This window comes from Rhodococcus sp. P14 (genome assembly GCF_000256505.1).
Classification (GTDB): domain Bacteria; phylum Actinomycetota; class Actinomycetes; order Mycobacteriales; family Mycobacteriaceae; genus Rhodococcus; species Rhodococcus ruber.
This window is the reverse complement of the sequence record NZ_AJFC01000128.1, coordinates 1-48,156: the sequence shown is the minus strand read 5'-3', so window position 1 is coordinate 48,156 and position 48,156 is coordinate 1. Positions and strand designations below refer to the sequence as shown.

At 70.0% G+C, this 48,156-nt stretch carries 45 protein-coding genes and 1 pseudogene; 22 read left to right on the top strand and 24 right to left on the bottom strand.

What is annotated here, in order from left to right:
* Nucleotides 1–118: 118 nt before the first annotated feature.
* Entirely contained in the window at nt 119–1,060 is a 942-nt protein-coding gene (locus OEY_RS0109790) for an AurF N-oxygenase family protein (protein ID WP_010593708.1), read from the bottom strand.
* Nucleotides 1,061–1,219: 159 nt separating this feature from the next.
* Entirely contained in the window at nt 1,220–2,254 is a 1,035-nt protein-coding gene (locus tag OEY_RS0109785) for an adenylate/guanylate cyclase domain-containing protein (protein ID WP_010593707.1), read from the bottom strand.
* Nucleotides 2,255–2,397: 143 nt separating this feature from the next.
* On the opposite strand from OEY_RS0109785, the gene OEY_RS0109780 reads away from it, so the two are divergent.
* Both OEY_RS0109780 and OEY_RS0109775 read left to right on the top strand, forming a co-directional pair.
* The gene (locus OEY_RS0109780; protein WP_010593706.1) at nt 2,398–3,186 is read left to right on the top strand and encodes a DUF6319 family protein; all 789 of its coding nucleotides are present in this window, start codon (nt 2,398–2,400) and stop codon (nt 3,184–3,186) included.
* A gap of 44 nt (nt 3,187–3,230) precedes the next feature.
* Entirely contained in the window at nt 3,231–3,893 is a 663-nt protein-coding gene (locus tag OEY_RS0109775; RefSeq protein WP_010593705.1) for a hypothetical protein, read from the top strand.
* 22 nt (nt 3,894–3,915) lie between these two features.
* Here the strand turns inward: OEY_RS0109775 and OEY_RS0109770 are convergent, their stop codons facing one another.
* From OEY_RS0109770 to OEY_RS0109750, 5 genes are read right to left on the bottom strand one after another with little or no spacing between them, the layout of a single operon-like run.
* A complete protein-coding gene (locus OEY_RS0109770; RefSeq protein ID WP_010593704.1) occupies nt 3,916–5,052 on the bottom strand; it encodes an Mrp/NBP35 family ATP-binding protein in 1,137 nt (378 codons plus the stop codon).
* Entirely contained in the window at nt 5,049–7,937 is a 2,889-nt protein-coding gene (locus OEY_RS0109765; protein WP_010593703.1) for a molybdopterin-dependent oxidoreductase, read from the bottom strand. The genes OEY_RS0109770 and OEY_RS0109765 overlap by 4 nt, the downstream gene beginning before the upstream one ends.
* 43 nt (nt 7,938–7,980) lie before the next feature.
* Nucleotides 7,981–9,501, bottom strand: a complete 1,521-nt coding sequence (locus OEY_RS0109760; protein WP_010593702.1) for a 4Fe-4S dicluster domain-containing protein — start codon at nt 9,499–9,501, stop codon at nt 7,981–7,983.
* A gap of 4 nt (nt 9,502–9,505) precedes the next feature.
* Nucleotides 9,506–9,739 (bottom strand): sulfurtransferase TusA family protein, encoded by a 234-nt coding sequence (locus tag OEY_RS0109755; RefSeq protein ID WP_010593701.1) that lies wholly within the window; start codon nt 9,737–9,739, stop codon nt 9,506–9,508.
* A 25-nt stretch (nt 9,740–9,764) separates the two neighbouring features.
* Nucleotides 9,765–10,268 (bottom strand): DsrE/DsrF/DrsH-like family protein, encoded by a 504-nt coding sequence (locus OEY_RS0109750; RefSeq protein ID WP_010593700.1) that lies wholly within the window; start codon nt 10,266–10,268, stop codon nt 9,765–9,767.
* Nucleotides 10,269–10,438: 170 nt separating this feature from the next.
* Here OEY_RS0109750 and OEY_RS0109745 point away from each other — a divergent pair, with 170 nt between their 5' ends.
* Both OEY_RS0109745 and OEY_RS0109740 read left to right on the top strand, forming a co-directional pair.
* A complete protein-coding gene (locus tag OEY_RS0109745) occupies nt 10,439–11,584 on the top strand; it encodes an MBL fold metallo-hydrolase (RefSeq protein ID WP_010593699.1) in 1,146 nt (381 codons plus the stop codon).
* A 119-nt stretch (nt 11,585–11,703) separates the two neighbouring features.
* The gene (locus OEY_RS0109740; RefSeq protein WP_026137777.1) at nt 11,704–12,066 is read left to right on the top strand and encodes an ArsR/SmtB family transcription factor; all 363 of its coding nucleotides are present in this window, start codon (nt 11,704–11,706) and stop codon (nt 12,064–12,066) included.
* Nucleotides 12,067–12,119: 53 nt separating this feature from the next.
* Here the strand turns inward: OEY_RS0109740 and ilvD are convergent, their stop codons facing one another.
* Entirely contained in the window at nt 12,120–13,814 is a 1,695-nt protein-coding gene (ilvD, locus tag OEY_RS0109735; RefSeq protein WP_029539978.1) for a dihydroxy-acid dehydratase, read from the bottom strand.
* 125 nt (nt 13,815–13,939) lie between these two features.
* The gene (locus OEY_RS0109730; protein ID WP_010593696.1) at nt 13,940–14,512 is read right to left on the bottom strand and encodes a TIGR03086 family metal-binding protein; all 573 of its coding nucleotides are present in this window, start codon (nt 14,510–14,512) and stop codon (nt 13,940–13,942) included.
* 130 nt (nt 14,513–14,642) lie between these two features.
* Between OEY_RS0109730 and OEY_RS0109725 the strand changes: the two genes are divergently transcribed.
* The 3 genes and pseudogenes from OEY_RS0109725 (at nt 14,643) to OEY_RS0109715 (ending at nt 17,593) form a co-directional block, all read left to right on the top strand.
* Nucleotides 14,643–15,638, top strand: a complete 996-nt coding sequence (locus OEY_RS0109725) for an aldo/keto reductase (RefSeq protein ID WP_010593695.1) — start codon at nt 14,643–14,645, stop codon at nt 15,636–15,638.
* A gap of 42 nt (nt 15,639–15,680) precedes the next feature.
* Nucleotides 15,681–17,016, top strand: a pseudogene (locus tag OEY_RS28245) (MFS transporter).
* A complete protein-coding gene (locus OEY_RS0109715) occupies nt 16,988–17,593 on the top strand; it encodes a GTP pyrophosphokinase (RefSeq protein WP_010593693.1) in 606 nt (201 codons plus the stop codon). The pseudogene OEY_RS28245 and the gene OEY_RS0109715 overlap by 29 nt, the downstream one beginning before the upstream one ends.
* 133 nt (nt 17,594–17,726) lie before the next feature.
* Here the strand turns inward: OEY_RS0109715 and OEY_RS0109710 are convergent, their stop codons facing one another.
* The 4 genes from OEY_RS0109710 to OEY_RS0109695 all read right to left on the bottom strand — a co-directional run bounded on the left by OEY_RS0109710 (nt 17,727) and on the right by OEY_RS0109695 (nt 22,405).
* A complete protein-coding gene (locus tag OEY_RS0109710) occupies nt 17,727–18,575 on the bottom strand; it encodes a 3-hydroxybutyryl-CoA dehydrogenase (protein WP_010593692.1) in 849 nt (282 codons plus the stop codon).
* A gap of 60 nt (nt 18,576–18,635) precedes the next feature.
* A complete protein-coding gene (locus OEY_RS0109705; RefSeq protein ID WP_010593691.1) occupies nt 18,636–19,793 on the bottom strand; it encodes an acyl-CoA dehydrogenase in 1,158 nt (385 codons plus the stop codon).
* Between the two features lie 158 nt (nt 19,794–19,951).
* Complete coding sequence (locus OEY_RS0109700) at nt 19,952–20,689, bottom strand: TetR family transcriptional regulator (RefSeq protein ID WP_010593690.1); 738 nt, start codon at nt 20,687–20,689, stop codon at nt 19,952–19,954.
* A 72-nt stretch (nt 20,690–20,761) separates the two neighbouring features.
* Nucleotides 20,762–22,405, bottom strand: coding sequence for an acyl--CoA ligase family protein (locus tag OEY_RS0109695; protein WP_010593689.1), 1,644 nt, complete (start codon nt 22,403–22,405; stop codon nt 20,762–20,764).
* A 149-nt stretch (nt 22,406–22,554) separates the two neighbouring features.
* On the opposite strand from OEY_RS0109695, the gene OEY_RS0109690 reads away from it, so the two are divergent.
* The 3 genes from OEY_RS0109690 (at nt 22,555) to OEY_RS0109680 (ending at nt 25,906) form a co-directional block, all read left to right on the top strand.
* A complete protein-coding gene (locus OEY_RS0109690) occupies nt 22,555–23,451 on the top strand; it encodes a helix-turn-helix transcriptional regulator (RefSeq protein WP_010593688.1) in 897 nt (298 codons plus the stop codon).
* Nucleotides 23,452–23,672: 221 nt separating this feature from the next.
* Entirely contained in the window at nt 23,673–24,365 is a 693-nt protein-coding gene (locus OEY_RS0109685) for an ATP-binding cassette domain-containing protein (RefSeq protein WP_228287123.1), read from the top strand.
* Entirely contained in the window at nt 24,362–25,906 is a 1,545-nt protein-coding gene (locus tag OEY_RS0109680) for an ABC transporter permease (RefSeq protein ID WP_010593686.1), read from the top strand. The genes OEY_RS0109685 and OEY_RS0109680 overlap by 4 nt, the downstream gene beginning before the upstream one ends.
* A gap of 13 nt (nt 25,907–25,919) precedes the next feature.
* Here OEY_RS0109680 and OEY_RS0109675 read toward each other — a convergent pair whose 3' ends face one another.
* From OEY_RS0109675 to OEY_RS0109665, 3 genes are read right to left on the bottom strand one after another with little or no spacing between them, the layout of a single operon-like run.
* Nucleotides 25,920–26,249 carry a cupin domain-containing protein gene (locus OEY_RS0109675; RefSeq protein WP_010593685.1) on the bottom strand — a complete coding sequence of 110 codons (330 nt, stop codon included), beginning with the start codon at nt 26,247–26,249 and terminating at the stop codon, nt 25,920–25,922.
* Nucleotides 26,246–27,460: a sensor histidine kinase gene (locus OEY_RS0109670; protein WP_010593684.1), complete on the bottom strand. Its 1,215-nt coding sequence runs from the start codon at nt 27,458–27,460 to the stop codon at nt 26,246–26,248. Before OEY_RS0109670 ends, OEY_RS0109675 begins: the two co-directional genes overlap by 4 nt.
* On the bottom strand, nt 27,457–28,158 hold the full coding sequence (locus OEY_RS0109665; protein ID WP_026137774.1) for a response regulator transcription factor: 702 nt from the start codon (nt 28,156–28,158) through the stop codon (nt 27,457–27,459). The genes OEY_RS0109670 and OEY_RS0109665 overlap by 4 nt, the downstream gene beginning before the upstream one ends.
* 205 nt (nt 28,159–28,363) lie before the next feature.
* On the opposite strand from OEY_RS0109665, the gene OEY_RS0109660 reads away from it, so the two are divergent.
* The 7 genes from OEY_RS0109660 to OEY_RS0109630 all read left to right on the top strand — a co-directional run bounded on the left by OEY_RS0109660 (nt 28,364) and on the right by OEY_RS0109630 (nt 35,135).
* Nucleotides 28,364–28,594, top strand: coding sequence for an SHOCT domain-containing protein (locus OEY_RS0109660; RefSeq protein ID WP_010593682.1), 231 nt, complete (start codon nt 28,364–28,366; stop codon nt 28,592–28,594).
* Nucleotides 28,595–28,651: 57 nt separating this feature from the next.
* Nucleotides 28,652–30,181 carry a multicopper oxidase family protein gene (locus OEY_RS0109655; RefSeq protein WP_010593681.1) on the top strand — a complete coding sequence of 510 codons (1,530 nt, stop codon included), beginning with the start codon at nt 28,652–28,654 and terminating at the stop codon, nt 30,179–30,181.
* Nucleotides 30,182–30,211: 30 nt separating this feature from the next.
* A complete protein-coding gene (locus tag OEY_RS0109650) occupies nt 30,212–30,661 on the top strand; it encodes a hypothetical protein (RefSeq protein ID WP_010593680.1) in 450 nt (149 codons plus the stop codon).
* A gap of 171 nt (nt 30,662–30,832) precedes the next feature.
* A complete protein-coding gene (locus OEY_RS0109645; protein ID WP_010593679.1) occupies nt 30,833–31,039 on the top strand; it encodes a YgaP family membrane protein in 207 nt (68 codons plus the stop codon).
* Entirely contained in the window at nt 31,036–31,287 is a 252-nt protein-coding gene (locus OEY_RS30465) for a hypothetical protein (protein ID WP_010593678.1), read from the top strand. The genes OEY_RS0109645 and OEY_RS30465 overlap by 4 nt, the downstream gene beginning before the upstream one ends.
* 99 nt (nt 31,288–31,386) lie before the next feature.
* Nucleotides 31,387–32,505 carry a YVTN family beta-propeller repeat protein gene (locus OEY_RS0109635; protein ID WP_010593677.1) on the top strand — a complete coding sequence of 373 codons (1,119 nt, stop codon included), beginning with the start codon at nt 31,387–31,389 and terminating at the stop codon, nt 32,503–32,505.
* Nucleotides 32,506–32,696: 191 nt separating this feature from the next.
* Complete coding sequence (locus OEY_RS0109630) at nt 32,697–35,135, top strand: heavy metal translocating P-type ATPase (protein WP_010593676.1); 2,439 nt, start codon at nt 32,697–32,699, stop codon at nt 35,133–35,135.
* Nucleotides 35,136–35,413: 278 nt separating this feature from the next.
* On the opposite strand, the gene OEY_RS0109620 is transcribed toward OEY_RS0109630, so the two are convergent.
* Entirely contained in the window at nt 35,414–35,680 is a 267-nt protein-coding gene (locus OEY_RS0109620) for an SHOCT domain-containing protein (protein ID WP_010593674.1), read from the bottom strand.
* A gap of 444 nt (nt 35,681–36,124) precedes the next feature.
* On the opposite strand from OEY_RS0109620, the gene OEY_RS0109615 reads away from it, so the two are divergent.
* Entirely contained in the window at nt 36,125–36,838 is a 714-nt protein-coding gene (locus OEY_RS0109615) for a DUF305 domain-containing protein (RefSeq protein ID WP_010593673.1), read from the top strand.
* Between the two features lie 102 nt (nt 36,839–36,940).
* Here the strand turns inward: OEY_RS0109615 and OEY_RS0109610 are convergent, their stop codons facing one another.
* The 4 genes from OEY_RS0109610 to OEY_RS0109595 form a co-directional block, all read right to left on the bottom strand.
* A complete protein-coding gene (locus OEY_RS0109610) occupies nt 36,941–37,771 on the bottom strand; it encodes a F510_1955 family glycosylhydrolase (RefSeq protein WP_010593672.1) in 831 nt (276 codons plus the stop codon).
* Between the two features lie 48 nt (nt 37,772–37,819).
* On the bottom strand, nt 37,820–39,097 hold the full coding sequence (locus OEY_RS0109605; RefSeq protein WP_228287229.1) for an MFS transporter: 1,278 nt from the start codon (nt 39,095–39,097) through the stop codon (nt 37,820–37,822).
* Nucleotides 39,098–39,105: 8 nt separating this feature from the next.
* Nucleotides 39,106–40,221: a PLP-dependent cysteine synthase family protein gene (locus OEY_RS0109600; RefSeq protein WP_026137770.1), complete on the bottom strand. Its 1,116-nt coding sequence runs from the start codon at nt 40,219–40,221 to the stop codon at nt 39,106–39,108.
* Between the two features lie 97 nt (nt 40,222–40,318).
* A complete protein-coding gene (locus OEY_RS0109595) occupies nt 40,319–40,684 on the bottom strand; it encodes a hypothetical protein (RefSeq protein WP_010593669.1) in 366 nt (121 codons plus the stop codon).
* 266 nt (nt 40,685–40,950) lie between these two features.
* Between OEY_RS0109595 and OEY_RS0109590 the strand changes: the two genes are divergently transcribed.
* Entirely contained in the window at nt 40,951–41,961 is a 1,011-nt protein-coding gene (locus OEY_RS0109590; RefSeq protein WP_010593668.1) for a M23 family metallopeptidase, read from the top strand.
* A 431-nt stretch (nt 41,962–42,392) separates the two neighbouring features.
* Here the strand turns inward: OEY_RS0109590 and OEY_RS0109580 are convergent, their stop codons facing one another.
* Entirely contained in the window at nt 42,393–42,809 is a 417-nt protein-coding gene (locus tag OEY_RS0109580) for an archease (RefSeq protein ID WP_010593667.1), read from the bottom strand.
* Nucleotides 42,810–42,895: 86 nt separating this feature from the next.
* Between OEY_RS0109580 and OEY_RS0109575 the strand changes: the two genes are divergently transcribed.
* Nucleotides 42,896–44,317 (top strand): RtcB family protein, encoded by a 1,422-nt coding sequence (locus tag OEY_RS0109575; RefSeq protein ID WP_010593666.1) that lies wholly within the window; start codon nt 42,896–42,898, stop codon nt 44,315–44,317.
* Between the two features lie 122 nt (nt 44,318–44,439).
* Here the strand turns inward: OEY_RS0109575 and OEY_RS0109570 are convergent, their stop codons facing one another.
* Complete coding sequence (locus OEY_RS0109570; protein WP_029539975.1) at nt 44,440–45,120, bottom strand: 3'-5' exonuclease; 681 nt, start codon at nt 45,118–45,120, stop codon at nt 44,440–44,442.
* Nucleotides 45,121–45,444: 324 nt separating this feature from the next.
* Here OEY_RS0109570 and corA point away from each other — a divergent pair, with 324 nt between their 5' ends.
* On the top strand, nt 45,445–46,602 hold the full coding sequence (gene corA, locus OEY_RS0109565) for a magnesium/cobalt transporter CorA (RefSeq protein WP_010593664.1): 1,158 nt from the start codon (nt 45,445–45,447) through the stop codon (nt 46,600–46,602).
* A 22-nt stretch (nt 46,603–46,624) separates the two neighbouring features.
* Here the strand turns inward: corA and lppU are convergent, their stop codons facing one another.
* Nucleotides 46,625–47,233 (bottom strand): LppU family putative lipoprotein, encoded by a 609-nt coding sequence (lppU, locus tag OEY_RS0109560; protein WP_010593663.1) that lies wholly within the window; start codon nt 47,231–47,233, stop codon nt 46,625–46,627.
* Between the two features lie 99 nt (nt 47,234–47,332).
* Here lppU and OEY_RS0109555 point away from each other — a divergent pair.
* On the top strand, nt 47,333–48,156 hold an 824-nt coding region (locus tag OEY_RS0109555; RefSeq protein ID WP_010593662.1), incomplete at its 3' end, for an ATP-dependent DNA ligase.

The following is a 48,156-nucleotide window of genomic DNA, read 5'->3' as shown; positions in this document are numbered from 1 at the left end:
CGCCGGGGGGGGGGGAGCCGATCTCGAGCGGCCGACCGGATGAGGGTGCGTGCCGGCGACCCCGACCGGACGGGTCGCGCGAGACCCCACGACCTCGCGCGACCCCGCCGGTGACGGCTCAGAGCAGGTGGACCTTCTTGTAGAGAATCTTCGACGGCCCACCGATCAGGCCGACGCTGTCGAGGAACGTCATGAGCTTGGCGCCGGACTTGCGCACGCGGTCGTGGTAGTGGGTGTTGTTCGCGGCCTCGGCGAGTGCGCGGTCTCGGTCGAGTCCCGCGTTGCTGTACACGTCGGGATGGATCATGCTCTTGACCACGAAGTACACGGTCACCGCGGTGTTGATCCGCTCGAACTGCAGGCGGGCGCGGCTCGCCCCGGCCAGCCGGCGCGCGACCTCCTCGCGGGCGAACCGGATGTGCCGGGCCTCCTCGAGGACGTGGATCTTGCTGACCGTGCGGGTGACCGGCTGGACGCGTTCGTCGCGCATGAAGTCGCGCTGCATCATGTCCAGGATCTCCTCCGCGGCCATGACGCTCGCGTAGGCGTTGGCACCCCGGAAGAACCCGCCCCACACCCGGCCGAGGCGGTGGATGTAGCGGGCCGGGCCGTAGTCCGGCATGCCGAGGCGTTCCCCGGCCCGGCCGAACATGACGGAGTGGCGGCACTCGTCGGCGACCTCGGTGAGGGCGAACTGCACGTGGCGGGAGTGCTTGTCACGGTTGTAGACGTCGCGCAGCAGCATCTGCATGAGCAGGATCTCGAACCACAGGCCCACGCTCGAGACGCTCGCGGCCTCGTGCTTGGTCAGTTCGATGCGCTGTTCCTCGGTCATCTCGTCCCACAGTGCCGTGCCGTACAGCGTGCTCCACTCGGGGGTCATGCCGTACTTGTCGGTGGGGACGGGGGCGTCCCAGTCGACCTCCACCGTCGGGTCGTAGGACTTGCGGGCCGACGAGGCGAGCAGGCGCTGCGCGGTCGCCTCGCGCTCGGACAGCGGGACGCCGGGGACGAAGCCCTTGCTCTCGGCTTCCGACGGGCGGGTGAGCGATGCGGTCATGTCTCCACCTTTTAGTGTGACGACTGGTAACTGTTAACCCGAGGTTACCTCGACAGCCGTCGGTGCACAACGGGTGCGTGCGGATCGGGGCCGTGAGGGCCCGTGCGCGTCCGCCCCAGCAGTGCGTCGACGACACACCGCCGTGAATCGGGGCGCTGCTCAGCCCTGGGCCGGCCGCAGCACCGAGGGGCGCAGCCGATGGAAGTCCTTCACCCGCAGCGCCCGCAGGGGACGCAGCCGGAAACGGTTGTCGCCTTCGAGCACGTCGGCGAGGGTCGAATCGACCAGCACCGTCCCCGGTCGTGCGGCGCCGGTCAGTCGCGCGGCGATGTTGACCGCCGAGCCGAACATGTCCCCGAACCGGGCCAGGACCGGCCCCTGCGCCATGCCCACCCGCAGATCCGGGGCGTCGGGTCGCGAAGTCGACGACTCCTGCAGCGCGAGCGCGATCCGCGCCGCGTCCGCCGGATCCTCGGCGGCGAACATCACCTCGTCGCCCACGGTCTTGATCACCCAGCCGCCGCCCTGGGTCACGATGCCCGTCGCGGTCGACTCGAAGTCCTCGAGCAGATCGTTGAGCTCGTCGGCGTCGATCCGACGGGTCAGGCGGGTGTACCCCACCATGTCGGCGAAGCCGACCACCAGGACCCGGCCGGCGGACTCGCCCCCGGCCCGCACCACGTTGCGCCCGGTCGTGGCCACCAGGTGCCGGCGCCACACGTACAGCTGCAGGTTCTCGGTGAGCGGCAGCACCCGTTGCAGCAGGCCGTCGACGAACGACCGGATCTCCTCCTCGGACGGGGTGGCTCCGGTGTACTCGGTCTCGAGCCGGTCCAGGATGTGGGTGTTCATCAACGTCACCTCCCACTCGGCCAGTCGCGACATGGACTGCCCCAGCGACCGCGCGGCCGCGAGCTCCAGGTCGGGGTGCAGGGCGCCGCTGCTCACGATCGCGTCGATGTTGCGCAGAGCCGCGACGTCACCGTCCGTGAACGTCCGCGCGTCCGGGTCCGGGTCCACGGTGAATCCCAGCGCCTGCCAGAGCCGTTGGGCGCGTTCGAAGTCCACGCCGGCCAGGGCGGCGCTCTCCTCCTGGGTGTAGCGGCGTTCGCCGCCGAGCAGGGTCCGTTCGAGTTCGGCCTGCACGGCCTGCAGGAGCTCGGTCCCGAGCTCCGGTTGCTCCGACGCGCTCACGTCGCTCCTTCCCGGCCGCCGAAGGTGACCGGCCGACCCAGCATCGCCCACCACAGTTCGGGTGCGCAACGAATTCGCGAGAGTGTCGCACCTGTGTGCGACAGTGATCGCGCCTCCTGCACCCCCAGCACGAAAGGACGCGCATGCCGCCCCGCAGACGAGCCGGCGCCACCGGCCCGGATCACCTCACCGACGAGCAGCTCGCCGAGCTGACCTCCGCCGTCGCGGACGGTCGCCGTGCCACCGTCTATCTCATCGAGGGCATCCCGAGCCTGGGCATCGCGCCGGGCGCGTCGGCCCGGGCTGTGTCGGTGGCGGGCCGCACCGTCACCGTCCGGCCCAAGGGCGTCGACGACGAACTGCCCTTCGAGGCCGAGGAGTTGCGCCTGACGAAGGAGCCGGCCCGCAAGGCCGCGGATCGATCCACCCCGCGCCCCACCGCCCCGCGCCCCACCGCCGCGCGCCCCACCGCCCCGCGCACCCCCGCGCCGCAGCCGGCGGCATCGGGGGCCGCCCGCGGTCCCGCCCCGACGAGCTCGTCCCCGGCGTCCCCGCCCGCCACGAAGGAGACCACCGCCGTGCCGCCCACCGCACCCGAACCGCAGACCGGCGCGACCCCGAAGCCCAAGGCCGCGCCGCGCCGGGCCAAGAAGCAGCCCGGAGTGACCGTCACCATCACGATCGATCCCGAGCAGGAGTGGACGGTCGGTGTCGCGCAGGGCACCAGACGTCTGAGCAAGGCCAATCCCGTCAGCCCCGACGCCGTCGAGCGCGCCGTGCTCGAACTCGGCGACGAGGCGGCCCTCGAAGCGGTCCGGTCGGTGATCGACGCGGCGCGTCAGGCGGCGGAGGAACGCGTCGCGCAGCTCAGCCGTGAACTCGAGGAGGCCAGAAAGGCGTTGGAGAGCCTGGGGTCGGGTTCGACCGGGTAGGCTGACCCGCTGATGCGGCCGGAACCGGCCGGGCGGGAGGGCTCATGTTCAAGCGCGTTGCGATGGCGATCGTCGCAGGTGTTGCACTGCTGGCAGGTGGGACGGGCGTCGCGGTCGCGGCGCCGCCGGTTCCGCTCGGGGGCGGGTCGGGCATCACGCTCGGCAACGGTTCCGAGGATCTGTTCGACTGCACGCTCGCCACGATCGGCAACGACCGGGCCGGCCGGCTCGTCGGCTTCACCGCCGGACACTGCGGCGGACCCGGGACGACCGTGAAGTCCGAGATGGACCTCGGCGCCGGCGTCCTCGGCCGGATCGTCGGGACCAACGAGGTGCTCGACTACTCGGTCATCGAGTTCGACCGCGGCCGAGTCGCACCGGTGAATCGGGTCGGCAACGTCACCATCACCGGCGTCGGCACCCCCGTGGGGTTCCCCAACGTGGCGTGCAAGGAGGGCCGCACCACCGGCAACACCTGCGGTGTCGTCTGGGGCGACGTGTTCAACTCCCAAGAGACCTGGACGCAGGTGTGCGTCGTCGAGGGCGACTCCGGTGCCCCGCTGGTCGTCGGCACGACCCTCGTCGCCATGGTCAACGCGTACCTGCTCACCCCGTGCATCGGCCCGGAGGTGGGCACCAACTTCGTCACGATCCTCGGCGACGTCGACGCCCGCGGCGGCGTCGGTGCGGGGTACCGCCCCATCTGACGTACCGGCGCGGGCTCGTCGGCTACGGGACCGACAGCGGTAGCGGCCGGCCGACGAGGCTCCGTCTCGGGGCCGGCAGGGCCGCGGCGATCTGCCGGATCTGCGAGACGGAATGGGCGTGCGGCGTCGCCACCACGGCCGGGACGCCACTGTCTCCCGCCGCGCGTAGCTCGATGTCGAGAGGCACCTGCCCGAGGAGCGGTGCCGCGATGGCCCGGGCCAGGCGCTCGCCGCCTCCGGTACCGAACAGCGGTGTGCTCGCCTGGCAGGACGAGCACACCAGGGCCGACATGTTCTCCACGACGCCGGCAACCGGCATCCGCAGGTCACGCGCCATGCGGCCCACCCGCTGGGCGACGGTCTGGGCCGCCGGTTGCGGCGTGGTGACGGCGAGGAGCGCCGCATCCGGCCCGAGTTCGAGCAGCGAGAGGGTGACGTCTCCGGTGCCCGGGGGCAGGTCGACGAGCAGGACGTCGAGCTCACCCCAGTACACGTCGCGCAGGAACTGTTCGATCGCCTTGTGCAGCATGGGGCCGCGCCAGACCACCGGCTCGTCGTCGCGGACGAAGAACCCGACCGACATGAGAGCGACGCCGAAGGCTTCGACCGGCAGCATCGTTCCGTGCAAGGCGACCGGTGCGCGGCGCACTCCGAACAGATGCGGAACGGAGTAACCCCAGACGTCGGCGTCGAGAACGCCGACCCGCTTGCCCTGCTGGGCCAGCGCCACCGCGAGGTTGGCCGTGAGCGTCGACTTGCCGACACCACCCTTGCCGGAGGCCACGGCGTACACCCGGGTCGGCGAATCCGGACCGAAGGGGGGAGCGTCCGTGGGTTTCGCGCCGCGCAAGCGGGCGGCGAGTTGCCTCCGCTCGGTTTCGTTCATCGTCGCGAAGTCGACCTCGACGCCGGTCACGCCGGCGACTGCCCCGGCGGCCGCGGCGACGTCGGCGGAGAGGGTGGCCCGCATCGGACACGAGGCGGTGGTGAGCCGGACGGTCACCCGGACGAGTCCGGAGCGATCGATCTGCACCTCGCCGAGCATGCCGGCCTGCTCGAGCGGCAGATGCAACTCGGGATCCTCGACCCGGGCCACCGCGGCCCGCACCGCCGCCGCGGAGACTGCCGGGCCGGACGTCCTCCGCGACAGCAGACTCATGCTCGCTCCTCCGCCCCGGGCGCGCGGAAGGCACGCCGACGGGGTTTGACCGGCCGCATCAGGAACTCCGGGCGGCGCAGCCCGGACCGGCTGGGCCCGGGCCGGGTGCACTCCATCCAGGTGCGGTAGACCTCCCGGGACCGCCGGGTGTCCACCACCACGTCGCCGTACCGGTCGTCGGTGCGGGCCTTCTCCACGCGCACCTTCTGGTGCCAGCAGTGCATGCCCGACAGGGGGTCGGGGTGCACGGCGAAGGCGAGGTTCTGATGCACGCCGGGATCGTCCCAGTAGATCCGCTCGCTGTCGGGATCGTCGCTGCGGAACGGCTGTACCCCCTGCTTGTAGCGCAGCCGCCACACCCCGTTTCCGTCGTTGTCGAGATCGACGAGGCCCATGGCCCACCGGGAGCCGGCGTTCTCGGACGTGCGCCAGCGGCCCATGTGGTGCGAGAGCGCGAGGACGCCGGGGCGGATCGCCTCGGTGGCCCACACCCGGGCCACGAAGTACCCGATCTCGGTGTTGATCCGGACCAGATCGCCCGTGCCGACGCCGAAGCGCGCGGCGTCCGCGGGATTCGTCCACAGTGGATGCGTGTTGCTGATCTCGTTGAGGTACTTCGCGTTCCCGGAGCGAGTGTGGACCAGGGTCGGCAACCGGAAGGTCGGTACGAGCACGATCTCGTTGTTCGCCGGGTCGATCGAGCGGTGCCCGACGTGGGACTCGATGTAGCCCGGGGTGGCGTACTCCTCCCACCCGAAATCGACCATGGTCTCGCTGAACAGCTCGAGTTTGCGCGACGGGGTGAGCCACCCCGCGGTCCTGCTGCCGTCCTCGTGGACGACGCCGACCGCACCCGCCTCGCCGACGAGAGGTGGGGTCGAGTCCAGGGTCACGGCTTTGCGCAGGACCCCGTGCTCGTCCGGGTCCGCCCCCTCGGTCTCGGCGGCCGTCAGCGGCCGCTCGTCGAGTCGGTAGGTGTCCTTGGCGACCTCGAAGACGCCGTATCTGCGCATGTACTCCAGCGGGGTGAGCCCTCGGTCGGCTGCGGCCTTCGGCAGACCCGGCACGCTGTTCTCGAACACCCACCGGTAGTACTCGTCGACGGTGACCTTCTCCCCGGGCCGGTAGGGGGATTCGAAGAACTTGCGGATCCCGAGGCTGCCGTCGGGGTCGATGCGCCAGGACAGCTCGAACCAGAACTCGTTCTCCTCCCACACCTCTCCCGGATTGGACTCGCGGGAGTCGGACACGCTCCGGCCCATGCGCTCGAGCGCCACCCGGGTGACGGGCTGACGGAACCCGAGCCACTTGCCGGCGTACTGCTCGTAGGACTGGGTGTCGTGCCGCTCGGTGCTGTGGCCCATGGGCAGGACGTAGTCGGCGAAGGTGGCCGTCTCGGACCACGTGGGGGTCAGCGCGACGTGGCAGCCCACGAGCGATTCGTCGGTCAGAGCCTCCAGCCAGCTGAAGCCGTCGGGGTTGGTCCACACCGGGTTGTAGACGCGCGAGAAGTACATCGACAGCGTGCCGCGGCCGTCCCGGAGCAGATGCGGCAGCAGGATCGACATCTCGTTGGTCGACAGGGGGAACTCGGCGGGCCAGAGCAGCTCGTTCCAGGACTCGTGTCCCTGCGGCACGTTCGGGCCGTGCGCGATGATCTTGTCCCAGCCGTTGGGGCTGGTGCCCCCCTTGGTGCCGACGCTGCCGGTGAGCACGTTGAGGAAGAACAGGGCCCGCGAGACCTGCCCCCCGCCGAGGTTGCCGGCGGTCGCCGCCCGCCAGACGTGCGCCGACAGGGCCGAACCGGCGGTGGCGACGATCCGGGCGAGCTCGGCGATCTGCGCCTCGGGAACCTGCGCTTCCTGTGCGGCGTAGGCGAAGGTGTACCCGGAGTAGTCCTCGGTCAGTGCGCCGACGAACGCGTCGAAGTCGTCGGCGGGCAGTTCGGGGTGGCGGTGCTTCATGTAGGTGGACCAGTTCACCCAGCGACGCAGGAAGGCCCGGTCGATGCGGTCGGTGCGCAGCAGATGCGATGCGACGGACAGCAGGATCGCGGCCTCGCTGCCGGGCCACGGGGCGATCCACAGGTCGGCGTGCGACGCGGTGTTCGACAACCGCGGATCCAGGACGACGACCTTGGCGCCGCCCTGGATCTTGCCCTCCATGATCCGCTGCGCGTGCGGGTTGAAGTAGTGCCCGGTCTCGAGGTGGCTCGAGATCAGCAGGATGACCCTGGCGTTCGCGTAGTCCGGGGAGGGCCGGTCGTAGCCGCCCCACAGGGAGTAGCCCAGCCGGGCGCCGGCGGAGCAGATGTTGGTGTGGCTGTTGTGCCCGTCCACGCCCCACGCCAGCAGGAACCGCTCGGCGAAGCCGTCCTCGCCGGGCCGGCCCACGTGGTAGACGACCTCGTCCCGGCGGTCCTCCACGATGGCGGCCCGGATCCGGGCGGCGATGTCGTCGAGGGCCTCGTCCCAGCCGATGCGCTCCCACTGCCCACTGCCGCGGGCACCGACGCGCTTGAGCGGGTGCAGGATGCGCTCGGGGTCGTTGATCTGGTTGATCGTCGCGGGACCTTTGGCGCAGTTGCGCCCGCGTGAGCCCGGATGGGCCGGGTTCCCTTCGAGCCGCTTGATGGACAGATCGGACTTGTCGACGTACGCGAGCAGACCGCATGCCGATTCGCAGTTGAAGCAGGTGGTGGGCACCAGCATGTACTCGTGCGGAACCTTACGCGGGTGGGCCTTGGCGTCGTATTCGACGTGATGGTCCCAGTTCTCGACCGGAGGAAAGTTCCGCAGCCGCTCGTGCGTGCGCTGACCGGGCAGCACCGGCTCGGCCGCGATGTGTTCCGGCTCGGCCGCGATGCGCTCCGTCTCGGCAGTCATGGCAGTTCCCTTCGGATGGATGGGCGGGTGCCCGGTGGGCCCCTCACGACAGCGGCGGATCCTGACCCGCCCGGACGAACACCGTCTCGTAGGCCAGCAGCGCGACCTGCGTCAGCAGACCGGCGGCAATCAGGAGGACGGCACCGGCGGAGCCGTTCCACGACGGGGCGGCCAGCGCGGCCGCCACCACTGCCGGGGCGATCGCCCCCAGCCGGAACAGCCGGGCGTAGCGGCCTCGGGTGACGATGTGCGCGGCGACGGTCGCCTGCCGGCTCGCATGCCTGCCGGAGTACTCGATGCCCAGCATCAGCAGATGCAGCACGGTCGAGATCACGAAGACGCGGACGAGGAAGGCGACCGCACCGTCGGTGAGACCCGCGAACGGCGCGAGGACGAGCAGTGCCCCGGTCCCGACCATGGCGGCCTGGACCAGCAGGTGCCAGAACAACAGCGGTGACTGCCACAGGTCGCGCCCCTCGGCCTGCCCGAAGAGGAACCCGGTGTAGCCGGCGACGAGCGCGCCGGAGGCGAGGGCGGCCCAGGCGAGTACCGTTGTCGTCCAGCTTGATTCGAGCAGGCTGGCGAGGACCCACAGGGCGGCGACACCGCCGAAGACGGCCAGCGCGTACGCGCCCCACACGAGCCACGAGGACCAGTTGGATTTGAGGAAGATGTAGAGAAAACGCTCGGGCCGCTTCAGGTCCCAGATCAACAGCACTCCGGTGAGCGCCGCGCCCGCCATGGCCACCACGGGGGCCGCGTAGTCGCCCAGCCACCCCAGGTCGATGCCGAGGAGGTGGGCCAGCCCTGCGACGGCGAGGGCGCCGGCTCCGACGGCCTTGGTCCACAGGTAGGTCGTCACGCGCCATCCCCACGGCCGCGGATGGGCCGTGTTCAGCGTGGTGCGCGCCTTGGTCGTGCGATCCCTGGGCAGGTCGGCGGCGGTCTCGCGGCGGTGCGCGTCCGGCTCCGCCCAGATGTAGGTGTCGGCGACCGGCGCGGCCAACGGATCGAGGACCGCCCGGTCGGCACCGAGATAGAAGACGTTCGGCCCGGTGTTCTGCTCCGGGGAACGCACGGTGGTCTGCTGCGTGCTGACCAGGGTGGCGATGCCGCTCGTCGGATCGTCGAGGTCACCGACCCAGATCGAGTGGGTGGGGCACACCACGACGCAGGCAGGCTCCATCTCGTTGTCGATACGATGCGCGCACATGTTGCACTTCGCCGCGGTGTGGGTGTCCTGATCGATGTAGATCGCGTCGTAGGGGCACGCCTGCATGCAGCTCTTGCACCCGATGCAGCGCTCGTTGTCGAAGTCGACGATCCCGTCGTCGCGCTTGAACAGGGCTCCGGTGGGGCAGATCTTCACGCACGGCGCATCGGTACAGTGGTTGCACCGCATGACACCGAAAGATCTTGTGGTGTTCGGAAACTCGCCGGAGTCGACGTACTTCACCCACGTACGGAACTGGCCGAGCGGCACCTCGTGCTCAGTCTTGCAGGCGACCGTGCAGGCGTGGCAGCCGATGCACGTGCGCTGGTCGATCGCGAAGCCGTAGCGCACCGAATCACTTCTTCCGGATGAGGTAGCGGTGGATGCCGTCTTCGCTGTTGTTGTCCAGCAGTTCGTTTCCCGTGTCGTTCGCCCACGAGGGGATGTCGCGTCTCGATCCGCCGTCGGTGGCCTCGACGAGCAGGATCTGCCCCGACTCGAGCTTCTTGATCGCGCGCGAGGCGAGCAGCACCGGCATCGGGCACTTCTGCCCCTTGGCGTCGACGACGACGTCGATCTGGTAGTCCACGGTCGGCTCCTGTGTCGGGAACGGATCAGATGAACAGGCTGATCTGGGACCTGCTCATGGCGGAGAGGGCGGTGGCTGCACCGACGGGCTCGCCGACGCCCTCGATGAGCTGGTCGTGGCGCACACCGAGCAGGTCCATGCTCATCTCGCACGGCCACAGGTTCACCCCCATCTCGGTGCACATCTCGACCAGCTCGGCGGGATGGGCCACATTCTTCTGGCGGGCAAGCTTTTTCATCATCCACGGGCCGGCGCCACCCAGGTGGAGCTTGGACAGTTTCATGTGCTGCATCCCGGGCCGGTTCATGCCGGCCAGCGCCTTGGTCATCGCGTCGGTCCCGGTGATCCGGACGTCGTCGCGCACCAGGGGGAACAGTCCCCAGAAGGTGAAGAAGATCGTGGTGGACATTCCGTAGGCGGCACCGGTGGAGCCCAGGATCAGCGCCGGCCACATCCTGTCCAGATCGCCGCTCCAGGCCACGATCGTCATGCTCTCGTCGTCGACGTCACGCTGCGGGTTGTCCGACATGCGCCGGCCCCTTTCGTGGTTGCCGGGGAGGCCTTGTCCGGCCTTCGCGCGGAGTGTTGCGATATGTGATCCAGGACACTACATTCGTGTATGCGCATACCGCAAGATGGTTCGGAAAGTCGCCCTCCCGGTGTGCGGACCACCCGCCCGTTTCGTCCCTGGGAGGACACGTGGCCGATACCGTCACCGCCTCGGAGCTGTTTCTCGAGCTCCGGGCGGGCACCGTTCCCGAGATCCTCGACATCCGCAGCACCGAGGATTTCCGGGCCGGCAGGATCGAAGGACCCCGGCCCGTTCCCACTCGCCACGTCCCGGTCTATCGGGTGATGGAAGAGCTCGAGGAACAGGCCGCCGCCACGCGGTCGGGTGCCGTCGTCGTCTGCGGGCAGGGCAACGGCTCCGAACTGGTCGCCGAGGAATTCGAGACGCTGGGCCTGCGCACCCGTTCCCTCGAGGGCGGTACCGACGCGTGGAACCGGCTCCTCGTTCCCGTCGAGATCACCGGACTGCCCGGCGACGTGCGCATCTGGCAGTTCCAGCGCCCGGCGAAGGCCTGCCTGTCGTACCTCGTCGGCGTGCCCGGCGGCCGCGGCATCGTCGTCGACCCCGCCAGGTCGACCGAGGCATACCTGGAACTCGCTCGAAAGCAAGATGTTTCGATCGTGCACGTCGTGGACACCCACGTGCACGCGGACCACGTCAGTGGTGGCCCGGCGCTGGCGGCCCGGCTCGATGCGGAGTATCACCTGCCGCCGGAGGACGCCGGCGGCATCGTCCCGTTCCCCAACCGGCCGCTGAAGGAGGGCGACGAACTCGACCTGGGATCCGCCGCCGTCCGGGCCATGACCATGCACCTGCCGGGCCACACTCCCGGCACGACGGCATTGCTGGTCAGCGAATCGGTCCTGCTCGTCGGCGACACCGTCTTCGTCCGGGGCCTCGGCCGGCCCGACCTGACCGGCCGGGCCGAGGAGCTGGCGCGGGATCTGTTCCGCAGCGTGCACGACAGGCTGCGGCCCCTCGACCCGCGAACGACGATCGCCCCGGCCCACTGGTCGAGCAACGAGGAGATCAACGCCGACGGACTGGTCGTCACCACGCTCGAAGAGATCTTCACCGCCACACTGCTGAACGAGCACGCCCTCGAACGCTTCGTCGAGCAGATCGTGAACTCGCTGCCCGCCGCCCCGGACACCTACGAGACGATCCGCCGCGTGAACGCCGGACAACTCGCTCCCGCCGACGACGAGATCGACGTCCTCGACGTCGGCCGCAACCAATGCGCGGCCTCGACCTCCCTGAAGGCCGCCCACTGAGCGGCACGGCCGCCGACGACACCATCACGCTCGCCGCGCTCGCGCCCCGGCCGCGATCCGGGACGCCGCTGCCGCCCGACCGGCACATCTATACTCGGCACCCGACGCTCGGAGGAGTGATGGAACAAGACATCGCGGCACAGTTGCAGGAACTCCACGCCCGAGTCTGCAAGGCCATCGCCGACCCCAAGCGACTGCTCATCATCAACGAACTCCGGGACGGTGAACTCAGCGTCGGTGACCTGTGCGAGGCGCTGGGCTTCAGCCAGTCCAACGCCAGCCAGCACCTGTCCGTTCTCCGCGAGCGCGGGATCGTGAACGCGCGACGTTCCGGCAACAACGTCTTCTACTCGCTGCGCAGCCGGAAGATCGTGCAGGCGGTGGACCTGCTCCGGGAATTCCTGGCCGAAGACCTGGCCGACCAGGCGAACCTGCGGGGCGCGCTCGACGGCCGGAAAGTCGACCTCGGCCTCGATCGGTAGGGCGCCGTCGCGCAGGCCGATTCTCCACCGTCCCGACGGATCCGCGAATCGGGTCAGCCGCAGACCGCCCCGCCCGACGCCGAACCGACCAGCTTCGTGTACTTGGCCAGCACCCCGCGCGTGTAGCGGGGAGGCAGCGGCTCCCCCCCCTGCCGGCGGGACGCGAGTTCGTCCTCGTCGACCAGCACGTCCAGGGTGCCGTTCGCGACGTCGAGCCGGATCGGGTCGCCGTCGCGGACGAACGCGATCGGGCCGCCGTCCACGGCTTCCGGCGCCACGTGCCCGACGCACAGGCCCGTCGTGCCCCCGGAGAACCGGCCGTCGGTGAGCAGCAGCACGTCCTTGCCGAGCCCGGCGCCCTTGATCGCGCCGGTGATGGCGAGCATCTCCCGCATTCCCGGCCCACCCTTCGGGCCCTCGTACCGGATCACCACCACGTCGCCCGCCGTGATCGTGCCGTCCTCGAGGGCATCCATCGCCGCCCGCTCGCGCTCGAAGACCCGGGCGGTGCCCTCGAACACCGACTCGTCGAAACCGGCGGACTTCACCACCGCCCCGCCCGGGGCGAGACTGCCCTTCAGGATCGTGATGCCACCCGTGGGATGGATGGGCTCACCCAGGGCGCGCAGCACCTTGCCGTCCGGATCGGGCGGGGCGATCTCGGCCAAGTTCTCGGCGACGGTCCGCCCCGTGACGGTGAGGCAGTCACCGTGCAGCAGACCCGCATCGAGCAGCGCCTTCATGATCACCGGCACGCCGCCGATGCGGTCGACGTCCTGCATCACGTGCCGGCCGAACGGCTTGACGTCGGCCAGGTGCGGGACGCGCGCACCGATGCGGGAGAAATCGTCCAGCGTCAGCTCGACCCGCGTCTCGTGCGCGATCGCCAGCAGATGCAGCACCGCGTTGGTCGACCCACCGAACGCCATCACCACGGCGATCGCATTTTCGAACGCCTCCTTCGTGAGGATGTCGGAAGCGGTGATGCCGCGGCGCAGCAGGTTCACCACGGCCTGGCCGCTGCGGCGGGCATATCCGTCGCGGCGGCGGTCCGTCGCCGGCGGCGCCGCGCTGCCCGGCAGCGACATACCGAGCGCCTCGGCCGCGCTGGCCATCGTGTTCGCCGTGTACATGCCGCCGCACGCGCCCTCGCCGGGGCAGATGGCCCGCTCGATCGCGTCGACGTCCTCCCGGCTCATCAGCCCCCGGGCACACGCGCCGACCGCCTCGAAGGCGTCGATGATCGTCACGTCGCGTTCGGATCCGTCGGACAGCTTCGCGACGCCCGGCAGGATCGACCCCGCATACAGGAACACGGCCGCCAGGTCGAGACGCGCGGCGGCCATCAGCATCCCGGGCAGGGACTTGTCGCACCCGGCGAGCAGCACCGACCCGTCGAGCCGCTCCGCCTGCATGACGGTCTCCACGCTGTCGGCGATCACCTCGCGTGAGACCAGCGAGAAGTGCATCCCCTCGTGGCCCATCGAGATGCCGTCGGAGACGGAGATCGTGCCGAACTCGAGCGGGTAGCCGCCGGCGGCGTGCACGCCGTCCTTGACCGCCTGCGCCAGCCGGTCCAGCGACAGGTTGCACGGGGTGATCTCGTTCCACGACGAGGCCACCCCGATCTGCGGCTTGTCCCAGTCGTCGTCGCCCATGCCGACCGCACGGAGCATGCCGCGTGCGGCGGTCTTCTCGAGGCCGTCGGTGACGTCGCGGCTGCGGGGCTTGATGTCCGGCTCGGTCACACTGCTCGCCTCCGGCTCGGTCACACTGCTCGCCTCCGGCTCGGTCACACTGCTCGCCTCCGGCTCGGTCACACTGCTCGCCTCCGGCTCGGTCACACTGCTCGCCTCCGGCTCGGTCGCCCTGCTCATCGCGTTCCTCCCGGCCGGGGGTCGCGCCCGGTCAGCGCCAGCAACCGGTCCTGCAGGGGCGCGTCGTCGGGCATCGGCACCGGCGGCGCGAACAGCCCGCTCGCACCCAGCATCTCGCGCTGTGGCTGCAGGTCCTCCCAGACGGCCGTCACCAGGTCGGGGTCGAGGGTCTCGTCGGCGCCGACGGCCCGCGCCAGATCCCAGGTGTGGATCGCGATGTCGCCCACCTGCTGTCGCAGATAGTCCCGCGCGGGGACCATCCCGTACGACAGGTGTACCTGTCTGTCCGGATCGGTGGACGCCCACGCGACGGACGCGTCGACCGCGTGCCGGTCCCACTCGGCCGACAGGTCGTCGCCGAGGGGGACGAGGTCGGCCTCCGCCTCGGCGATCGTCTTTCCGGCGAGGAGGGGCGGCACCCACCGTTGCTCGTCCACCACATGCCGGACCAGCGTGGCGACGTCCCATTCGGTGTCGGGGGTGGGGGCGGACCAGTCGGTGACCGCCGAGAGCCGGTTCTCGAAACCCTGCCGGGCGATGCGCTGCAATTCGAGCCAGTCGTACGACATGGATTCAGCGTAGGCGGGTGGTGGCGACGGCACCGGGTTTCCCGGACGTGCGCCGGATGCCGATGTTCGGAAGGATCGAGCAGGCGCGCCCGGCGCGCCTCCCGCTCGTCCGACATGCACTGGAGAATTCATGCCCGTCCCCACCGTCGCCCTCGCGCCCGGCCTGACCGTCAGTGCCCAGGGATACGGCGCGATGTCCGTCTCGCCCGCCTACGGCCCGGTCGACCTCGACGAGGCCCTCGCCACGCTGCATCACGCGGTCGATCTCGGCATCACGTTCGTCGACACCGCCGACGTCTACGGCGACGGCACCAGCGAGCGGGTCGTCGGGAAGCTGCTGAGGGATCGCGGCGACGAGGTGCAGGTGGCCACCAAATTCGGCCTGGTCGGCGCGCTGGGTACCGGCAACCGCGGTATCGACGGCCGCCCCGAATACGCGAAGCGGGCGATCGACCAGTCCCTGAGCCGGCTCGGGGTGGACAGCGTCGACCTGTACTACCTGCACCGCGTGGACCCGACCGTCCCGATCGAGGACACCGTCGGCGCCCTCGCCGAGCTGGTGCAGGCGGGCAAGATCCGGCACATCGGCCTGTCCGAGGCCACCGGCGACGAGTTGCGGCGCGCGCACGCCGTGCACCCGATCGCCGCGATCCAGTCCGAATGGAGCATCGTCTCCCGGGACGTCGAGAAGAACGTCGTGCCGACGGCCGCCGAGCTGGGCATCGGATTCGTGCCGTACTCCCCGGTCAGCCGGGGTCTGCTCACCGACGACTTCGACGCCGGACAGATCGGCGACCGGGATCTGCGCCGGCGTTTCCCCCGGTTCGACGCCGACGCGCTGCCTGCCAATCTGCAGGTGCGCGCCGCGGTGCGCGCGGTCGCGGACGAGGCGGAGGCGACCGTCGCCCAGGTGGCGCTGGCGTGGCTCGACGCCAGGGCGCGGCAGTTCGGGTTGTCGTCGGTCGCGATCCCGGGCAGCCGCTACGCCGTGCGTGTCACCGAGAACGCCGGGGCGCTCGACGTGCGGCTCACCGACGAGCAGCTCGTCCGGCTCGACGCCCTCGCCGACACCGTCGTGGGCGGGCGGGCCGCGGACCCGACCTGGGTGTCGTGGGGCCGGGAGTGACTACCGGCGGGTAGACGCCTCGCCGCGTAGGGTCGTTTCATCATGAAACGGGTGTGGTGGGTGTGGGGCGTGGGTGTCTTCGCCTATGTCGTGGCCGTCATGCATCGCACGTCGTTCGGCGTGTCCGGTCTCGCCGCCACCGAACGTTTCGACATCACTCCGGCCGTGCTGTCCGGATTCGTGGTCCTGCAGATCGTGGTGTACGCGAGCATGCAGATCCCGGCCGGGGTGTTGCTCGACCGGTTCGGTTCCCGGGTGATGATCGCCTCGGGTGCGGCGATCATGGCGTCGGCGCAGCTGGTGCTGGCGTTCACCGAATCCCTGCCCGCCGCCTATGCGGCCCGAGTCTTCGTCGGCGCGGGCGACGCGCTCACGTTCATCTCGGTGCTCCGACTGGTGCCGGTGTGGTTCGACGTGCGACGGGTGCCGCTGGTCTCCCAGCTCACGGGCATCCTCGGGCAGCTGGGACAGGTGCTCTCGGCGCTGCCCTTCGTGCTGATCCTGAACGGTTCGGGGTGGAGCGCGGCCTTCGCGAGCGCTGCCGCTCTGGGGGTGCTCGTGCGTGCTCGCCGTGGCCGTGGTGCGCGATGCACCGCCCGGCGTGGTCGTGCGGACCCAGGCTGCGGGGATGCGGCAGGGGCTCGGGCAGCTCGGGGTGGTGTGGCGCCGGCCGGGGACGCGGCTCGGGTTCTTCACCCACATGGGGACCCAGTTCTCCATCACCACGTTCGCGTTGTTGTGGGGCATGCCGTATCTCCAGTCGGCGCAGGGACTGTCCGCGGCCGCCGCCGGTTCGCTGCTCACCCTCTCCGTGGTGTCGGCGATCGCGGCCGGCCCGGTGCTCGGGATCCTCAGCGGCCGCTTCCCGCTGCACCGCTCGTGGCTGGTGCTGTCGATCATGGTGAGCAACGCGGTGATGTGGACGATCGTGCTGCTGTTGCCGGCGCCGGCCCCGATGTGGCTGCTCGTCCTGCTGATCGTGATCATCTCGGTCGGCGGGCCCGGGTCTATGATCGGATTCGACTATGCGCGGACATTCAACCCGAGCACCGCGCTCGGCACCGCCCAGGGCATGGTCAACATCGGCGGATTCCTGGCGTCCCTGCTGGTGATCCAGGCGATGGGGGTGATCCTGCAGCGTCTCGGTGGTTACACCTTCGAGGCGTTCCGGGTCGCCTGGCTGGCGCAGTATCCCGTGTGGATCGTGGCGATCGTCGGGGTGCTCGTCACCCGCGGCAAGGCTCGCCGCGAGGCGGGCGTATCGCCGCGGACGTTGCGGCAGGTGCTGCGCGACGGTCGTCGCGCGGGGCCGCCGGTGGAGTCGCCGACGCGCGTCGAGGAGGCTGGCGATGGCGGGGATCGGACCCGAGCGGACTGACAGCCCCCGACGGGATCCGGCCGGTGTCGGCAGGTCCGGCGGGTTCGCCCTGGAGGACTTGCGGACCAAGGTCGGAATCGTGCGGGACGAGTTCGTCGATCGTCACGGCTACGACCCCGTCGAACACGTCGAGTCGTGGACAGCCGCTGCCGCGCCGTCGGCCGGGCTCGCCGGAATCCGCATCACGTGCGGAGTGAACGCCGACGTGTACCGGCTGCGGGATCTGCTCGCCGTCCGGCGGGACGTGCGGGTGGTGGAGGCGCGGGACTACATCAGACGCGCGGGTCCCGACGGATACCGGGGTCTGTGCCTCGTCGTGGAGGTTCCGGTGGCACGGTCGGACGGCGTGCGCGCGGTGCGCGTCGAAGTGCAGATCCGCACCGGGATCATGGAATCGTGGGAGTTCGTGGCGACCCGGCTGCGCACCGGATTCGCCGATCACCTGCCGCCGGAGATGCTCGACGAGCTGGGCGCGGCAGCCGAGCGTGCCCGCGACCTCGACTCGCGGATCGGCGCCCTGCACCGGCGCATGGAGGACCGCATCGCCGGGTCGCAGCAGGAGGCGCCGCCGGCCTAGGCCCGGCCGTGCACTTGCGCGCGCAAAACCTTGTCGCGCGGGCATTTACGGGCGCATACAGCACCACCCCGCGCGGGGACGACGACGGCACGGACCCCCGCCGAGAACTCGACGGGGGTCCGCGGTGTGGGGCTCAGTTGTAGCTGTAGAAGCCCTGGCCGGTCTTGCGGCCGAGACGGCCGGCGTCGACCATGCGGCGCAGCAGCGCCGGCGGCGCGTAGTGCGGCTCGGCGAACTCGTCGTACAGCGACTGGGCGGCGTTGAGCGTGACGTCGAGGCCGACGGTGTCGATGAGGGTGAGCGGACCCATCGGGTAGCCGCAGCCGCCCTTCATCGCGGCGTCGATGTCTTCCTTCGTCGCATAGCCCGACTCGAGCATCCGCACGGCGGAGGTCAGGTACGGGATCAGCAGCGCGTTGACGATGAAGCCCGCGCGGTCGCCGGCGCGGACCGTCGTCTTGCCGAGGGTGTTCTTGACGTAGTCGAAGACGGCGTTCGCCGTCTCCTCCTCGGTGGTCAGCGCCGAGATGATCTCCACCAGCGGCATCACCGGCACCGGGTTGAAGAAGTGCACACCCACGACCTGACCCGGACGCGACGTCGCCTGGGCCATCTTGATCACCGGCAGCGACGAGGTGTTGGTCGCCAGGATGCCGGACGGCTTCACGACCGCGTCGAGCTTGGTGAAGATGTCGACCTTGAGCGACTCGATCTCGGGCGCCGCCTCGATGACGAGATCACGGTCGGCGAGATCGGTGACGTCGGTGGTGACGCGGACCCGCGCGACGGCGGCGTCGGCCTCCTCCTGCGTGATCTTGCCGCGGGCGACGCCCTTGCCGATCGAGCCGGCGACACGCTTGCGTGCCGCCTCGGCGAATTCCTCGCTGGTCTCGAGCACGATGACGTCGCTGCCGGCCTTGGCGCACACCTCGGCGATGCCGGCACCCATCGTGCCGCCACCGACCACGCCGATCAATTCCACTGCCACGGGGGATTCTCCTCGTTACGAAGGTTGGACCAGGGTGAACTTACTGCCGCGGGGTCAGCGCAGCAGCGCGCGGGACATGACGACCCGCTGGATCTGGTTGGTGCCCTCGTAGATCTGGGTGATCTTGGCGTCGCGCATCATGCGCTCGACCGGGAAGTCGGTGGTGTATCCGGCGCCGCCGAACAACTGCACGGCGTCGGTGGTGACCTCCATCGCGACGTCGGACGCGAAGCACTTGGCGGCGGAGGAGATGAAGCCGAGGTTCGGCTCGCCGCGCTCGGCGCGTGCCGCCGAGGTGTACACCATCAGGCGTGCGGCCTCGACCTTCATGGCCATGTCGGCGAGCATGAACTGCACGCCCTGGAAGTCGGAGATCGGCTTGCCGAACTGCTTGCGGTCCTTGGTGTAGGCGATCGCGGCGTCGAGCGCGCCCTGGGCCAGGCCCACGGCCTGCGCACCGATGGTGGGCCGGGTGTGGTCCAGCGTGGCGAGGGCGGTCTTGAAGCCGGTGCCGGGCTCGCCGATGATGCGGTCGCCGGGGATGCGGCAGTTCTCGAAGTACAGCTCGGCGGTCGGGGAGCCCTTGATGCCGAGCTTCTTCTCCTTGGGACCGACCACGAAGCCCTCGTCGTCCTTGTGGACCATGAAGGCGGAGATGCCGTTGGCGCCCTTGTCGGGGTCGGTCACGGCCATGACGGTGTACCAGCTGGACTTGCCGCCGTTGGTGATCCAGCACTTCGAGCCGTTGAGGATCCAGTCGTCGCCGTCGGCCTTGGCACGGGTACGCATGCCCGCGGCGTCGGAGCCGGCCTCCCGCTCGGACAGCGCGTACGACGCCATCTCGCCCTTGACCAGGTCGGGCAGGACCTTCTGCTTGAGCTCCTCGGAGCCGGACAGGATCAGGCCCATGGTGCCGAGCTTGTTCACGGCCGGGATCAGCGAGGACGAACCGCAGACGCGCGCGACCTCCTCGATGACGATGCAGGTGGCGACGGAGTCGGCGCCGTCGCCGCCGTACTCCGTGGGGACGTGGATCGCGTTCAGGCCGGACTTGTTGAGGGCGTCGAGCGCCTCCTGCGGGAAGCGGGAGTTCTCGTCGACGTCCTTGGCGAAGGGCGCGATCTCCTTCTCGGCCAGCGCGCGGATCGCGGCGCGAAGCTCGTCGTGCTCCTCGTTCAGCTTGAACAGACCGAACTCCGGGTTGAAGGCCATGACGGCGGACTCCTATCGGCACGCAGTGCCAGTATCTGAGTTGGTGTCGCCTTCACCCTAGCGGACGTAGGGCGCGCGACGTCATGAAATTGCATCAAGTGAAGCACGGCACTCAGTGCCAAGTCAATGGCTGTGCTGGTCGGTTGTCCCCCGCGACGTCAGTCCGGTGTCCCCTCGAGCTGCGCCTGCACCCGACGGGCGACCTCCGCAGGCGGGGTACCCGGCGGATAGGTCACGACCGTGATCGCCCGCTCGCCGGTGGCGTGCGCGGCATCGGGGGCCCCGCCCTGTCCCGGTGCGACACCGAACGACCGTCGCACCTCGAGCAGCGCGCGGCGCAGTTCCTCCGCCGTCGCGGACTCGTCGCCGCGGATCATCGCGCGCAGCAGGAAGTTGTGCGTCGCGGTCATCGCGGCCGCGAAGCTGACGATCCGCACCCCCGACTCCGACGGCACGGCGGAACGCAGGTAGTCGGTGAACAGCCGCTCGTAGCGGTACGTCGTGACCAGCTCCCGCTCACGCAGCGCGGGCACCCGCTGCACCACCCGGTACCGCCACACCGCAAGCTCCCGCTTGTCCCGGAAGTGCCCGAACACCAGCTCCGCGGCCTCGGCGGTGGCCGCCCACGGATCCGCGAAATGCCCCGACAGGTACCGCGCGACCTGCTCGAGCAGCGACTCGTGATCGGCGAAGATCACGTCCTCCTTCGAGCGGAACTGCCGGAAGAAGGTCCGGCGCGAGACCCCCGCGGCCGACGCGATCTGCTCGACGGTGGTCGACTCGTAGCCGTACTCGGAGAACAGGCGGATCGCCTGCGTCACCACGTGCACCCGGAACTGGGCGGGATCGGGGCCGGTCGCGTCGATGCGGCGGGTGGAGTCGGGACCGAGTGCCATGGTTGTCAGTATCCAATCCGCCGCATCGAAGTCGAAACGGCCGCGCCGCCGATCCTTGCGCCGCGGCCGGCCTCAGGCCTGCGGCGAGTGCGCGGCCCGCAGCTCGAACTTGAGGATCTTGCCGGTCGGCGTGCGCGGCAGATCCAGCGGGAACACGATCTCCCGCGGCACCTTGTACCCGGCGAGCAACGTGCGGGTGTAGGAGATGAGTTCCTCGGCCGTGACGGTCTCGTCCTTCTTCAGGATCACGAACGCCTTGGGCCGCTCGCCCCACTTCTCGTCGGGCACGCCCACCACCGCGACGTCCAGCACGGCCGGGTGGCTCACGATGGCCTGCTCGACCTCCACGGTGGAGATGTTCTCGCCCCCGGAGATGATGATGTCCTTCGCGCGGTCCTTGAGCTGGATGTAGCCGTCCGGGTACATCACGCCCAGGTCGCCGGTGTGGAACCAGCCGCCCTCGAACGCCTTCGCCGTGGCTTCCGGATCCTTGAAGTAGCCCGCCATGACGTTGTTGCCGCGCAGCACGATCTCGCCCATCGTCTGCCCGTCGGCGGGCACGTCGTTCATGTTCGCGTCGACGACCCGCGCGTTCTCCGCCTGCAGCATGCCCACGCCCTGACGCGACAGCAGCGCCGCGCGTTCCTCGGCGGGCTTGTCGTCCCACGAGTCCTGGTACTCGCAGATCGTGTACGGCCCGTAGACCTCGGTCAGGCCGTACACGTGCACCACGGTCACACCGATCTTCTCGAGCTGTGCGATCACCGTCGGCGACGGCGGCGCGCCCGCCGTGGTGATCCGCAGCGGCCGGTCCAACCGGTGGGCCTGCGGGGCTTCGGCGATGGTCGAGCACACCGCCGGAGCGCCGCACAGGTTGGTGACCCCGAGGTTGTCGATTGCGTCCCAGATGGCGTCGGCCCGCACGGCGCGCAGGCAGATGTGTGTACCGCCCGCCGCCGTCACCGCCCACGGCGTGCACCACCCGTTGCAGTGGAACATCGGCAGGGTCCACAGGTACTGCGTCTTCCCGTCGAACGCGTTGTGGAACGTCTCGCCGAAGGAATTGAGATACGCGCCGCGATGCGTGTACATCACGCCCTTCGGCTTGCCGGTGGTGCCCGACGTGTAGTTCAGGGTGATGACCTGTTCCTCGTCGTCGACGCCCCAGTGCAGCGGGGTGTCGTCGAGGCCGTCGGCGGCGGCGAGGAACTCGTCGTACCGGGCGGTGACGATCCCGGCCGGAACGTCCGGGTACGGAACCGTCGAATCCGGCACCTCCACGACCTCGGTCAGCGACGGCACGCTGTCCGCGACGCCCGCGACCGAGCCGACGAACTCCGAGTCGACGAACAGCAGCGACGCTTCGGCGTGACCGAGGATGTACTCGAGCTCGGGTCCGGCCAGCCGGGAGTTCAGCGCGATGAGCACGCCACCGGCGAGCGGCACCGCGAAGTGCGCGATGAGAAGTTCCGGCACGTTCGGCGCCAGGAACGCCACCCGGTCGCCGGGCTGGATGCGGCTGCGCAGAACCCGTGCGAAGCGCTGTGCCTCGTCGGCGAACTGCGCGTACGTGTAGCGGCGGTCGCCGTGGATGATCGCGGTGCGATCCGGGAACACGGACGACGATCGTTCGAGGAACCGCAGCGGGCTGAGCGGGGTGTGGTTCGCCGTTCGGGCGGCGGAGCTGGACGTGAGGGTGGACGACGGGGTGGACACGGATACCTCCGGAACTTCGGCACTCGGTCGGTGTACGCCATTGTGATCGCTGCAACACCGGAACGGGTGGAGGTTATGGGTCACGGGAGATCCCCCGCTACCCTCCGAAGTGGGTATTCGTGGTCTCGGAGGTGGTTCCGGTGAGTTCTGTGTCGGAGAAGCTCGGGACGTCGACTGCTGCGCCGACGCGGCCGGGCCGGCACGCGCAGCTGCGGCCGAGCGACGAGGACGCGCTGCGCGCCGAGCTGCGCCGGCTGCAGACCTCCACGGGGATGCCCGTGCTGTTCGGCGGCACCGTGCACGGCGGGGACATGCTCCTGTCCGGGTTCGTCGGCACGCGCAGCGGCATCCTCCGCGACCTGGTGATCAGCTCCGAGTGCGGGCTCGGCGGCAAGGTGGTCGCCGAGCAGCGGCCCGGCGCGGTGTCGGACTACTTCAACTCCCGCCAGATCTCCCACGAGTACGACCGTGAGGTCGCGGGTGAGGGCATCGAGTCGCTGCTCGCCGTGCCGGTGGTGGTGCGCCGCCGCACCCGCGCCGCCCTGTACGGCGGCCTGCGCACCAACCTGCCCATCGGCGACGTCGTCGTCGAGCAGGTGCTGCGGTCGGCCCGCACCCTCGCCCGCGAAATCGAGATCCGTGACGAGGTGGACCGGCGGGTCGCCCTCCTCGACAACGCCCGCGCCGCGGCCCCGCCGGTCGTGTCCGCGGCGGTGTCGGAGGGCATCACCGAGAGCTACCTGGCCCTGCGGGAGATCGCGGCACAGACGTCCGACCCGGCGATCGAAGCGCGCCTGCGGGAGGTCGAGGAGAAGCTGCGGACGCTGACCGGTGGGAACGCGGCACCGGCGGTGCGGCTGTCGGCGCGGGAGCGGGACGTGCTGGCGTACGTGGCGCTCGGGTGCCGCAACGCCGAGATCGCCGAGCGGCTGGCGCTGAGCGTGGAGACCGTCAAGAGCTACATGCGCAACCTGATGGGCAAGCTCGAGGTGGGCAGCCGGCACGAGGCCGTCGTCGAGGCCCGCCGGCAGGGCCTGCTGCCCTAGCGAAGCTTTGTCGCAGCCCACCTGCGTAGCGGACCGAGTCGGATTCCCGGCTCGGCGCCAGCCGGTAGCGGTGGGCAGCACCGGTATCGGATGAGCTTCTTCAACAGATCTTCACGGGATTTCGTGCCCGACTACAGAAGTGGACACCTACGGTGGGTGAACCCGCCGCAACCGCGGTCGGAGAAGGCGCCGGTGGCGCGCGCATGCCTCCGAGGTGAGAGATGTCTGCACCCGAAGCTGGTTCTGCGGAATCCGTAGGTGGATCGGGTGGTTCGACCCAGGCCCCGCTGCTGACGGCAGAGGGGGTCGAGAAGAGTTTCGGTCGTGGCTGGTGGCCGCGGCGGCACCGCACCGCGGTGCTGCGCGGGGCGGAACTGGAGTTGCACCCCGGCGAGGTGGTGGGGTTGGTGGGGGAGAACGGCTCGGGCAAATCGACGCTGATGAAGATTCTCGTCGGGGATCTGCGGGCCGATGCCGGCAGTGTGCGTCGTCCGCGGCGACTGGGCTATTGCCCGCAGCAGCCGGTGGTCTACGACCGGCTCACCTGCGACGAGCACTTCGAGTTGTTCGGACGGGCGTACCGGATGAGTCCGGAGGCCGCGCACCTCTCCCGCGGCCGCCTGTACACCGCGTTGGGGTTCGACCGCTACGCCGGTACCCGTGCCGACCGGTTGTCCGGCGGGACGCTGGCGAAACTGAACCTGGGGCTGGCGCTGCTGGCCGATCCGGAGGTGTTGTTGCTGGACGAGCCGTATGCCGGGTTCGACTGGGACACCTATCTGCGGTTCTGGGAGATCGTGGCGCAGCGTCAGCAGGCGGGTCGCTCGGTGCTGATCATCAGTCATTTCGTGGCGGACGAGCAACGGTTCGATCGCATCGTCGATCTGCGGGAGGGGCGGACGGTGCCGCGATGATCCTCACCCCCACCGCGCGGTCCGCGGTCGACGATGTCCGGGCGCTGAGCGGCCGGTTCCTGGCCGACTACGCCCGCAACCCGGTGAATCTGCTGGTGCTGGTGGTTGTGCCGGTGGTGTTCGTGATCGTTGCGGCCGGCGCGATGGCCGATGCGGCCCGGCTGCTCGGGGGTGCGAGCGGCCCGGCGGTGGAAACGGCGACGGCCGGGTGGGCGGCGGGTTTCCTGGCCGGGATCGCGATGTACTTCCAGATCAATGCCGCCCGCGCGGCGGACCGTCGACTGGTGTCGGCGGGCCTGACGGCACGGCGGCTGGTGCTGGCCCGGCTCGGTACCGGAGTGGTGTTGGCGGTGCTGGTCTCGGCGGTGGCGTTGCTGGCGCTGGCGGTGCGGGTCGGAATCGATGCTCCGGTGCGGGTGACGGTGGGCACGATGATGTTCGCGGTGATCTATCTGGCCATCGGGGCGATGGTCGGGGCACTGGTGCGCAACCCGGTCAACGGCACCGTGCTGATCCTGTTCGTTTGGATCGTCGACGTGTTCTTCGGGCCGGCGATCGGCTCGGCGCAGCGGGTGGCCACCCGCGGATTTCCCACCCACTTCGTGACGCTGTGGATGGTGGATGTGCCTTCCCGACACGGCGGGAAGGTCGGGGACCTGGGATGGGCACTGGTGTGGATGGCCGGGGCGCTGCTGCTCGGGGCGATGGTGGTCACCGCCACCGTCGGGGGATTGCACGGGCACCGCAAGCGCACCGGCCGGGGTGGGCGGGCGGACCGGTTCTCGGTCGGTCTGACCATGGGATTGCGGGACTGGCGCCGCAATCCGGTGCTGTGGGTGCTGCTGGTGGTGGTGCCGATCGTGTTCATCGCCTTGTCGAAGGCGATGACCGTCCCCGAGTTCGGAATGTTCTCCCTGGTCGAGGACGGACAGGCGGTGACGGAGGTGTTCTGGCTGCCGGACGTGCATGCCGGGACCATGACTCCGATCGCGATTGCGTCGCTGTCGGCGCTGGCCGGGTTGTTCGTGGTGCTCGATGCGCGCAGCGGTGATCGGCGACTGTCGCTGGCCGGCTTCGGCGCCGGGGTGCTGCTGGCGGTCCGGTTGACGGTGATCGCGGTGGCGGCGATGGTGGTGACCGCCTCGTCGTTGCTGGTCACCGCCGCGGTGTTCGATGCCCGTCAGTGGGGCCTGTACGCGGCCGGGAATCTACTGCTGGCATGGACCTACGGGCTGGTGGGCGTGTGCCTCGGGCCGCTGTTCGGGCGGGTCGGCGGCGTGTTCATCGCGTTCTTGGTGCCCTTCCTGGATCTGGGGATCGGGCAGAGTCCGATGCTTCGTCCGCAGCCGCCGCAGTGGGCGCAGCTGCTGCCCGGCTACGGCGCGACCCGGATGATCCTCGACGGCGGGCTGACCGACAGCTTCGACACCGCCGGCCCGCTGCTGGCCGCGTTGGGGTGGCTGGTCGGGCTCACCGCGGTGGCGGCCTGGTTGTTCCGCCGGGCCCCGGCAAGCACACCGCGGCCCGGCGCCGGGCTCTGAACCACCCGGCAGGTCAGTAGCTGGCAACGGTGAGCAGCGCGACCGTGTCGGCGACGGCGTCGATCCGGTGCCGGGTGCGGGGCAGGGCGATCAGGTCCCCGCCGCGCCCGTCCCAGCTCGCCTGGTCGGCGACGACCCGCAACCGCCCGCGCAGGATGTACACCGTTGCCTCACCGGGACCGACGTGCTCGGCCGTGGACTGCCCGGCCTGCAACACCATCAGAGTCTGCCGCAGCACATGGTCGTGCCCACCGTAAACGGTTTCGGCACTTCGACCGCTGGATGCGGTGGCGGCATGCGCGGCCAGGTGCCGGGCGAGCGCGTCGAGCGAGAGCTTCCTCATCGCCGCCCCCGTCCGCTGGTGCCGGCCTGCGCGGTACCGCGGGCAGGGATGGTGCGCGCGGTGCTGCGGGCACCTGCGGCGGCGGTGGCGGGCAGGCGCACGGTGAATCGGGCGCCGGTTCCGGGTCCGCCGCTGGAGGCGGTCAGCGTACCGCCGTGGGCCTCGACCAGGGCGCGGGCGATGGTCAACCCGATGCCGCTGCCCCCTTCTTGCCGGCGACGGGAGGGGTCGGCACGGTAGAACCGGTCGAACAGGTGTCTCAGGTGTTCGGGGGCGATGCCGTCGCCGGTGTCTGTAACGGTGATCTCGACGTCGCTGTCGACGGTGGTGGCGGCGAGGGTGACCGTGCCCCCGGTCGGCGTGTGCCGCAGGGCGTTGTCGAGCAGATTGCCCAGCACCTGCCCGATCCGATCCGGGTCGGCCGTGACCGCGTCGGGGTGCTCGACGTCTTCGACAAGCGCAACGCCCTTGGCGGCGTAGCGGTCGGCGGCGACGCGGACGGCGGCGTCGACGAGGGAGCGGGTGTCGGTGCGCGCGGGCGTGACGGACAGCCGGCCTTCTTCGGCACGGGAGACGGCGCCCATGTCCTCGGCAAGCCGTCCGAGCCGGGCAGTGCTCGACCGTAGGACCGCGAGGGTCTCGGCGTCGGGAACCCGGATGCCGTCTTCGAGGGCCTCGATGTGGGCATCGAGTGTGGCCAGCGGGGTGCGCATCTCGTGCGCGAGATCCGAGAGCATGCGCCGCCGGGTGGTTTCCACCGAGTCCAGCCGATCGGCGAGCTTGTTGAATGTTTCGGCGAGCTGGTCGAACTCGTGGCCGAGACCGGGGCCGGGCAGACGCACGTCGTAGTGGCCGCCGGCGATCTCGGTGGCCGAGGTGGCCACGCCGGTGACCGAGCGCTGCACCCTGCGGGTGAAATACCAGCTCACCGCCAGCGCCATCAGCGCCGAGACCACCAGCGCGATGGCCAACGAGATGATCATCGCCGAAGTGAACGCCTCCTCGACGTGCGCCGCCTCGGTCGAGACGTGCTCGATACCGGCCTGCTGGAGGTGATTGTGGAACAGTCCCGGGGCGACGGCGGCGGCCACCAGCCAGGCGCTGATTGCGCCGCCGACGACGACGATCGCTTGCGCGGCCAGTAGTCGGCTGCCGAAGCCTGCACTGCGACGCCCGGACCTCCGTCCTGCGGCCGCGGGTGGGGTCGTCATTGCCCGGCTCCCATGCGGTATCCGACCCCACGCACGGTGCGGACGAACACCCCGCGGGTGGCGTCGTCACCGAGCTTGCGACGCAGATGCCCGATGTGCACGTCGACCAGGTGTTCGTCACCGACCCAGCTCGGCCCCCACACCGCGGTGATGAGCTGCGCCCGGGTGAACACGACGTGGGGGTGCGCCGACAGCGCAGCGAGGATGTCGAATTCGGTGCGGGTCAATGCGATCGGGACGCCGTCGACCCACACCTCGCGTCCGGCGGCATCGAGGGTCAATGATCCGAAGGTACGGCGGCCGGTGTCGGCGCCGGACGACGCAGACGCAATGCTGTCGCCGGTCGAGGGCCGGGGGCGACGCAGCATTGCCTGGATGCGGGCGATGAGTTCGCGGGGGCTGAAGGGTTTGGTCATGTAGTCGTCGGCGCCGACCGAGAGCCCCACGAGGGTGTCGATCTCGTCGGCGCGGGCGGTGAGCATCACGACATAGGCATCGGAGAACGTGCGCAGCTGCCGGCACACCTCGATCCCGTCCAGACGCGGCAACCCCAGATCGAGCACCACGACATCCGGATCGACCTGGCGGGCACGCTCGACGGCAGCGAGCCCGTCGTGTACGAGCGTGATCTCGAAGCCGGCGCGTTCGAGGTAGGTGCCTACCACCGTGGCCAGCGCCATTTCGTCTTCGACGACCAGCGCCCGCAGACCGGTCGGGGGGCCCGGTGCGGTCGCGGCGGGTACAGGGACGAGCTGATCGGAACCGGAGGCCATGGTCCTATCGTGGCCGTCGCAGCAGGCTGGTGGCGACGTTCTTCAGCGAACCTTCATCGAACCCCCACCCCCGGCGTCGGGTAACGCACCCAGACTCGGATGCGAGACTTTCGAGAAGGGAGCAGCCGTGATGTGGGGTACGGGTGCGATGGGCTGGGCCGGCTGGATGGTCATGGGGCTGGTGATGATCGGTTTCTGGGCCCTGGTGGTCTTCGGCATCGCCGCAGTGTTCCGCACCGGTAAGCCACCGCGCCCGACATCGGGGGATCCACTGCGCGTCCTCGACGACCGGTTCGCCCGGGGCGAGATCGACGCCGAGGAGTACCGGGCCCGGCGTCGGGCCCTGCGTCCCCAACCGTGAGTGGCGCCGACCCCGTGTCGTGCGTTGTCGTCGCCAGTCGATCCAGGAGATCGTGTGATGCAGATGTCCCGCCGTTCGTTTCTGCTCGGTGCGTCCGCAGCCGCCGGGGCGATGGCCCTCGGTGGGCTGACCGGCTGCGCCCGCCCCGGTGTGGCGGGAGATCCGGTCGGGCCGAGTGCCGAGGTGGTGCGCCGGCTCGAGGCCCAGCGCCGTACCGCAGGGCAGACGGTGGTCGCCGCGCAGGTGACAGCGCGGCCGGTGCAGGTCGAACTCGGCGGTGCGGTGGTGTCGACCTGGGGATACGGTGACTCGTTGCCCGGTCCGCTGCTGCGAGCCGGAGCCGGAGATCTGCTGCGAGTGCAGGTCGACAATCGGCTCGACGTCGACACCAGCATCCACTTCCACGGCATCGCGATGAGCAACGACATGGACGGGGTCCCGGGACTCACGCAGCAGCCCATCACGGCCGGGGAGTCGTTCACGTACGAATTCACCGCCCCGCACCCAGGCACCTACTTCTACCACTCGCACAGCGGGCTGCAACTCGACCGCGGACTGTACGGAGTGGTGGTGATCGACGATCCGGCCGAGCCAGGCGGTTACGACGACGAATGGGTCGTCGTGCTCGACGACTGGGTCGACGGCACCGGTCGAACCCCCGAGGATGTCGCCCGCGAGCTCGGCATGCCGGCCCCCGGCCGGCCCGCCCCCCGCACGGGTGGGATGGGCTCGATGATGGACCACGGCGCGATGGGCGACATGGGCTCGATGATGGGTGCAGAGAGCATGCGCTCGGACCTGCTCGGCGGCGCCGGCGATGTGAACTACCCGTACTACCTGCTCAACGGCCGCACCCCTGTCGACCCGGTGACCTTGACCGCCGCGCCGGGACAGCGGGTGCGGATCCGGCTGGTCAATGCCGCCTCGGACACCGCCTTTCGCGTCGGGCTCGGCGGACATGCGATGACCGTCACCCACAGCGACGCCTTTCCTGTGACACCGGTCGACACCGACGCGGTGTTGCTCGGCATGGGCGAACGGTTGGATGTGCTGGTCACCCTCGCCGACGGGGTGTTCCCGCTCTTCGCCGACGCCGAAGGCAAACCCGGTCATGCGGTGGCCGTTGTGCGCACCGCCGCCGGGACAGCCACCACCGATACCCGGCCCGACGAGCTGGATCGACTGGTGCTGCTCGGTACCGACCTGTCCCCGGCCGAGCAGGTTCGCCTGCCCCGACGCTCCCACGACAACTACCTGAGCGTCGACATGGGCGGCACGATGATGCCGTACCGGTGGATGCTCAACGGCGCCACCTTCCCCGACGCCGCGCCGCTGACCGTCGCCGAGGGACAACGGGTGCGGATGCGGCTGCGGAACATGTCCGACATGTTCCATCCGATGCACCTGCACGGCCACACCTTCGCCCTGGTCGACGGCGGAGCCCGCAAGGACACCGTGACGGTGCGCCCGATGCAGACCGTGGAGATCGAGTTCGACGCCGACAACCCCGGCCAGTGGGCCCTGCACTGCCACAACGCCTACCACCAGGAAGCCGGGATGATGACGACCCTGTCCTACCGCGCCTGAAGAAGCGCCTGGAGACAACGGAGCCTGCGTATGACAACTCCTCCCGGTGACCGTCCCGGCACCGCCGAAGCCACGAGTATCCCCTCGGCGGCCCTGCCGTCACACAAGCGTCCGCTGGCCGCAGCCTGGAACGCCGTGTCCGCGACCCTCGGCGCGGTGATGGGGCTCGTGCCGCACGTGCTGCATCACGTGGGCCTGATCGCCGGCGCCGCGCTGGTCACCGGAGCCGGGGGCAACCTGTTGTTCTTCGCCCTCGGGGTGGTGCTCTCGATTCCGTTGCTGCGCCGACTGTATCGGCGGTTCGCCACCTGGAAGGCCCCAACGATCGCCCTGGTGGTGTTCGCGGTGATGTTCGCGTTGTCGGCGTTCGTGATCGGACCGGCCCTGACCGGCCGCTCGGATCCCGATCCGGCGCCGGGACCGAGTCCGGTGCCGACCTCCACCGTTCCGGCCGACCACGGCGAACACCACGGCGGTTGAGCAACTGGCACCGCAGGATCGGCCGGTACGGGTCCGGGCCACCTGCGATGCCCACCTCCGAATCTTCAACCGATCTTCACGGAACCGCCAGCCGAAACACGTACCGGGACCGGAAGAGTCATCGGTGGGCGTGGTACTTCCACCCGCACATCGCCGATCCGAGGAGGCGAGATGGTCGACGCGCCGGGAGTGAACATCACCGGAGTCGAACGCGTGGGGCGGATGTTCCTCGGCGGCGCCACCGGATGGACCGTCGTGCCGGCGGTGCTGCCGCCGGCGGCCGGGGTGGACCTGCCGGTCACCGCAGCGATCGGACACTGGCCGCTGTACCACGAGTTCAGCTGCGTGCCGACGTCGTCGAGGACGGAATCGCGATGAACGAGACGAACGCACACGACTGGCGTCCCAGGGAATCGGTGGCCTCCGACCCCCCGACGGAACCGGCGGGCACCGGGGGACGGATCCGTCACCGCTGGATGATGCTCGTCTGCTGCGTACCGATGTTGATCATTGCCGGGGTGCTGGTAGTGACCGGAAATGTGAGCGTCGGCGGGCTCGTGTTCGCGGTCGTCTGCGTGGCGATGATGGCGATGATGATGGCCTCAGCCGGCAGTCACCGCCATTGACCGTCCCCGAACTGCTGCCGGAGGTGCAAGGTGAACGTCATCGGTGAGCCGGTTGCGTCCCGACCGTCTCTTCGGTCCCGACGTCGGCGCCGGAGTGCGGTGACCGCCACGGTCTTTCTCACGGCGGTGGCGCTGGCAGGGTGTTCCGAGGAAAGCGGTCCCACCCCGGGTCCGGCCTCGACGGCGGCCACCTCCGGCCCGCCCGGGCCTGTGACCGGGTCGGTGTGGGTCGCCGACGAGGACGGCAACAGCCTCACGGTCCTGGACGCGGCCACCGACGAGGTGGTGACGACCGTGACCGGGGTGGACTCCCCGCACAATGTTCAGGTCGGGCGCGACGGTGCGACCGTGTACACCGTCAGCGGTGACGACCGGGTGATCGAGATCGATCCCGCCACCTATGCGGTGCGCGCCGTCGCGCCCACCGGTGCAGCGCCGGCACACGTGATCGACGCACCCAACGGCAAGGTGTACGTCACCGATGCGGGGAACGGCACGGTCTCGGTGTTCGCGACCCCCGGACTGCAGCCGGCAGGGCGAATCGAGCTCGGCGGGATGCCGCACGGTCTGCGGCCCGCGGCCGGCGGCTCGGTGATCGTGGTCGCCGACACCGCAGCCGGCGTGGTGCACGTGATCGACCCGGCCGCCGATCGGGCCATCGGGGCGGTACCCGTCGGCGCCGCCCCGGCTCAGGTCGCGGTCACCGGCGACGGACGGTTCGCCTACGCCGGGACCACCGAGCCGGCCGCGGTGGTCAAGGTGGATCTCGCTGCCCGCCTGGTCGTGGGTGCCGCTCCGGTGCCGGCCGCGCCCGTGCAGCTGTACCTGTCCCCGGACGAGAAGACCGTGGTCTCCGCAGACCAGGGCACCCGGCAGCAGCCCGGGAGCACCCTCTCGGTGATCGATACAGCCGAGATGACGATCCGCGGGGCGGTCGGCACCGGCGCCGGTCCGCACGGGGTGGTGATCGATCCCTCGGGTACGCGGGCGTGGGTGACGAACACTTACGACGACACGGTGTCCGTGGTCGATCTGCCCAGCCTGTCCGTGGTGGCGACCGTGCCGGTGGGCGAGCGGCCCAACGGGGTCAGTTTCTCTCCCCGCTCGCCTGCGGTGGCCGGCAGCCGCACCCAGTTACCGCTTCCCACGTCGACCACCCCCGGTCACGGCACCGACGAGGGGGCCGAGCGAGAGCATTCGGACGAACACGGACCCTGACCCGAGACCCGGAGTTCTTCAACGAATCTTCATCCAACCGCCAGAAGATGCCACGGCGGGGCCGAGCAGACTCGGACACGGTCGGCGACGAGCGTGTATCGGTGCCGACCATCGGTAGCGGTATCGGAGCATCGCACCGCGCAGAGGGCGGGCATTGCGTGCCCGGCCATGAGAGGGAGGGACCGGATCGTATGAACCGAACCACCGTTCTGGAAGTAGGCGGCCTGCACTGGGCGACGTCGACGTCGGCCATCGAATCCACCTTGCTGCGCCGACCGGGGGTGTCCGCGGTGGAGGCGAATGCGGTGAATCAGACCGCCACTGTCACCTACGACTCCGACCGCACGTCGGTGGTGGAGCTGTCGGGGTGGGTGCGGGACTGCGGCTATCACTGCGCCGGACGGTCGGTGCCCGAGCACGTGTGCGACCCGATGAGCGAACCGGCTCCCGGCCCCGGCGCACCCGCACATCCCCCGCACCCGGCGGCGCACAGCCACGTCGAACAACAGGGACCTGCCGGGAAGGAGCACCGCCCCCACGCCGAGCACGGCACCCGCTCCGCCCAGGAGATGATGGGTCACGGCGGGCATGCGGGGATGTCGATGGATGCGATGGTTCGGGACATGCGCAACCGGTTCCTGGTGGCGCTGGCGCTGTCGATTCCGATCATGTTGTGGTCGCCGATGGGCCGCGACATGTTCGGTTTCACGACGCCGGCGCCTTTCGGGTTGCGCGACGACGTGTTCGCCCTGGTGCTGAGCCTGCCGGTGATCTTCTATTCGTCCTGGATCTTCTTCGACGGCGCCTACCGGGCTCTGAAGGCCCGGACCCTGGACATGATGGTGCTCGTCGCCGTCGCCATCGGCGCCGGCTGGCTCTACAGCGTGGGCGTGACCCTGACCGGCGGCGGCGAGGTGTTCTACGAGGCCGCTTCCGTGCTGGCGAGTTTCGTGTTGCTCGGGCACTGGTTCGAGATGCGTGCTCGCGGCGGCGCCAACGATGCCATCCGCACCCTGCTCGAACTCGCGCCCCCGAAGGCGGTGGTGCTGCGCGGCGGTGAGCCGGTGGAGGTCCCCACCGCCGAGGTCGTGGTCGGGGATCTGCTGCTGATCCGGCCGGGGGCGAAGATCCCGGTCGACGGTGTCGTCGTCGAGGGCAGCTCCGAGGTCGACGAGTCGATGGTCACCGGTGAGTCCCTGCCGGTGACCAAGGCCGAAGGCGCGGAGGTGATCGGTGCGTCGATCAACACCACCGGCACCCTGCGGGTCCGGGCGACCAAGGTCGGCTCCGACACGGCCCTCGCCCAGATCGTCGCCCTGGTGCAGGAGGCGCAGAACTCGAAGGCGCCCGGTCAGCGCCTGGCCGATCGGGCCGCGTTCTGGCTGGTCTTGGTCGCCCTGATCGGCGGGGTGAGCACCTTCCTGGTGTGGTGGCTCGTCGACGGTGACGTGCAGAGGGCGCTGCTGTTCGCGATCACCGTCGTGGTGATCACCTGCCCCGACGCGCTGGGGCTGGCCACCCCGACGGCGATCATGGTCGGCACCGGCCTGGGCGCCAAGCGCGGCGTGCTGTTCAAGAACGCCACCGCCCTCGAGACCTCGGCGCGGATCGACACGGTCGTGATGGACAAGACCGGCACCTTGACCAAGGGCGAGCCGGAGGTCACCGACGTCGTGGCCGACGGGCTGCCGGAGGACGAGATGCTGGCCTTGGTGACCGCGGTCGAACGCGAATCGGAGCATCCCCTGGCGGGGGCGATCGTGCGCTACGCGACCGCCCGTGACATTCCAGAGGTGTCGTTGGGGCACTTCCGCAACGTGCCCGGTCACGGCGCGGTCGCCGAGGTGGCGGGCCGGCGGGTGGCCGTGGGCAACCGCAAGCTGATGGTGGCCGAGAACGTCGACTTCGGCGCGTTGACGGACCGGCGCGACCAGCTGGCCTCGACCGGGCGTACCGCGGTGCTCGTGGCGGTCGACGGCCGCGGCGTCGGGGTGGTCGCCCTGGCCGACGCCGCCCGGGAGACCTCGGCCGAGGCGGTGGCGTCGCTGCACGATCTCGGCATCGAGGTGGTCATGCTCTCCGGCGACAACGAGGCCACGGCCCGGCGTATCGCCGGGCAGTTGGGCATCGACACCGTCATCGCCGAGGTGCTGCCCGGTGACAAGGCCGACAAGATCGCCGAACTGCAACGCGGCGGGAAGAAGGTCGCGATGGTCGGCGACGGTGTCAACGATGCCCCGGCCCTTGCGCAGGCGGATCTGGGCATTGCCATCGGTGCCGGCACCGATGTCGCGATCGAAACCGCCGACCTGGTGCTGATGCGTTCGGACCCGCTGGATGTGCCGATCGCGCTGCGCATCGGCCGCGGCACCTTGCGCAAGATGCGGCAGAATCTCGGTTGGGCGATCGGTTACAACACCATTGCGCTGCCGATCGCCGCCGGCGTGTTCGAACCCGCCTTCGGACTGGTGCTCCGCCCGGAGATCGCGGCGCTGTCGATGTCCGGCTCGAGTCTGATCGTCGCGGTCAACGCGCTGATGCTCAAGCGGCTGCAACTGCCGTCCCCACCGCAGGAGCAGCCGGCCCCGCGCCCGGCGCCGGAGCCGATTCCCACCAGTCCGCGCCGCTGATCCTTTTCGGGCCGCTGATCCTTTTCGGGGTGCCGGTGCATCAGTGGGCACCGACGAGAAGTCGGGTGGGCCGGCGTGGCGGTAGAATCGGTGGTGTGGTCCTCGTATACGAGATCGCGCTCGTGCTGGTGGCCGTGCTGATCGTCTGGTTCTCGGTCTATGTGCTGTACCGCCTGGTCACCGACGACTCCACCGGTCGCCACTACCGTCGCTGACACCGCCGCTTCCGGTCCCTGCGCAGCGGACGTGGGCGGAGCGATCGAATCCGATTGCAGGGGTCACGCTTTCGGGTCCGGACGATGGGTGTGCAAGGCGTCGAGACGGCGCCGGTATTCGTCCTCGTCGATCTCGCCCCGGGCGAAGCGCATGGCTACGACCTCTTCCGGCGTCGGGGCATAGCCCGACGGGGGCGGTGTCGACCGGGGAGCCGCGGCGCGCACCAGCATCACGATTCCGACGATCACCAGGGCCCAGAACGCCACCATCCCGACTGTCATGAGCACATAACCCCAACCGCTCATGCCGTCGCCGTACCAGAACATCATCGTCAACCACCCTTCCTCGGTCGGTGCCCGTGCACCGACTGTCCGGCCCCCGCACAGGGCCCACAGTGCCGGTCCCGTGCTCAGCGGCGCGATCCCGGTTCTGCGCTGTCCACGGTGCCCGGCCCGGGTGCGTTCTTCTCCGTCGTTTTCGTGAAGATCTGCTCAAGAACTCCGGTGACGGCCGCTCGGACGCCCGGGTGGAGTTCTTCAGGAAATCTTCACAGAATGGTCCGGGCTGCCACCGGGTGCAGCTGCCAGGCTCGGATCCGAACAAGGTGCACCGGCTCACCGGCCGGTCTGCAGCGCCGGCGCCCGCAGTGGTCCGCGTCCCGACGAGGGGCCCGTAACGGGACCGGGTTTGCCGCCTCCCCTGTGAGGGGATGCTTGCGATATCGCCACCGCGGGGCCTGCCGGTGCGCGTACACAACGGAAAGGAATGTGCTTGTGAGGAAGAAGTCCCTGGCCACCGGCGCGGTGGCAGTTGCCGCGGCGCTCACCCTGGCCGCCTGCAGCGACTCCGGCAACGATCAGGCCTCGCAGGCGAGCCCGTCGGCGACGGCGACCGCGAGTGCCTCCGCCGAGGCTGCCGCCGACCACAACCAAGCCGACGTGACCTTCGCCCAACGGATGATTCCGCACCACAGCCAAGCCATCGAGATGAGCGATGTCATCCTGGCCAAGGAGGGCATCGACCCACGGGTCACCGAACTCGCCCAGCAGATCAAGGCCGCCCAGGGTCCGGAGATCGAACAGCTGCAGAGCTGGCTCGCCGACTGGGGGCAGCCCACCATGCCCATGGGCACGACCAGCATGCCGATGACCACACCGAACATGCCCATGTCGTCACCCGGCATGGAGATGCCCGGTCACGACATGCCCATGCAGTCCACCCCCATGCCCGGCGGCGGACAGATGGGCGGCGGCATGAGCGGAATGATGTCGGCCGAAGACATGGCCGCGCTGCAGAACGCGGAAGGCGTCGACGCCTCCCGCCTGTTCCTGACCCAGATGATCGAACATCACCGCGGCGCGATCGAAATGGCGCAGACCGAGATCGATACCGGGCAGAATCCCGAGGCGGTGGCCATGGCCCGCACCATCGCCGAGACCCAGCAGCAGGAGATCGCGACGATGGAGAACATCCTGTCCTCGTTGTGATCACGAGAGAGTCGGTGAGCTCGCGGGACCGACACGGCAAGGCCCGGCACACACGTGTGCCGGGCCTTACCGGTTTGCTGGGCCGCAGCGCGGCCGGTCGCGTCAGGTCAGGGTGTACAAGGCCTCGGCGGTAGCGGCGTAGGCGGTGTCGAACCCTGTGGCGGTCAGCGCCTCCACCGCCCCGACGAAGACCCGCTGCTCCCAGGCGGCTCCGTCCCGGCTGCGCCAGGCGTAGCCGTCGGTGTCGATGCCCCACAGTCCGTCGCCGGTGCCGGTGAGCAGCACGAGGGCGGGTGTGTCCTCGACCGGGGTGAAGGTGTGTGCCAGGTCGGTGCTGCGCTCGAGCCCGGCCGGCGTGATCGCCCACACCGTGGCCGGGGTCAGCGCCAGGGCCGCAGCCGCCACGGGAGCACCGGCGCTCCAGGTGGTGCCGGCGTCGGTGGATACCCGGATCCCGCGGGTGCCGTCGAAACCGACCACCACCGTGCCGTCCGTGGCCAGAGCATGAAAGTCCACCTCTCCGACCAGGGACCGATCGGTCCAGGTGCGCCCGCCGTCGTCGCTACGGCGCAGTCCCAGCGGGTTCGGACCGGGGTTCGACGGCCCCGGGTGGCCCGAGGCGACCAGGACGTCGCTGCCGGGCACCCCGGCCAGCCCCATCAAGTCGTCGTCGGAGGTGCCGACCTCGGTGGTGGTGCCGGACGGCGCGAGAGCGACCAGTCCGCTGTGGGTGCCGGCCAGGATAGTGCCGGCGGAATCGACGGTCAGCCCGTGCACGTGATCGAGCGTCGGGGACAACGCAACGTGCGGTGCGACGACAGCGCCGGGAGGTGCGGTCGCCGCGCTCCGGGTGTCGGGGGACGAGCACCCTGCCACGAGCAAGGCGGCTGCGGCAATTGCCGACACGGCGCCCGGCAGGCGGGACACAGACATACGGGGATTCCTCTCTTCGGGCCGGACGAAAGGGTGCCGGCGGGGGCATCATGCCGAGGCCGAGACCTGCTCGTCGGTCGGCGTCGGGGGTGGCGCGGTGAGCCGGCCGGTGCGGTGGAGCAGAAACAGCGCTGCCGCGCACCCGATCCCGATCGCGGTGAGCAGCACCCAGATCAGCCATTCCAGGCCGGCGTCGGCGGCCCACCCGAACACCGCCCCGGTGCCGAGGTTGCCCAGCAGGATGCCGACCCCGACGACGGTGTTGTAGAACCCGTAGTGGGTGGCCACAAGCCGGTTCCCGGAGAGTGCGACGACGGTGTCCATCTCGAACGGGAACACCGCCGCCGTACCGACGGAGAGGATCACCGCCGACAGCACCAACGCCCCCGCGGCCATCGCCCAGCCGGTCCCAGTGGGGGAAGAGAACACCGCTACGGGTACGAACGCGGTCGCCATGACCACCATCCCGACGGCCAGGCTGCGTCCGGGTCCCCACCGGTTGCCGCACCAAGAAGTGATACGTAGCTGCCCGGCGATCGCCACCAGCCCGGAGACCGCGAACAGCGAGGTCACGAGCACCGTGGCCGATACCTGGTCCGGGGCGACGACCTCGGCCTGCAGCGGCAGGGCCAGATACACCTGGAACGAGAGAACGTACGAGCCGATCATCGCCGCCGCGAACAGCACGAACGACCTGTTGGTCACCACCGTGCGCCAGTCGTCGAGTATCGAGGGGCGGGGTCCGGCAGGGGTAGTGGCCTCGACGGTCTGCGCCGGCAGCGCTCGGATCTGCGTCAGCGTCAGCGCCGCGAATACCGCCGCTGCCACCAGCGCGGTGATCCGGAAGTCCACCGCGGTCAACGCCAGACCGACCAGCGGACCGAGCAGGATCCCGGCCTGGTAGAAGACGTTGAACACCGCGAAGGCCTCGACGCGGCGGGGCCCGGCGTCTGCGGCCAGGTATGCCCGCACCGCGGGGTTGAACAACGCGCCGGCGAATCCGGTGGCTGCTGCGGCCACCAGCACCGCCGGCAGCGAGTCGACGGCGGCGAGCAGCACGAACCCTGCGGTCCGTAGCAGGCAACCGGCGACGATGAGCGGCTTGTAACCCAGCCGGTCGGCCAGGGTGCCGCCCACCAGGAACATGCCCTGCTGGGAGAAGTTGCGCACCCCCAGCACCAACCCGACGGCCCAGGCTGCCAATCCGAGCGGTCCGGCCAGGTAGCTCGCCAGGTACGGCATGAGCATGTAGAAGCCGACGTTGATGGAGAACTGGTTGACCATCAGCACCTGGCTGGGGCGGTCGAAACTGCGGAATCGGGTGATCAGCGCCTTCACGACCGCAACTCCGCGGGGTCGACGACGGTGGCGCACCGCGTCCACGAGCGTACGACGCGGTCGGTGGGATGGTCGATGGTCATCGGTTCGGTCGGCGCCGGTCCGTCCAGCAGGCCGTGCTCGGCGCAGAAGTCGTCGTTGTAGACGGTGTCGAAGTACCGCTGGGGGCCGTCGGGGAAGATCGCGGCGATCCGAAGGTCGGGGGCGTGGGTGCGGGCGAGCCAGCCGGCGGCCAGGGCGACCGCCCCCACACTCCAGCCCCCGCTGGCGTGGTGAGTGGCGGCCAGGGTGCGGCACGACCACACCGCTTCCCGCGGAGCGACCCAGTGCACCTCGTCGAACGCGCCGTAGTCGATATTGCCCGGATGGATGCTCGAGCCCAACCCGCGCATCAGGCGGGAGGTGACCGGCTGGCCGAACAGGGCCGAGCCGACGGTGTCGACGCCCACCAGTTTCAACTGGGGGCAGAACTGGCGCAGCACCCGGGCGATGCCGGCCGAATGCCCACCGGTACCGACCGAGCAGACGAGTATGTCCACGCGACCGAGCTGGCCGAGCAGTTCCAGGGCCAGTGACTGGTAGGCCTCGACGTTGTCGGGGTTGTTGTACTGATCCGGGCACCAGGAGCCGGGGTGGGCCTCGAGCAGCTGACGCACCCGGTCCCGCCGGGCTTGTTGCCATCCGCCGGTCGGGTGCGGTTCGGTGACGAGCTCCACGTCGGCACCATAGGCGGCGAGCATGCGACGGATGATCGGTTCGAGACCGGGGTCGGTGACCACGGTCACCGGGTGACCGTGGACGATGCCGGCCAGCGCCAGGCCGAGTCCGAGAGTGCCGCTGCTCGACTCGATGATGCGGGCCCCGGGGGCCAGCTCGCCCCGGCTGCGGGCGCGTTCGACCATGTGCAGGGCGGGGCGGTCCTTCATGCCGCCCGGGTTGTTCCCTTCGAGCTTGGCCCAGAACCCGGCGCCGGCATCGGCGAAGGGTTCACCGATCCACAGCACCGGCGTGTTGCCGACCATGGTGGTCGGCTCCGGGCAGCACGGGGCAGAGGTCAACAGCCGAGCCGACGATTGCGGCGGAGTGGAAACGGGGAAGACAGCACTGTTCATGACGAGTCATCTCTGTGGTGGCGCGCAATGAGCGCACGATGCGATGGGCAGCACGAGACGGGCCGACAGGGGGTCCCTGCGGCCGGTCCGCTGCCGATCAGCACCTGCTGATACAGAGTTCGTCGAGGATCGCCCGGCCGCTGCGGGCCGGGGCGGGCGCCGGTGGCGGGGCCCGCGACAGGGTCGGGGCGTGCCGCCGGGCGATCGCGGCCGTAACCACCACCGCGACCACCGTGACCACCGCGATCGGACGCCCGGCGTTGTCCGCACGAGGGCCGAGGAACAGTTGATCGTGGTGAGGATCGAGGCCGGACGAGTCGTGATCGACATGGGCATGCCCGGGCGCCGTTTCCGCACCGGGTTGCGCGGTCGCACTCACGTGCACATCGTCGTGATGATGGCCGTCCGCCACGGTGAGACCGCACTGCACCAGGGTGTAGCCGAGAAGGTAGAGGACGACCAATGCGACCGCGGTCCGCAGGGGCGGAGAAGTCGATCGGGCCGTCACAACTTCCCGACTGTAGCAGTGCAGCACCGGCGACCCGGCCGACCGTACATCCCGTCGCCCCGTTTCGGCACCCGCTCCGACACTGCTGGGTCAGTGGGTGAGGATGCGATTACAGAGACACAAGTGATGAAAGTGCACTAGCGTTACGGTGTGTCGCCTTGACAAACCCCCATATACCTCTCCAATCGGACATTTCTCGTGAGGCGGCGGGAGGAAGTGCCATGCACCGCACGCACAGCGGCCGGTGGGCCGCGTTGATCCTGGGAGCGTCGACGGCGGGACTGACGGTCCCGTTGCTCACGGCCCCGACGGCCGGAGCGACGCATCTGTCACCGGAGCCGGTGGCGGCGTCCGTGGCCGATGCGCTGACCATCACCGGAGCCGACCCGGCCGGGCAGGTGGTCGATCCCGCTCGATGGCAGACGGTGGCGAACATCGCCGCCGCCGGCGTGCGCGCCGCCCGGGACAACGGCGCACTCGACGACACGGTCGCCACCCTGCAGTCCCTGGCCGGCTGCGCGGCCCGATGGAGCGCCCAGGGCACCGGGGCAAGCCTGTTGTCGGTGTGCCGCACCGAACTGGCCGGACTGGATTACAGCATCGCTCCGCGTCTGCTGGCAGCGTTGGCCGCCGACCCCGGTACACCTACGGCACCGGGTCGTCACGGCCCCCCGGCACCGGAGCCCGGGACGCCACCCGAGGAAGACGATGCGCCGGCTGCGGGCGCACCCGATACGGCCCCCGGGAACGAGGGCGCCACCCGGCTGGAAGACCCCGGCGCCGCACCGGCAAGCCCTACCCCGCCGCGCCCGGCCGAGGGCGGGCGTTGGGGTGGGACCGGCCGGCCCGTCGCCCCGACCGCCGGGGTGATCACCTCCACCTTCGGTGACGGGCGCGGACACGGAGGCATCGACATCGCCAACACCATGGTCGCACCGATCGTCGCCGTCGCCGACGGAGAGGTCGTCAGCGCCGGACCGGCACAGGGTTACGGGTTGTGGGTACGCATCCGGCACGACGACGGCACGGTGACCACTTACGGCCACAACAACGCCAACCTGGTGAAGGTCGGGCAACGAGTCGAAGCCGGGCAGAAGATCGCCACCATCGGAGATCGCGGCAACTCCACCGGACCCCACTTGCACTTCGAGGTCGAAGACCCCTCCGGCGCCAAGACCGACCCGGCGCAGTGGCTGGCCGACCGCGGCACCCCCCTCATCGCTGCGGACTGACCTCCGAGCGGGCAACCGCACCTCCTCCTGCCGTGCCGGGACCCCGATGGTCGAGATCCCGTGAAGATCTGTTGAAGATCCCGGATCTCGCACTCGAGGCGGCACATCGGGATCGTCGGCGGGCGATAGTGGGACGATCCCTCCCCGAGGACTACTCGGCTCCAGGAAAGGTCACGGCCGTGAACATGATGGGCATGATGGACCAAGCGCACACCCTGCTGCACCAGCTGATGATGTGGCTCCACGAGATGGGTGGGATGCCCATGATGAACATGCCGATGTAGCGCCACCGCTCGTCGCATCTCGCCGACTGTCCGGGGCCCGCCCCAGCCGGCAGTTCCGGCCGTCTACAGTGGAAGATCCCAGGCGGGAACACCCCCACGGTCGCCTGCGCGGCGCGCCGCAACAGGGACCGCGTGTGCGGCGCCGGTTCACACATCCAGCGTCACCGAACACGACCATCCTCCCGGTCCGCGCTCGAGGCGCAGCCCGTGCAGCGACACGGCCTTCGGGACCGCACCCACCTGTGTGACCGAGGCGACGTCGGCCATCGAGAACCGCACTTCCGCCGTGCCGGCACCGGAGTCGACGGCCACATCGACCGGGACCTCCCCGGCCGCGTCGAGCAGGTAGACGATCTCGTCGAGTACCGCGACGAGCAGGTCCTCGTCGCCGTCGGCTGTCAGCCGGCGGGTGCGCACCCGGACCGGCCCGGCGGAGGAGGTTTCCGCGAAGCTCGCGACGGCGCCGTGCACCGCCTGCGCGATGCACTCGTCACGGGTGGGTGCCCACGCCTCGATGCGCAGGTCCGCCGTGTGCGGCACCGACCGGTATCCGCTTTCGTTCATGACGCGCTCCTGTGCAGCGGGCATTGCAGATTCTATGGTGGAACGAAGCCGCCGACGCCGCGTTCTCCGCCCCGGATCGGACAGTGATGAGGATCGTCGAGGAGACCCAGTACCGGTTCCGGATCGACCGGACCGGCGCGATGCGCGTACCCGGGATCGTCTTCGCGGCCCGGTCCCTGCTTCCCGCCGCGGAAGGAGACGAGGCGCTGACCCAGGTCGCGAACGTCGCGACCCTGCCGGGAATCGTCACCGCGTCGTTCGCCATGCCGGACGTGCACTGGGGTTACGGCTTTCCCATCGGTGGAGTTGCGGCGACGGACATCGACGACGGCGGCGTCGTCTCTCCCGGTGGGGTGGGCTTCGACATCTCGTGCGGCGTGCGGCTGCTGATCGCGCGTGACGCCGACCGGTCCGCGCTCGCGCCGCGCCTCGGGCTGCTGATGGACCGGCTCGGTCACGTCGTGCCCCGTGGCATGCAGACCCGGGGCGTGTGGGAGCTGCCGAACCGCAGCGTGCTGCATAGGGTGCTCGAGGGCGGCGCCCGGTTCGCGGTGGACCAGGGGCACGGTGTCGTCCGCGATCTCGAGCGGTGTGAGGACCGGGGCGTGTTGGCCGGCGCCGACTCGGCCGCGGTGAGCGACCGGGCCGTCGAGCGGGGCCTCGGTCAGCTCGGCAGCCTGGGGTCGGGCAACCACTTCCTCGAGGTGCAGGCCGTCGAGCAGGTCTTCGACCCGGCCGTTGCCCGGCCGATGGGTCTCGACGTGGGCACGGTGTGCGTGATGATCCACTGCGGGTCCCGCGGTCTCGGCCACCAGATCTGCACCGACCACGTACGTGAGATGGAGAAGGCGATGGGCCGCTACGAGATTCACGTTCCCGACCGACAGCTGGCGTGCGTGCCGGTCCGGTCACCGGAGGGGGAGGCGTATCTCGGGGCGATGGTGGCGGCGGCCAACTACGGCCGGGCCAACCGGCAGTTGCTCACCGAGGCGACCCGCCGGGTCTTCGAGGACACGGCCGGTACCACTCTCGACCTCCTCTACGACGTCTCGCACAACCTGGCGAAGATCGAGCGGCACGAGGTGGACGGGCAGGTCCGCACCCTGTGCGTGCACCGCAAAGGCGCGACGCGATCACTGCCGCCCCGCCATCCCGACGTCCCCGAGGACCTGGCGGACGTCGGTCAGCCCGTGCTCATTCCCGGCACGATGGGCACCGCCTCGTACGTGCTCGCCGGTGTCGCCGGGAACCCGGCGTTCTTCTCCACCGCGCACGGGGCCGGCCGGGTGCAGAGCCGGCACCGCGCCGCTCGACACACCGACGGCCGGGCGGTACGCGACGCGCTCGAGTCCCACGGCGTGCTCGTGCGGGGGAGTTCGTGGCGGGGACTGGCCGAGGAGAAGCCGCAGGCGTACAAGGACATCGACGCGGTCACGGAGGTGAGCGAGCGGGCCGGTCTGGCCCGTCGGGTCGCACGGCTCGTGCCGCTCGGCGTCGTCAAGGGGTAAGCACCCCCGCCCTGGGCCGAATGTCACATTCGGTCGACTACATCGATGCGATGTGACATTCGGTCGCCCCGCCGGGCGGTGTCGTGAGGGTCGACGTCGAAACCCGGGCGCGGCAACAGCTCTCAAGCGATACCGCGAATGGGCCACTGCGGGTCCACATCCGACACGTCGCGCCCGAGACCCGCGAGATACTCGGCGAACGTGCGTTGCCGCTCCGCGTGCCAGGCCGCCTGGTCCGTCATGATGTCCAGGTCGGCGAGCTGCGGGAAGCGGGTGCACAGCGCCCGCGCCAGTTGCCCCGCCGCGAGGGCGTCCGCCTCGGCCTGATGCGCGGCGGTCAGCGCGATGCCGTACGCATCGCAGACCGCCTGCAGGGTGCGGCTGCCCTCGCGGTCGCGGTCCATCTCGCGGTCGACGACGTACGGGTCGAACACCAGGCCCGTCTCGAGTCCCGGCAGGCCCAGCCGGCGGCCCTCGGCGTCGACCACCGTGAGGTCGTAACTGGCGTTGAACGCCACGACGATGTGATCGCGGACCCACGCCTCGCACAGCGCCTCGCGGATCTGGGTGTAGCCGGCCGTGTACTCGAGGCCCTCGGCGCGCGCCCGCTCCGTGGTCACGCCGTGGATCGCCGCCGTCTCCTCCGAGATCTCGATGCCCGGATCGAGCAGCCACGTCCGCGACGAGACGGTGTCGCCGTCGAGGACGACGACGGACGCAGTCACGATGCGCGCGACCCGCGGATCGCGGTCGGTGGTCTCGAGGTCGAACGCGCAGATCGGTCGATCGGGCCAGTGCGTCATCGGGGGGTCCTGTCGTCGGTCGGTCGGGTCGGTCACGGCGATTGTGGCCGCAGCCACCGACACCGCGCGCGGCGCGACGCCGTGCACGGGACCGGCTGGCTCCGCACGGCACGAAGGCGTACGCTGCTGGGGGTTCGTCAGGCCCCCGGCACGGTTCCGGGTGATGTGGAGGAGGTGGGACTCGCGATGCGCAGTCGACCTCCGAGTACCAGCTGACGGCAGCCCGTACGCGCCCTGTCGGTGCGCGACGGTTGCCGTCGCGTGTGCGTCCCACGGCGACCACCCTCGCCGTCGCCCTCCGTGCCTCCGAAAGGCCGTGCCGACATGCTGCCCAACCGTTCCGTCCGTGCCCTGCTGCCGCGTCGCTCCGCCCCGGCGACCACCGACCCGTCCGCCGGTTTCGGCGCGTCCCTGAATCCTGCCGCCGCGCAGAGCCCCGGCCGGGACGGTGCGGCGCGGGCGGAGAACAGCATCGTCGACAGCGCGGTCTACCGGGACGGCCGCCGCGTCGCGTCGCCGGCGACACTCGCGCAGGCCCTCGATTGCCTGCCCGAGCCCGGTTCGATGGCCTGGATCGGGATGTACCGGCCCACCGACGCGCAACTCCATGCCGCCGCAGAGCAATTCGGACTGCACGAACTGGCCGTCGAGGATGCCATCGCCGCCCACCAGCGCCCGAAGCTCGAGCGCTACGGCGACACCCTGTTCGTCGTGCTGCGCGCTGCCCGCTACGTCGACGAATCCGAGCGGGTCGACTTCGGTGAGGTGCACGTCTTCGTCGGACCGACGTTCGTGCTGACGGTCCGGCACAGCGAATCGCCCGACCTGTCGGCGGTGCGGGACCGGATGGAGAGCGAGCCCGATCTGCTGCGGCTCGGTCCCGAGGCGGTTCTCTACGCGATCCTCGACGCCGTCGTCGACGGGTACGCTCCGGTGGTCGCGGGCCTGCAGAACGACATCGACGAGATCGAGACGGAGGTCTTCAGCGGGGATCCCGGGGTCTCGCGCCGCATCTACGAACTCTCCCGCGAGGTCATCCAGTTCCAGCGCGCGGCCAAACCGCTGCTCACCGTGCTGTCGGGTCTGTCGTCGGGCTTCGCCAAGTACCGCACCGACGACGAACTGCAACGCTACCTGCGGGACGTCACCGACCACGCGACGACGGTCGTCGAGCAGGTCGACAGCTTCCGGCAGTTGCTCGGCAACATCCTCACGGTCAACGCGACGATGGTGTCGCAGATGCAGAACGAGGAGATGCGCAATCTCAGCCGGGCGAGCATCGAGCAGAACGAGGAGATCAAGCGTATCTCGGCGTGGGCGGCAATTCTGTTCGCGCCCACGCTGATCGGCACGGTCTACGGGATGAACTTCGACACCATGCCGGAATTGCATTGGGCCGCAGGCTATCCCATGGCCCTGTTGATGATGGTCATGACGTGCGCGGGTCTCTACGCGATCTTCCGCCGCCGCGGCTGGCTGTAGCCGGCCGCGGCGGACGGCGGCCTCAGAGCGTGTCGGTGCAGACCACGAAACGACGCTCGCTGTAGACGAATCCACCCTCGGAGACGGAGCAGTCGTTCACGTTGTCGGTGTTCTGCAGGATCTCGGTGACCTTCTCCGTTTCGGGGCCGGGTGCGGCGCAGTCGATGCGCTGCGGGTCCTCGCCGGAGATGTCCATGCAGCTGTCGACCACCCAGTCGACGTCGAGGCACAGGGCACCCACCTCGACCCCGGCGGAGGACTCGTAGTAGGTCTGGTCGGCGTCCGAGACGCACTGATCGCTCGTCTCGACGATGTCGATCACCTTGTAGTTCGAGTCCATGCTGCCGCAGGTCGCATTCTCGATGGTCGCGTCGTCGACGGTGCCACCGAGGCGCACGCAGTCACCGATCTCGACGTCGATGTCCAGACCGGAGGAGCCGGGGGACGTCGGTGCCGTGGTGGTGGTCGGACGGCCGGTGGTCGTCCGGGTATCCGATGCGCTCGCCGACGTGGTCTCGGACCCGGGCTCGGGCACCGCCCGGGGCTCGACGTCCGATCCGCACGCGCCGAGCACCAGAGCCGCCGCAGCCACCGCGACGACGGTGCCGCTCACCCGTCGAATGAAGTTCATGGGGGGAGAGTACGGAATGTCCGCCTCGGGCGGGAACCGTAGGGCGATTTCTCACAGATCCGGCGGGCACGTGTCGGCCCCGGGTGCGACCATGAGCCGGTGCAGCTGCCAGTCGAACCGCCGATCGCACCGATGCTCGCCAAGGCCGTGCCCGAGGTTCCGGCCCAGCCTGCCGACGGCGACCCCGAGTGGTCGTACGAGCCGAAGTGGGACGGCTTCCGGGCTGTCGTGTTCCGTGACGGCGACGAGGTGGTGCTGAGCTCGCGGGGCGGGAAGGACCTGGTGCGCTACTTCCCGGAACTGACCGCCGCGGTGCGGGCGGAGCTGCCCGCCCGGTGCGTGGTCGACGGGGAGATCGTGGTGCCGCGCCCGCACGACGGCCGCAGCCGGCTCGACTGGCAGGCCCTGTCGGAGCGTATCCACCCGGCGGCGAGCCGCATCGCGCTGCTCGCCGAACAGACCCCCGCGCAGTTCGTCGGCTTCGATCTGCTCGCCCTCGGCGACGAGAACCTGATGGAGACGCCGTTCGCGCGGCGCCGGGAGCGGCTGCGGGCGGCGGTCGGGGGCGGCCCGAGCTGCCATGTCACCGCCGCGACCCTCGACGCGCAGATCGCCGGCCGATGGTTCGCCGAGTTCGAGGGCGCCGGCCTCGACGGGGTCGTCGCCAAGCGTCTCGACGGACCCTACGTGCCGGACAAGCGGGAGATGCGCAAGGTCAAGCATGCCCGCACCGCCGACTGTGTGCTCATCGGCTACCGCCCGCACAAGAGCATCGACGGGGTCGGGTCCCTGCTGCTGGGGCTGTACGACGGCGGGGACGAACCGGTGATGGTCGGGGGCGCGTCGGCGTTCACCGTCGAGCAGCGCCAGGAGTTGCTCGCCGACCTCGCGCCGCTGCGGGTCGGTGCCGACGTCGTCGCCGA

Excerpts from the sequence above, each read along its gene's own strand:
- OEY_RS0109790 (WP_010593708.1), bottom strand. The coding sequence starts at position 1,060 with ATGACCGCATCGCTCACCCGCCCGTCGGAAGCCGAGAGCAAGGGCTTC.
- corA (WP_010593664.1), top strand. The coding sequence starts at position 45,445 with ATGCTGCCCAACCGTTCCGTCCGTGCCCTGCTGCCGCGTCGCTCCGCC.
- OEY_RS0109730 (WP_010593696.1), bottom strand. The coding sequence starts at position 14,512 with ATGTCGTACGACTGGCTCGAATTGCAGCGCATCGCCCGGCAGGGTTTC.
- OEY_RS0109670 (WP_010593684.1), bottom strand. The coding sequence starts at position 27,460 with ATGACGACCCCACCCGCGGCCGCAGGACGGAGGTCCGGGCGTCGCAGT.
- OEY_RS0109580 (WP_010593667.1), bottom strand. The coding sequence starts at position 42,809 with ATGAACGAAAGCGGATACCGGTCGGTGCCGCACACGGCGGACCTGCGC.
- OEY_RS0109675 (WP_010593685.1), bottom strand. The coding sequence starts at position 26,249 with ATGAGGAAGCTCTCGCTCGACGCGCTCGCCCGGCACCTGGCCGCGCAT.
- OEY_RS30465 (WP_010593678.1), top strand. The coding sequence starts at position 31,036 with ATGAACGAGACGAACGCACACGACTGGCGTCCCAGGGAATCGGTGGCC.
- OEY_RS0109600 (WP_026137770.1), bottom strand. The coding sequence starts at position 40,221 with ATGAACAGTGCTGTCTTCCCCGTTTCCACTCCGCCGCAATCGTCGGCT.
- OEY_RS0109685 (WP_228287123.1), top strand. The coding sequence starts at position 23,673 with ATGTCTGCACCCGAAGCTGGTTCTGCGGAATCCGTAGGTGGATCGGGT.
- OEY_RS0109775 (WP_010593705.1), top strand. The coding sequence starts at position 3,231 with ATGTTCAAGCGCGTTGCGATGGCGATCGTCGCAGGTGTTGCACTGCTG.
- OEY_RS0109725 (WP_010593695.1), top strand. The coding sequence starts at position 14,643 with ATGCCCGTCCCCACCGTCGCCCTCGCGCCCGGCCTGACCGTCAGTGCC.
- OEY_RS0109575 (WP_010593666.1), top strand. The coding sequence starts at position 42,896 with ATGAGGATCGTCGAGGAGACCCAGTACCGGTTCCGGATCGACCGGACC.
- OEY_RS0109780 (WP_010593706.1), top strand. The coding sequence starts at position 2,398 with ATGCCGCCCCGCAGACGAGCCGGCGCCACCGGCCCGGATCACCTCACC.
- OEY_RS0109705 (WP_010593691.1), bottom strand. The coding sequence starts at position 19,793 with ATGGCCTTCAACCCGGAGTTCGGTCTGTTCAAGCTGAACGAGGAGCAC.
- OEY_RS0109610 (WP_010593672.1), bottom strand. The coding sequence starts at position 37,771 with ATGTCTGTGTCCCGCCTGCCGGGCGCCGTGTCGGCAATTGCCGCAGCC.
- OEY_RS0109700 (WP_010593690.1), bottom strand. The coding sequence starts at position 20,689 with ATGGCACTCGGTCCCGACTCCACCCGCCGCATCGACGCGACCGGCCCC.
- OEY_RS0109660 (WP_010593682.1), top strand. The coding sequence starts at position 28,364 with ATGTGGGGTACGGGTGCGATGGGCTGGGCCGGCTGGATGGTCATGGGG.
- OEY_RS0109620 (WP_010593674.1), bottom strand. The coding sequence starts at position 35,680 with ATGATGTTCTGGTACGGCGACGGCATGAGCGGTTGGGGTTATGTGCTC.
- OEY_RS0109750 (WP_010593700.1), bottom strand. The coding sequence starts at position 10,268 with ATGTCGGACAACCCGCAGCGTGACGTCGACGACGAGAGCATGACGATC.
- OEY_RS0109740 (WP_026137777.1), top strand. The coding sequence starts at position 11,704 with ATGGAACAAGACATCGCGGCACAGTTGCAGGAACTCCACGCCCGAGTC.
- OEY_RS0109655 (WP_010593681.1), top strand. The coding sequence starts at position 28,652 with ATGCAGATGTCCCGCCGTTCGTTTCTGCTCGGTGCGTCCGCAGCCGCC.
- OEY_RS0109765 (WP_010593703.1), bottom strand. The coding sequence starts at position 7,937 with ATGACTGCCGAGACGGAGCGCATCGCGGCCGAGCCGGAACACATCGCG.
- OEY_RS0109650 (WP_010593680.1), top strand. The coding sequence starts at position 30,212 with ATGACAACTCCTCCCGGTGACCGTCCCGGCACCGCCGAAGCCACGAGT.
- OEY_RS0109630 (WP_010593676.1), top strand. The coding sequence starts at position 32,697 with ATGAACCGAACCACCGTTCTGGAAGTAGGCGGCCTGCACTGGGCGACG.
- OEY_RS0109645 (WP_010593679.1), top strand. The coding sequence starts at position 30,833 with ATGGTCGACGCGCCGGGAGTGAACATCACCGGAGTCGAACGCGTGGGG.
- OEY_RS0109570 (WP_029539975.1), bottom strand. The coding sequence starts at position 45,120 with ATGACGCACTGGCCCGATCGACCGATCTGCGCGTTCGACCTCGAGACC.
- lppU (WP_010593663.1), bottom strand. The coding sequence starts at position 47,233 with ATGAACTTCATTCGACGGGTGAGCGGCACCGTCGTCGCGGTGGCTGCG.
- OEY_RS0109680 (WP_010593686.1), top strand. The coding sequence starts at position 24,362 with ATGATCCTCACCCCCACCGCGCGGTCCGCGGTCGACGATGTCCGGGCG.
- OEY_RS0109770 (WP_010593704.1), bottom strand. The coding sequence starts at position 5,052 with ATGAGTCTGCTGTCGCGGAGGACGTCCGGCCCGGCAGTCTCCGCGGCG.
- OEY_RS0109715 (WP_010593693.1), top strand. The coding sequence starts at position 16,988 with ATGGCGGGGATCGGACCCGAGCGGACTGACAGCCCCCGACGGGATCCG.
- OEY_RS0109590 (WP_010593668.1), top strand. The coding sequence starts at position 40,951 with ATGCACCGCACGCACAGCGGCCGGTGGGCCGCGTTGATCCTGGGAGCG.